The following is a 57,671-nucleotide window of genomic DNA, read 5'->3' as shown; positions in this document are numbered from 1 at the left end:
GCTGGCGCTTCCGCGAACTCGTCGTCCACCATGCGGTCGACGTGCTGCAGCCGAACGTCCTTTACAATGGCGGCTACACGGAAGCCCTCAAGGCGGCGCATCTCGCCCAGGCCTTCAACCTGCCGTTGGCAAATGGCGGCGGCTGGCCGATCTTCAACATGCATATCCTGGCGGGCGTGATGAATGGCGGCCCGGTCGAATTCCACTACGGCATGTGGATGACCGGCAAGCATTTCTTCCACGGCACCCCCGACCCGGTGAACGGCAAGATGACGATCCCCGACGCGCCGGGCCTCGGCTTCACGCCTAACTACGAGGCGCTGAAGGACGGTCGGGTCATGGATCCCAAGGGCAGCCAGTTCACCGGCCGTGACGCGCACGGCTACCTGTTGCGCGAAACCATTGAGAACAAGCGCGCCTGACGAACGCGGCGCGGGACCGCCGGACGGCCGGCGGTCCCGGCGCGATCCAATTTAAACTGGGAGGAAACGAACCATGACCTACGGACTCTGCAATCTTATCGGCCGCGGCCGTGTCGCCGGCCTAGGCCTGCTCGCGGCCGCGGCCCTTGCCGTCACCCCTGGGGCGGCTGCCGACTACCCGGAGAGGGACATCACCATGATCATCCCGTTCGGCGCCGGCGGTGGCAGCGACACGCTGGCCCGCACCATCGCCGGCGTGATCGAGGAGATGAAGCTGATCCCGGTGAAGATCCTGCCCGAGAACCGCACCGGCGGCTCCGGTGCGATCGGCTACAGCGCCGTCGCGAAGGAGAAAGGCAATCCCCATTATCTGGCAACCGTCAGCGTCAGCTTCTTCACGACGCCGCTGCTTGGCGGCTCGCCGGTAAGCTACAAGGACTTCACGCCCCTCGCTGCGATCGCCCAGTCGCCGTACATCATGGTCGTCCCGTCTTCCAGCGAGTACCAGAAGCTCGACGACCTGAAGAAGACGCCACGCTTCACCACCGGCACCACGGGCGTCGTCTCCGACGCGGCACTGCTGGCCAAGATGACATCCAACGCGCTCGGCATCCAGATCGACTCGGTGCCGTTCGACGGGGAGGGCGAGGTGATGGCGGCGCTGCTCGGCGGCCATGTCAATGTCGGCTTTCTCAACCCGTCCGAGGCGATGACGCAGATGACGGCCGGCAAGCTGCGGCCGCTGGCGATCACCTCGGCCGAGCGCTCGCCGGCCTTCCCCGACATTCCGACCTTCAAGGAACTGGGCTACGGCGACATTGTCCATACCCAGTTGCGGGGGCTGGTCATGCCTGCCGACGTGCCGCAGGAGGTCGTGACCTACTGGGAGGGCGTGCTGGAGAAAGTCGCGACCAGCGAGCAGTGGAAAAAGCAGTATATCGATCGCTTCTACGACGTCCCTGACTACGTCGACGCGGAGGGCTTCAAGGACGTGCTCGAGCGCACCAACGCGCGCTACGAGACGATGATGAAGGATCTCGGCCTCATCCAATAATGACTTGCGCGGGAGCCGCCCGACGCGGCGGCTCCCCATCCATAGGGAGGAGGAAAGCGATGAGCATTCAACGGCTCGACCAGCTGGTCGCCGCGCTGCTGGTGATTTTCGGTCTTTGGCTGGTCTACACGGGCATCGGCTATGGCGCGATGCAGGGCACCACGCCTGGCGCGGGGCTCCTTCCGATCATCGTCGGTTCGGCGATCGCGCTGCTCAGCGCGGTCAATCTCTACCGCGCGCTGGGCGGGCTCGAGAAGCTTGGCGCCGGCATGTCGGGCCGCGAGGCGGCGAAGGCCGCGGCCGTGATCGTGGCGCTGCTCGTCGCCGTCTGGGCGATTCCGTATCTCGGCATGACCATCGCCACCATGCTGGCGATGGCGGGGATCGGTCTGGTCCTGCGGACCGAATCCGGTCCGCGTTTCTTCGTCAGGCTGGCGGCCGTGTCGGTGCTGACGCCGATCGTTCTTCTGCTGCTGTTCCAGAATCTCCTGGGCGTGCCGATCCCCAAGAGCGTGTTCGGCTTCTAATCGGTCACGCGAGGGAGGAATCGCGATGGAAACGCTTGCCCTGCTGTGGGATGGAATTCTCGCTGCTACCGATCCGGGAATCTTTGCCTGCACCATACTTGGCGCGGTCGTCGGCTTGCTGATCGGCGCGCTTCCTGGCCTTGGTCCGACGGCCGGCGTGGCTATCATGCTGCCGGTGGCGGCAGGCTTCGGCGGCGTCGCGGCGATCGCCTGCCTGGGTGGCGTCTATTACGGCTCGATGTTCGGCGGCGCCATCACGTCGATCCTGCTCGGCATTCCAGGCGATGCGCCATCTGTGATGACCGTCCTCGACGGCTATCCGATGGCGCAGAAGGGAGAAGCGGGCCGCGCCCTCGGGACCAGCGTCTTCGCATCCTTCGTCGGCGGTCTTCTCGGCATCGCCGGGCTGGTGGCCCTTTCGGTGCCGGTATCCGGCTACGCGCTCGCCTTCGGCCCGACCGAGATGACGGCGATGATGTGTTTTGCCCTGTCGCTGCTCAGCGTGCTCGGCGGCCGCAACGTCTTCAAGGGTTTCGTGGCGCTGGCGCTGGGCTTCTGGCTGGGGATGGTGGGGCTCGATCCCATTTCCGCCTTGCCGCGCTATACGGCCGGCTCGATGAACCTGTTCGACGGACTCGACTTCTCGATCGTCGCCGTCGGTCTGTTCGGGCTTGCCGCCATCTTCATGTCGCTTGAGGTGAATGTAGACAAGCCGGTGGCCAAATACACCTTCGCCTCGCTGTTGCCGCGCATCTCGGACGCCGTCCGGACACGCTGGCAGCTGCTGCAAGGCTCGGTGCTCGGCTTCTTCGTGGGCGTCCTTCCCGGCGTCGGCGCCTCGGCGGCGACGATGCTGTCCTATGCGCTTGCCAAGCGCATATCGGCGACGCCGGAGAAATATGGCACCGGCATCGTCGAAGGCGTCGCGGCGCCGGAGGCGGCCAATAACTCGGCGTCCTACGGCGCGATGATCCCGCTGTTCACGCTCGGCATTCCGGGCTCGGCGACCACGGCGGTGATGATGGGCGGGTTGATCATGATCGGCCTGCAGCCCGGTCCGATGCTGTTCACCGAGAATCCAGAATTCGTCTGGTCGGTGTTCGGTTCCTTCGCGCTCGGCAACCTGGCGCTGGTGTTCCTGACGCTGCTGCTGACGCCCCTGCTGGCGGCCGCGCTGTTCATTCCGACCGCCTATCTCTATCCGATCGTCATCGCGATCGTCGTCTACGGCGTCTTCGCCATCGACAATTCGGCCTTCAACGTGATGCTGACCATCGTCGCCGGCGGCGCCGGGATCATCCTGGCGAGGCTCGACTATCCGGCGGTACCGCTGATCCTCGGCCTGGTTCTGGGACCGCTGCTCGAGCGCAACATCCGCCGCACGCTGATCCAGTCGCAGGGCGACCTGCTCGTCTTCATCGAGCGACCCATCGCGCTGGGGCTTTTCATCGCCACCTTGCTCGTGCTGTTGATCCCGCTGTTCCTCAAATTGATGGGGCGCAAGATGATCGCGGCGGACGAAGCCGAAGTCTGACGGGACCTGCAGCACATGTCGTTTCAATATTGCGTCGTCGGTGGCGGCATCGTCGGGCTCGCCACCGCCTCCGAAATTCTCGCCCGCGATCCGGCCGCCCGCGTCCTGGTCATCGAAAAGGAGGCGGGCTTCGGCGAGCACCAGACCGGCCACAACAGCGGCGTCATCCATGCCGGCATCTACTACGCTCCCGGCTCGCTAAAGGCGAAGCTCTGCCGCGAGGGGGCCGAGGCCACGAAGGCTTTCGCGCGCGCCAACAACATTCCGTTCGAGGTGTGCGGCAAGCTGCTTGTCGCCACCAGCCCGCTCGAGATGGAGCGCATGGAGGCGCTGAAGGGCCGCGCCACCGAGAACGGCATCGGCTTCGAGGAGATCGATGCGGCGCGACTGCGCGCCATCGAACCGAACGTCGCCGGCCTGGGCGCTCTGCTCGTGCCCTCGACCGGCATCGTCAACTACAGGCTGATCTGCGACGCCCTGGCCGAGGGTCTCAAGGCGAACGGCGCGAAGCTGATGACCGGCACCCGCGTCACGGGCATCGTGGAGGACGATACCGGCGTGACGGTGACCACCGACCGCGGCGAGGCGGTCCGTGCCGAGCGGCTCGTCGCCTGCGCGGGCCTGCAATCGGACCGCCTGGCAAAGCTGGCTGGGCTTCGCCCCACTCACCAGATCGTGCCGTTTCGTGGTGAGTACTACACCTTGCCGGAGGCGAAATCGAAGATCGTCAGGCACCTGATCTACCCGATCCCCGATCCGGATCTGCCGTTCCTCGGCATTCACCTGACGCGCATGATCGACGGGCGCGTGACGGTCGGGCCCAATGCCGTACTGGGCTTCCATCGCGAGGGTTATCCAAAAGGCAGCATCGACTTCGGCGACGTCGCCCAGATGCTGGCCTTCGGCGGCTTCTGGAAGATGGCCCGCAGGAATCTCAGGTCCGGCATGGACGAGTTCCGCAACTCGATATCCCGCAGCGGCTACCTGGAGCAGTGCCGCAAATACTGTCCCTCGCTCGAGCTTTCGGATCTCGGCCAGCCGGGCGCCGGCATCCGCGCGCAGGCGGTACTCGCCGACGGCACGCTGGTGCACGATTTCCTCTTCCTCGACAGCCCGCGCCAGCTGCATGTCTGCAACGCGCCGTCGCCCGCCGCGACGTCCGCCATGCCGATCGCCAGGATGATCGTCGACCGGATCGAGGGGCAGTCACAATGACCAGGCAGGCTGCAACGCCTTGACGGGCGGTCTTTAGCATGCACCTGCCCACGCTTCTCACGCGGACCGCAGCTGGCGGCAAAAATGCGGATTTCCGGGAATTGTTAAAGCCTTGCGCGCGGGTCCTTGCGAGCCAGCCGCTCCAGCAGGTAGTCGACCTCGGACCGTCCGACCGGCGTCAGCGACGAGCGCGGGCTGCGCTGCACGTCCGAGGCGATGGCGCCGCGCCGCATCAACACGTATTTGCGCACGGCTAGGCCGACCCCCGGTTGCTGCTCGAAACGGATCAGCGGCAGGTGGGCGTCGAAGAGATCGTGCGCCGCGTCGCGCTCGCCCGCGCTGTGCAGCCGGTCGAGTTCGACGAGCATGTCGGGGAAGGCGTAGCCCGTCATCGCGCCGTCCGAGCCGCGTTCCGGCTCGAAGTCGAGGAACAGCCCGCCATTGGCGGTCAGGATCGAGAATTTGCGCAGCTCGCCCGCGGTTTGCAGCCTGCGGAGGGCCGAAATCTTCTCGAGTCCTGGCCAGTCCTCCGCCTTCAGCATGACGCAGGAGGGGTGTTCCTTCATGATGCGCGCGATCATCGGCACCGACAGGATCACCGACAGCGTCAGCGGATAGTCCTGCAATGCCCAGGGCACGTCCGGCCCGATCGCCTCGACGGCGTGCTGGAAATAGGTGGCGATCTGCTCGTCGCTGCGCAGGTGCGAGGCAGGCGCCAGCATTACGCCGGCCGCGCCAGCCTCCATCGCCTCGCACGCCAGCCTGCGCATGGCCGCGAAGCTCGGATTGGATGCGCCGACTACCACAGGGACGCGCGAGCGCGCGATCACCCGCCTGGCGATCGCCAGCGATTCCTCGGGCTCCAGCTTCTGGGCTTCGCCGAGGATGCCGAGGATCGTCATGCCGGTGGCGCCGGCCTCCTGGTAGAATTCCGTCAGCCGGTCGACGGAACCGTAGTCGACGGACATATCCGCATTGAACGGCGTCGCCGCGATCGGGTAGACGCCCTTGGAATCGACCCCGAAACTCATGTCTTCCTTGCGAAGGCGGCGTAACGCGCCTTCGTCTCTTCGTTCATCGGATAGAGGCCGGGCAGCGGCACGCCGCGGTCGACCTCGGTCATGATCCACGCTTCCATGGCCTCCTGCTCCGGCGCTTCGGCCAGCACCTGATCCAGAAATGCCGCGGGAATCAACACCGCGCCGTCATCGTCCACCACGACGATGTCGTTCGGGAAGACCGCCACGCCGCCGCATGCGATCGGCTCCTGCCAGCCGACGAAGGTGAGACCGGCCACCGAAGGCGGCGCGGACACGCCGTCGCACCATACGTTGAGGCCGGTGCCGAGCACGCCCGCGGCGTCGCGCATCACGCCGTCGGTGACCAGTGCGGCGACATTGCGCTTGACCATGCGCGCGCAAAGGATATCGCCGAAGATGCCGGCGTCGAGCACGCCCATGGCGTCGGCCACCGCCACGCAACCTTCGGGCATCGCCTCGATCGCCGCACGGGTGGAGATGGGCGAGGCCCAGCTTGCCGGGGTGGCGAGGTCCTCGCGCGCCGGCACGAAGCGCAGCGTGAAGGCCGGCCCGACCACGCGGGGCTGGCCCGGGCGGATCGGCTTGGTGCCGCGCATCCACACATTGCGCAGGCCCTTCTTCAGAAGGACCGTGGTGAGCGTCGCGGTGGAGACGCCTTGCAGCGTCTTCACGGCGTTCGGGTCGAGGGCCATGGGAATCTCCTTAGATACTGGGGATCAGGCCGCCGTCGACGCGGATGACGGAGCCTGTGATGTAGGAAGCGCGCGGGCTCGCCAGGAAGGTGACCGTGTCGCCATATTCCTGCGGCCGGCCATAGCGCCCGACCGGAATGGAGGCCGTGCTCTGACTGGTGACCTCTTCCACCGGGCGCCCCTCGCGCTTGGCTTTCTGCTCATCGAGGAAGGTGATCCGCCCCGTGGCGATGCGCCCCGGCAGCACGATGTTGGCGGTGATGCCGTCGCGGCCGACTTCGGCGGCAAGCGTCTTCGACCAGCCGACCAGCGCCATCCTGAGCGTGTTCGACATACCGAGATTGGGGATCGGCGCGACCACGCCGGACGACGTCGAGGTGATGATGCGGCCCCATTTGCGTTGACGCATGCCGGGGAGCACCGCGTCGGTAACGGCGATCACCGAACGAACCATGCTGTCGAAGAATTTCGACCAGTTCTCCGAGGACTGGCCGGCCGCCGGCGTCGGCGGCGGGCCGCCCGTGTTGTTCACCAGGATGTCGATTGGGCCGAAGGCCTTCTCGATCGAGGCGAGGCGGGCCTCGATCACCGACAGGTCGCCGATGTCCCAGCCGAACGCCAGCGCCTCGCCGTCCGCGTCCTTGACGGCCGCGGCAGTCGCTGCCGCGGCCGCTTCGTCGATGTCGGCGACGGCCACGCGCACGCCTTCGCCGGCCAGCGAGCGCGCGATCGCCCCGCCCAGTCCGCCACCGGCGCCGAAGACCAGCGCGACCTTGCCCTTCAATTCGAGATCCACGGAAAAATCCTCCAGTTCAGGAACGGATTATCGTCAACGGCGTACAGAAGAAAACATGGCTGGTCGTATAATTTAATGATAGTTTTTCTATCGATGGAATCGCGCTTTCTCGAAACCTTCCTGCTGGTGGCGGAACTCGGCTCGCTCGCCGAGGCGGCCCGCCGCCTGGCGATCACGCCGGCTGCCGTGGCGCAGCGCATGCAGGCCCTGGAGGACGAATTCGGCAAGCCGCTGCTGGTGCGCGCCGGGCGCGTGGTGCAGCCGACCGATGCCGGCCATGCCATCCTGGAACAGAGCCGCAGGATACTCAGGGACATCCGCGACCTGAAGAGCCTCGCGCACACCGACGCGCCGTCCGGCGAGATGAGGCTCGGCGCCGTGTCGACGGCATTGACCGGCATCCTGGCGCCCGCCCTGCGCAACCTCGTCGACACCGTTCCCTCGATCGAGGTCTTCGTTCTTCCGGGCACCTCCACCGATCTCTACCAGGCCCTCGGCGACGGGAGCATCGATGCGGCCATCCTGGTGCGGCCGCCCTTTCCGATCCCCAAGTCGCTGCATTGGAGCGTGCTTCGGACCGAGCCCATGATCCTCTTGGCGCCGAGCGCCCTCGCCGCCGACGATCCGCGGCATCTGCTGACGACGCGGCCCTTCATCCGCTACGACCGCAACAATTGGGGTGGGCGGCTCGCCGACGAGTGGCTGCGCCGGCAGAGACTCCGCCCCCGGGAGTGGCTGGAGCTGGATTCGCTGGAAGCCATATCGGTGATGGTCAGCAACGGCCTCGGCGTCTCCATCCTGCCCGACTGGGCGCCGCCTTGGCCGGAGGGGCTGTCGGTGGCGCGCCTGCCGCTGCCCGGCCCGCCGATGGTGCGCGAGATCGGCATGCTGTGGCCGCGCAGCGCTCCGGCCGGCCGGCTGGTGCGTGTCCTTCTCGACGCCCTGGAGGCGGTCTCGACGGAGCGAGCGCATCGATGACGCCTGATCTGCTTGGCCGCGTTCAAGCCCGTCGCTGCGCTGGTCTGTCCAGGCGGGCCGGATGGCGTCGCCAATGACCGAACCGAAGCCGCCGCCGGACACCAACGCCGCCGCCCTGGCGCGGGTCAATCTCAAGCTGCTGCAGACCTTCATGCTGGTCGCCGAGAACGGCAGCTTCAAGGCCGCCGCCGACAGGGCCCGTCGGTCGCAATCCGCCATCAGCATGCAGATAAAGCAGCTCGAGGACCAGCTCGGCGCCAGGCTGTTCAACCGCACCACGCGCGACGTCAAGCTCACGCCCGAAGGGAGCAAATTGTTCGCCAGCACGCAGCGCGGTCTGCAGGAGGTCGGCATCGGGCTGCGCAACGTTCAGGAGGCGCTGGCCATCCGGCGCGGCCAGGTCGCACTCGCCTGCGCGCCCACCATCGCCTCGACCCACCTGCCGCGCATCCTGGCCGAGTTCGAGCGCGACTATCCGGGGATCAAGATGCTCTTGTCGGAGCTGAAGTCCGCCGACCTCTATCAGGCGATCGGGACCGATGCCGTCGACTTCGGCATAGGCCCGATCTCCGGCAATCCGGATCTCGATTTCGAGCCGCTGCTCGACGATCCGCTGCACGCGCTGATCCCGACGCGGATGTGTCCGCACAACCGCCGCAGCATCACGCTGGCGGACCTGTCGGCCCTGCCGTTGCTGCACTTCCATACCACCACCCTGACGGGCGCGATGCTCGAGAGCGAGGCGGCCGCACGCGGTATCGTGCTGAACGTGCGCTACCGCTGCATCCAGGCGGAGACGCTGGTCGCCATGGCAGAGGCCGGCATCGGCGCGGCGATCCTCACGCAGTCGGTCGTCCGTTTCGCCCAGCCGAACCATTCGCGCGTCTACCGCATCGTCGAGCCCGAGCTCGTCCACCGCTACGGCATCGTGCGCAAGCGCGGCAAGGAGCTCTCGCCGGCCGCCGAACGGCTCGCGCAATTGATCCGGACATCGCTGCGCCAGGTCTGAGCGCCATGCGGCGGAGAGGAGCGACTTCAGATTTTCAGAATAATCGATCGGATTTTTGAATTTTTCCTGACGCTCGGCTCCCACTAGGAATCCTGCCTGGAACGTCGGGAAGGGAGAAGGCCGTGCTGCAGGATGTCTATGTCCAACAGGACAACACCGTCGTGGAGGCCAGGACAAGGATCGCGCGCATCCGGGCGCACAAGCTCGCCAACATCCCGATCACGCCGCCGCCCTACCGGGACAAGCCGAACAAGGAAGGCGCGCTGCTGCTCGAGATCGAGACCAATGACGGCATCGTCGGCTGGGCGACCAGCGGCTACACCCACCACGTCGCCATCGACCTGATCAACAAATACATCGCGCCGAAGATCATCGGGGAGAGCCCGATGCGCACCGAACGCATCCCCCTGCTGTTCGATCGCGCCAGCTTCGAGCGGCCGCTGGGCAGGACGCTGATCTCGGCGCTGGCCATGATCGACATCGCGCTATGGGACATCAAGGGCAAGATGCTCGGCCTGCCCGTGCATCACCTGCTCGGCGGCGCGCGCGACAAGGTGCCGGTCTACGTCACCCACGGCGCGGCCTACGACAACGCTCCTGTCTATTCGCCGGAGGAATTGGCGGCCGAGGCGGCGCACCTCGTCAAGCTCGGCAACAACCATCTGAAGAACACTGTCGGCCGTCAGCCGATCCCCGACCCGAAGGACGACTACATGCGCATGAAGGCGATGCGCGAGGCGGTCGGTCCGGACGTCAAGCTCGCCATGGACGGCAATCTGCGCATGAACCTGGCGCAGGCCGTGGAGCTGTGCAAGCGCTGCGAGGAGCTCGACATCAGCTTCGTCGAGGAGCCGCTCTACTACAACGACCCGAGACTCCTGCGCGAGCTGCGCTCGAAGACGATCATCCCGGTGGCCGCTGCGGAAAACGAGAAGTTCTCCGCGCGCGACCTGATCCTGGCCGACGCGGTCGATTACATACAGCCCAACGTCAACAATGACGGCGGCTACTCGGCGGCCATCCGCACCGCCGCCCTTGCCAAGCTGTTCCACATCCCGCTCTCGCATGGCAACGGCAACGGCCCGCACAACATCGCGCTGCATGCCGGCCTGTCGAACGGCGGATTGGTCGAATATCATTTCCACAAATGGATGGCCTACAACGCGATCTTCAAGAGCGTCCTGCAGCCCGAGAACGGATACCTGACCGTGTCGCAGGAACCGGGGCTGGGGCTCGAGCCGAAGGATGGCCTGATCGAGGAGTTCTCGGTGCAGATATAAGGCGCCGCGGCAGCCCTCCGTGAGTGCGTCGTTCTTGCCGGGCTGGTCATATGGGCTGGCGTAACGGATGCATCTCGCGACGAACGCTTGGCTGCGGTGCGCGAAAGCTATTGCCGGCACGAGCCTGTGAATGCCTTCGCGCGCCGTGTCCTCGGCTAATACAAATCGACCACAATCGTTCGCGCTGAACCGGCGATGAGCAGCTGGTTCGCGTTGCCCGCCGCCTGTTTCGCAGGCCTATCGGCCTGCGCCGGCGGGGCCGACATCGTCGTCCGGCGTGCTGCATGGCCGAGACAAGCGCCCATATGACGAGACAAGCGCCCATATGAATTGAAGCTGCCGGCTGGATCGTCGCCGGCACGACTTCGGCGTTCTGTTCCCACAGACGCGGCACTCCCCAGGCAGAGCTCTGGAAATTTGCGCTTGAAATCGATTTCATTTTGCCCTTACAATCGATTTCATCAATTGAAGCCAGGGAGGGCTCCGTGAAAAATCTGAAATTGCTCGCGCTTGCGGGCGTCGCTGCCATTGCCGTTTCCGTCTCGTCCGCAAATGCGGACGACTTCAAGATCGGTCTTTCCAACGGCTGGGTCGGCTCCGAATGGCGCACCCAGATGATCGAGGAAGCTCAGGCCGCCGCCGCCGCGTGGAAGGAAAAGGGCCACAACGTCGAAGTCGTGGTGCAGAGCGCCAATGTCGACGTGCCCGGCCAGATCGCCCATGTCCGCAACTTCATCAATGAAGGCGTGGACGCCATCATCATCAACCCGAACAGCCCCACGGCGTTCGACCCTGTCTTCGCGCAGGCGAAGGAGGCGGGCATCCTCGTGATCTCCACCGACGCCGAGGTCTCCTCGCCCGACGCGACCTATGTCGGCATCGACCAGACCGCCTGGGGCGCCGCCGGCGCCGAATGGCTGGCCAAGACCCTCGACGGCAAGGGCAACGTCGTCGCCATCAACGGCGTCGCGGGCCACCCGGCCAACGAGATGCGCGTCGCCGGCTACCGCTCGGTGTTCGAGAAGTATCCGGACATCAAGATAGTCAACGAGGTGAACGCCAACTGGGATCAGGCGCAGGGCCAGCAGGCCATGCAGAACATCCTCGCCACCAATCCCGACATCAGCGGCGTGTGGGTGCAGGACGGCATGGCCGCTGGCGCCTGGAAGTCGATCACGGATGCCGGCAAGAAGGATCAGATCGCCGCCACCGGCGAGATTCGCAAGGACTTCATCGACCTGTGGACGGCCGAGAAGCTGAACTCCGGCGCCTCGGTGAACCCGCCCGGCGTCATGGCTTCCGCGCTTAACGTCGCGGTGCTGATGCTCCAGGGCAAGGAGCTGAAGCAGCCAGCGACGGCCGGCCAGTACAAGAACGCCATGTACCTGCCGATCCCGTTCATCGACTCGTCCAACCTGACGGAAGCCGCGGCGCAGCTCGACGGCAAGCCGGGCCACTATTCCTACACCAGCACGCTTTCGATCGAAGACGCCGAGGCGCTCTTCAAATAGGCTGTTCCTCCCCGGACCGGAGGCGGGAACCCGTTCTCGCTTCCGGTCGCCGGCTGGGATGTTTCAGATGTCAAAGCTCAAGATCAGTGGCGCCAGCAAGGCTTACGGCGCGACGATGGCGCTCAGCCGTGGCGACCTCGAACTGGAAGCCGGCGAGGTCCATGTGCTCATCGGCTCGAACGGTTCGGGCAAGAGCACGCTGTGCAAGATAGTTGCCGGCTCGGTGAAGCCCGACAGCGGCGGTGTGGTGCTCGACGGCAAGGCAGTCACGATCGAGGGCCCGCGCGCCGCCAGGGCCCTCGGCATCGGCATCTTCTACCAGGAGCTCAGCCTCGCCGCCCGCCGCACCGTCGAGGAAAACATCTGCCTGCCCGACCTGCCGATGAACGGGCCGTTCGTGGATCGCAAGGCGCTATCTGATCGGGCCGGACGCTACATCGCCCTGTTCGAGGGCGTGACCGGCGAGGGTTTTGCCCCTGATGCGAGAGTGGACGCGCTGCGCGCCGACCAGCGCCAGCTCGTCGAGATCATGAAGGCGCTGGCCACGGAAGCTCCGATCCTCATCTTCGACGAGCCCACTTCCGCGCTCGACCGCGCCCAGGTCGACCGCTTCTTCGAGATATTGCGCCGACTCAAGACCGAGGGCCGGGCTATGGTCTTCATCTCCCACCGCATGGACGAGATCTTCGCCATCGGCGACCGCGTGACCGTGCTGCGTGATGGTCGCACGGTCGGCACCTCACGTATCGCCGACACCGACCCGCGGGAAGTCGTGCGCATGATGGTCGGCGAGGAGCCGTCCCTTGCCGCCGCGGCGCCGCATGCGTCGGTGGCGGAGGCGACGCGCCCGCTCGCGCTTTCCGTTTCGGCGCTGGCGGGCCCGGGCTTCACCGATGTCGCCTTCGAGGTGCGCCAGGGCGAGATCCTGGGGCTGGGCGGCCTGCATGGCCAGGGCCAGTCGGCGGTGCTGCGCGCCCTGTTCGGCGCGGCACCGGTGACGGCCGGGAGCGTCACGCTCGACGGCGCGGCGTATCGGCCTGCCGGTCCGCGCGCCGCCATCCGGGCCGGCCTCGCCTATGTCTCGGGCGACCGCGGCCGCGACGGCGTCATCCATGGCCGGACGATCCTCGAGAACCTGACGCCGATCCATTTCCTGCGCAACGGCCTCAAGCTCGCCAGTCCTTCCGCGCTGCGGGCGAAGGCCACCCCTGCGGTGGATGCGCTGAAGACTAAGTTCGCGGGTTTTTCCCACCCGATCGGTTCGCTCTCGGGCGGCAACCAGCAGAAGATCGTGATCGCCCGCTGGCTGATCGACCGGCCGGGCGTGCTGTTGCTCGACGATCCGACCAAGGGCATCGATCTCTCGGCCAAGGCCGACCTCTTCGCGCTCGTGCGCAAGCTCGCGGCCGAAGGCATGGCGATCGTGCTCTATTCCTCGGAGGATGCGGAGCTGCTCGCCAATTCCGATCGCATCCTCGTCTTCAATGGCGGGCGCATCAGGCGCTCGCTGCAGGGCGCCGAACGGACCCGGTTCAACCTCTACGAAGCCGCCTACGAGGCCGCCTGATGGGAATGGCCTGATGGTAGACGCAGTCGCAAAGCCGCCGCGCGAGCCAGGTTCGGTCAAGCGCTTCATCGAGCGCTATCCGTTCCTGCCGGCGCTCGCCATCATGCTGCTGCTGCTGGCGCTCAACGGCATATGGCAGCCGCGCAGCGTCAGCCTGGTCGGCATCACCGGGCTGGTGAAGACGTACATGGCGCTGATGCTGCTTGCCGTGGCGCAGACCTATGTCGTCTGTGCCGGCGACATCGACCTGTCGGCCGGCGCCATCGTCTCGCTGGTGAACGTGGTGATCGTGGCCGCGATGGCGGCGATGGGCGACAGCGGGTTTTCCGTCGTCGCGGCGATGGCGATCGGACTGGGCGTCGGCCTCGCCTGCGGCCTCGTCAACGGCATCATGGTCGCCACGTTCCGATTGCAGGCGATCGTCGCGACCTTCGCCACCTCCATCTTCTTCACCGGACTGGCGCTCTGGATCATGCCGGTTGCAGGCACGCCCGCTCCCGCCACCTTCTGGCGCACCTATGGCGGGCGTATCCTGGAGATCCCGTTCGTCTTCTGGGCTGCCGTCATTCTCGCACTGATCCTCTATCTGCTCGCCCGCACGCGGCTCGCTCTCCAGCTGCTCGCGGTCGGCGACGACGCGCAAGGCGCTTACCAGAGCGGCCTGCCGGTCACGGCGATCCGCATGCGCGGCTACGCGCTTTGCGGCCTGTTCGCCGCGCTCGCCGCATTCTGCGTGACCGGCGACACGGCAAGCGGCGATCCGCTGGTCGGCGGCAAGATGACCCTGTTCTCGGTGGCGGCCGTCGTGCTCGGCGGCTCGGCGCTCGCCGGCGGCTACGGCACCGTCGTCGGCTCGGTATTCGGTGCGCTGATCATCGGCCTCATCAACTCGCTGGTCTATTTCGTCGGCACCCCCTCCGAGTGGCAGAACCTTGTCCAGGGCCTCGCCATCCTCGTTGCGTTGATGGCCGGCATACTGGTCGGGCGGAGGGCGCGCTCATGAGCCGGCTTCTCGACCTCGCCAGGCAACCGCTGCTGGTCGCGCTGGCGCTGATCGTCGTTCTCCTGATCGTCGGCGAATTGCTGTCTCCCGGCTTTGCCTCGCCGACGCAGATCATGCGCCTGCTGATCGTGGCCGCCCTTCTGGGCATCGTCGCCGCCGGCCAGAATCTCGTCATCCTCGGCGGCCGCGAGGGCATCGACCTCTCGGTCGGCGGCGTCGTGTCGTTGTCGGCCATCATCGCCGGCAATCTGATGAACGGGCAGGATGCCGGCATTCCGCTCGCCATCCTCGGCTGCATCGCCACCGGGGCGCTGTTCGGCCTCGCCAACGGCCTCGGCGTGACGCTGCTGCGCATACCGCCGCTGGTGATGACGCTCGGCATGCTCGGCGTGCTCCAGGGCCTGCTCGTCGTCATCCGCCAGGGCATCCCCTCCGGCCGCGCCGCGCCCGGCCTGTCGCAGTTCGTCACTCAGCCGTTCCTGTTCGGCCTGCCGGGGATCATCTGGCTGTGGGTGGCGATCGGCCTGCTGCTCGCTTTCCTGCTGTCGCGCACCGTCTATGGCTACCGCGTCTACGCGATCGGCTCCAACGAGCAGGCCGCCCGCATGGCCGGCGTGCCGGTGGCCGCGATGCGCGTATCGCTCTTCGTTCTCTCGGGCGTCTTCGCGGCAATCGCCGGCATCTGCCTGCTCGGCTATTCCGGCTCGTCCTTCGCCAATGTCGGCGAGCAGTACATGCTGCCGTCAATCATCGCCGTGGTGTTCGGCGGCACCTCGCTTGCCGGCGGCAAGGGCGGCTACACCGGCACCATGGCCGGAGCGATGATGCTGACCGTGCTGCAGGGCATCCTGACCACCGTCAACATCGACGAATCCGGCCGTCAGATGATCTTCGGGGCGACCCTGCTGCTGCTGATGCTGTTCTATGGCCGCGGCCGGGCGATGCGGGCATGAACGAGCGCCCAAGAATCAAGGATATCGCCCAGCGGCTCGGCGTCTCGCCGGCGACCGTGTCGCGCGCGCTCACCGGCACCGGGCTGGTCGCCGAGCCGACTCTGTCGCGCATCCGCGAGGCGGCGCGCGCCATGAACTACCGGCCCAATGTCAGCGCGCGCAATCTGCGCACGCGCCGCTCGATGTCCGTGCTGATGGTGGTGCGCGACATCGGCAACCCGTTCTATCTGGAGGTGATGAAGGGGGTGGAGCAGGCGGCGCGCGAGGCCGGCTATTCGGTGCTGATGGGCAATACGGAGAGCAATCCCGAGCGCGAGACCGAATATTTCGACATGCTGCGCGACGGTCACGCCGACGGCATGATCCTGATGACCGGCAAGCTGCCGGCGGGACTGGAAGCCGCGGGCATCGCGATCGCGGATCTGCCGCTGGTGGTGGCGCTGGAGACCATCGAGGGATCGGGCCTGCCGCATGTCCGCATCGACAATCTCGCCGCTGCGCGCGAGGCGGTGCGGCATCTGGTCGGGCTCGGGCACCGGCGCATCGCCCACGTCACCGGCCCTCTGCCGGAAATCATGTCCCGGCTGCGCCGGGACGGCTGGCGCGCGGCGATGGACGATGCCGGCCTGGCCGTGCCGGAAGGTTACGAGCAGCGCGGCGACTATCTCCTGCGCAGCGGCCAGGCGCTTTGCGCGACCCTGTGCGACCTGCCCGAGCCGCCCACCGCGATTTTCTGCGCCAACGACGAAATGGCGTTCGGCGCCATCCACGAACTGCGCCGGCGCGGGCTGGACGTACCCGGCGACGTGTCGGTGGTCGGCTTCGACGACATCTACCTGAGCGCAGCGATTTTCCCGCCCTTGACCACGGTCAGCCAGCCGCGCGCCGAGATCGGCCGCGAAGCGATGTCGCTGCTGCTGCAGGTGATCGCCGGGGACGAGGTGGCGGACGGGCCGATCGTGCTGCCGACCACGCTCAAGATTCGCGGGACCACCGGTCCCGTCGGCAAGTCAGGATAAGGAGAGTTCCATGGTCGAGACGAGGGAGCGCTTGCGCGTCGGCTTCGTGGGGTCTGGCTTCATCGCGCATTTCCACTTGAAGTCGATGGTGGGCGTGCGCAATGTCGACGTGACCGGCGTCTACAGCCGCAGCGCCGAGAAGCGGCAGCGCTTCGCCGATGCGGTGACGGAACTCGGCCTCGGCCATTGCCGCACGCATGCGACGCTGGAGGCGCTGCTCGAGGCCGACGACGTCGACGCCATCTGGATCCTCTCGCCCAACGACACCCGGCTCGACGTGATGAAGGCGCTGCACGCGGCGAAGAAGGCCGGCAGGAGCAGGATCTTCGCCGTCGCCTGCGAGAAGCCGCTGGCACGCACGGTTGCCGAGGCGCGCGAGATGGTTCGCCTGGTCGAGGACGCCGGGCTCAACCACGGCTACCTGGAGAACCAGGTATTCTCGACGCCCGTGCTGCGCGGCAAGGAGATCGTCTGGCGGCGCGCCGCCTCCACCACCGGGCGTCCGTATCTCGCCCGCGCCGCGGAAGAGCATTCCGGCCCGCACGAACCGTGGTTCTGGCAGGGCGACAGGCAGGGCGGCGGCGTGCTCTCCGACATGATGTGCCATTCGGTCGAGGTGGCGCGTCACCTGCTGACCGCGCCGGGCGCCAAGCGCGGCTCGCTCAGGGTCAAGGCGGTCAACGGCACGGTGGCGAACCTGAAGTGGACGCGGCCGCATTACGCCGATCAGCTCAAGGCCCGCTTCGGTGCCGAGGTCGACTACCGCAATCGCCCCTCGGAGGATTTCGCCCGCGCCACGGTGGAGCTGGAGGACGAGGACGGCAATGACCTGATGATCGAGGCGACGACGTCCTGGGCCTATGTCGGCGCCGGCCTGCGCATCCAGCTCGAGTTGCTCGGGCCTGAATATGCCATGGAGTTCAATTCGCTCTCGACCGGCCTCAAGGTGTTCATGTCGCGCGCCGTCACCGGTTCGGAAGGCGAGGACCTGGTCGAGAAGCAGAACGCCGAGCAGGGCCTGATGCCGGTGCTTGAGGACGAGACCGGCGTCTACGGCTACACCGACGAGAACCGCCACATGGTCGAATGCTTCCGCAAGGGCGAGACACCGCTGGAAACGTTCCACGACGGGCTGGCGGTCGTCGAGATCCTGATGGGCCTCTACATGTCTTCGGAGCTGCAGCGCACCGTGCGGTTCCCCGAGCCCGGGCTGGAGACCTATGTCCCCGTCGTCGCCCGCCCGCGCTGAGGCGGCCGCGGTCCCGCCGATCCTTGTCCTTGGCAACGTCAATGTCGACCTCGTCCTGGGGCCTCTGGACGGCTGGCCGGCGATCGGCACCGAGATCGAGGTCGAGCGCGCGGAGATGCGGGCGGGCGGTTCGGCCGGCAACACGGCGCTGGCGCTGACCGGCCTGGGCGAGCCGCACCGGCTGGTCGCCTCGACAGGCGACGACCCGAACGGCGTCTGGCTGCGCGGCCGATTCGATGCCGCCAGCTGCGACTGGAGCGACGATCCGGGCATGACCACGACCACCGTGGGAATCGTGCACAAGGGCGGCGACCGCGCCTTCTTCACGACGCCCGGCCATCTGCAGCGCGCCACGCCCGAGGCGCTGCTGGCCCGCGTACCGGCGCCGCCGCGGCCGGGCGCCGTCGCCATCCTCTCCGGCAACCTGCTGATGCCCGCCATCCGCGACGCGACGACGCGGATTCTCGGCGAGTTGCGGGCGCGCGGCTGGGCCACCGCCATCGACCCGGGCTGGCCGACGCAAGGCTGGACGCCGTCTCTTCGGGCAATGTTCGGCGAATGGCTGCCGCTTGCCGATCACGTGCTGCTCAACGAGGATGAAGTGGCGGCCCTCGGCGAAGGCATGGGGTCCGGGGCGGTGGCGGCCCAGCTGCGCCCGGGCGGCATCCTGGTCGTCAAGCGCGGCGCGGCGGGCGCAAGCTGCGTGGTTGACGGCGCGGAGAGCATTGTAAGCGCGCCCGTGGTCGATGTCGTCGATACCGTGGGGGCCGGCGACAGCTTCAATGCGGCCTATCTGGCGGCGATCGTCGCCGGGGCAACGCCCGATTCGGCCATCGCCCGCGGGGTGGAAGTGGCGTCGCACGCGATCTCGACGTTTCCCCGGAGCTACGGCAAGGCCGGCCGCTTCGTCGCGCAACAATAGGGTACTATCCACACCCTTCGAAGACCGGCCGGCCTGGATGGGTCAGCCGACTGCGAGAACACGCTGCTGCGTTGCGAAGCTATCGATCAGACGCTCGGCCGCGTCGACGAACCGTGTGCTCGCGCCGCCCTCTCCCGCACTGCGCCAGTTGACGCGCGCGCCCTCGATCAGAAGCGTCAGCGCGTCGACCAGCAGCTCCGCCTCGGCGATCCCTGCGTCCCGGCAAAGCTGGGTAAGCCTGCGCAGCTGCCCCCTCCTCACCTGTTCGATCACGCGGCGTGCCGGATGATCGCTCTCCACCAGCTGGGCGGCGGCATCGATCAGTTCGCAATTGCAGTGATCGACCGTGACGAAGTCGCCCGCCCGCTTCACCCAGTCCCTGAGCTGGGCCTTGGCGTCACCGGGATGGGCTTCTTCCAGCGCCACCCAGAAGGCCTCGGCTTCGGACGCCGCCTTCTCGATGCAGGTGATGAGCAGGTCGTCCTTCGAGCCGAAATGGCGATAGAGCGTCATCTTGTTGCTGTCGGCGGCTTCCGCGATCGCGTCCACCCCGATCCCGCGAACGCCGTGCTTGCGGAACAGATCGCGCGCGGCGTCGATGATCCGCTCCCTCGGCGGGAGCGCCGGCCTGTCAGGAATCGTCATTATCGTTTCCTCCCTTCCAGTCTTCTCGCCGGAAGGCCCTTGACAATGTTACCAGCCGGTCACATCTGACGTTACCAGATAGTAACATACCCTGCCGCAAGTCAACATCCGGGAAAGCGGACCGCGCATCACAGCTTCGGGAGAGCCCGTTCAGGATGCGCACGTGCCCTCCCGACCTTTGACCGGCTTTCGGCAGGTTGTGGGTATTTCGCCAACGGGAGCGGCAGGATGCTGCGGCGGAAGCGCACGCGAGGGGAACAGTGTCGCCGGCCCTGTGGTCGCGCGGCCGAGGGGAACGTTGACCAATGGTAGGGTTCTTCATCCAGCGTCCGGTGTTCGCCTCGGCGATCGCCATCATCATGATGCTGGCGGGCGGTATCTGCTATTTCCTGCTGCCGGTCTCGCAATTCCCCGACATCACGCCGCCGCAGATCGTCGTTGCCGCCAACTATCCGGGCGCCAGCGCCCAGGTCGTCGCCGACACCGTGACGACGCCGCTCGAGCAGCAGCTCAATGGCGTGCCCGGCATGCTCTACATGTCGTCGACGAGCTCCAATGACGGCTCGTCGCGCATCACCATCTCCTTCGAGGTCGGCTACGACATCGACGTCGCCGCGATGGACGTGCAGAACCGCGTCTCGCAGGCCGCCCCCTCGCTGCCGGCGCTGGTCAACCAGACCGGCGTCACGGTCACCAAGCAGAACCCGAACTTCACCGTGCTGGTGGCCATCGGCTCGCCCGGCAATGCGGTCGACTTCACCACGCTCAGCAACTACGCCTATCTGCAGGTACTGGATCCCATCAAGCGTCTGCCCGGGGTCGGCGAGGTGCTGTTCTTCGGCGAACGGCGCTACTCCATGCGGGTCTGGCTCGATCCGGACAAGATGACGAGCCTCGGCATTACCGCCGTCGACGTGCAGAACGTCGTTGCCGAGCAGAACATCCAGGTCGCGGCCGGCAAGATCGGACAGGCGCCGGCGCCCGCCGGAACGGCCTTCGAGATGCAGGTCAACGCCGTCGGCCGGCTGTCCGATCCCGAGCAGTTCGGCGAGATCGTGCTGCGCGTCGACCCAGCCACGGGCGCGGCCGTCAGGCTGCGCGACGTTGCCAAGATCGAGCTGGGCGCACTCCTCTATTCGTCTTCGGTCAACCTCAACAACCGGGAAACCGAGCAGCAGGTCGTCGTCCTGGCCGTCCTGCAGGCGCCGGGCTCCAACGCGCTCGACCTGCAGAGCCGGGTCAAGGCCAAGATGGACGACCTGTCGACGCGGTTCCCGGCCGGCGTCAGCTACAACATGTTCTACGACACGACGCGCTTCGTGTCGGCGGCGATGACCGACGTGATCGTGACGCTGGTGGAAGCGCTGCTGCTGGTCATCTTCGTCGTCTTCATCTTCCTGCAGAGCTGGCGCACCACGATCATCCCGCTGATCGCCATCCCTGTGTCGCTGATCGCGACGCTGGTCTTCATGTATCTGCTCGGCTTCTCCCTCAACATGCTGTCCCTCCTCGGCATGGTGCTCGCCATCGGCCTTGTCGTCGACGACGCCATCGTCGTGGTCGAGAACGTCGAGCGTCAGCTCGAGGCCGGGCTGGCGCCGCTCGCCGCCGCGCGCAAGGCCATGCAGGAGGTGACCGGCCCGATCATCGCGACCACGGCGGTGCTGATGGCGGTGTTCATTCCGGTCGCCTTCATTCCCGGCGTGGCCGGCCGCCTCTACAACCAGTTCGCGCTGACCGTCGCCATCTCTTTCGGCATCTCCGCCTTCAACTCGCTGACGCTGAGCCCGGCGCTCGCCGCCGCCTTCCTGCGCTACCGCGGCGAGCCGCAATTCTTCGTGTTCCGCTGGTTCAACAACGGCTTCCACTGGCTTGCGGACGCATATGCCGGCAGCATCAGGGGGCTGATACGCCTGCGCTGGGCCTTGCTCGTCGTCTTCGTCGCGGCGCTCGCCGGCACCTGGATGCTGTTCCAGCGCATCCCCTCGACCTTCCTGCCGGTCGAGGACCAGGGCTATTTCTTCGTCGTCCTGCAGCTTCCCGACGGCGCGTCGCTGGAGCGCACCGAAGCGGTGGCCAGGAAGTCGGAGGAGATGCTGCGCAGCCTGCCGGGCGTCACCACCGTCGGCTCGGTCGTCGGCTTCAGCTTCCTGTCCTTCGCCAACCAGTCGAACGCCGGCGTGCAGTTCGTGATCCTCGACCCGTGGGACGAGCGCGGCCCCGATGAGGGCGCCGTCGCGTTGCGCGAAAGGGCGCAGCAGATGCTGTTCCAGATTCCCGACGCCATGGTGCTCGCCTTCGATCCGCCGTCCATCCAGGGCCTCGGCGCGACGGGCGGCTTCGAGTTCCAGGTCGAGGACCTGACCGGCCAGGGCGCCGTCGCGCTGGACCAGGCTACACAGGCGCTGATCGCGGAGGCGCGCAAGCAGCCGGAGATCAATCCGTACGCGCTCTTCACCACCTTCTCGACTTCGACGCCGCAGCTCCAGTACGATCTCGATCGCAACAAGGCGAAGCTGCTCGGCCTCAACCTGCCGGACATCTTCAACACGCTGCAGATCTATCTCGGCTCGCTCTACGTCAACGACTTCAACCTGTTCGGCCGCACCTTCCGCGTCACGCTGCAGGCGGACCCCAAGGCCCGTGCCTCGACCGCCGACATCTCGCGCCTCTACGTGCGCAACACTGCCGGCGAGATGGTGCCGCTCTCCACGCTGGGCTCGCTGCGGCCCATCGCCGGCCCGGAGACCGTCACCCACTACAACAACTACCCCTCGGCCCTGGTCAACGGCGCCGCCGCGCCGGGCTACAGTTCGAGCCAGGCGATCGCGGCAATGGAGCGTGCCGCCGCGACGGCGCTGCCGCGCGACTTCAGCTTCGAATGGACCGGCATCACCTACCAGGAGATCAGGGCCGGCTCGATCGCGCTGCTCGTCTTCGGGCTCGCCATCGTCTTCTGCTTCCTGATCCTGGCCGCCCAGTACGAGAGCTGGTCGATGCCGTTCATGGTGCTGCTGGCGGTGCCGCTCGCCTTGCTCGGCGCGCTCGTCGGCCTGTGGTTCCGCGGCATGCAGATCGACGTCTATTCGCAGATCGGCTTCGTCATGCTGATCGGCCTCGCCGCGAAAAACGCGATCCTCATCGTCGAGTTCGCCAAGCGGCGGCGCGAAGAAGGCCTGGAGATCGTCGAGGCGGCGGCCGAGGCCGCCAAGCTGCGCCTGCGGCCGATCCTGATGACCGCCTTCGCCTTCATCCTCGGCGTCGTGCCTTTGATGAAGGCGACCGGAGCGGGCGCGGCAAGCCGGCAGTCGCTCGGCACGACGGTGTTCGGCGGCATGCTCGCGGCGACCGTGCTGACGCTGATCTTCGTGCCGGTCTTCTATGCGGTTCTCGAGCAATGGCGCGAACGTTTTTCGCCGGCCGCCGCCCACCCGTCGATGCCTGCGCATGGCCCCGAGAGGGCCGAGCCCGCGGAATAGGAATGGAGCTGGAAATGCGTGTGTTGAAATATGGTGCCAATGGCGCCCTTGTGGTCACGGCGCTCGTCGCCGCCTATTTCCTGGCCCGTGGCATGCCCGAGCTTGCCGGAACTCCGGCGGGCGCGGCGCCGGCCGCCGCGGCCCCGCAGGCCATGCCCGTTCCGGTGGTCGGCATCGTCAGGAAGACGATCCCGATCTACCTCGAATATTCGGCGCGCACCGAGGCGATCCGCGACGTCACGCTGCAGGCCAAGGTCTCGGGTTACCTTCAGCAGCAGGTGGTCCCCGACGGCACCGACGTGATGGCGGGCGATCTCCTCTACCGGATCGACCCGAGCGACTATCAGGCCGCGCTCGAGCTGGCGCAGGCGCAGGCCAAGCGCGACGAGGCCTCGCTCGAATACGCCCGCACCAGCCTTGATCGCGGCAACGATCTCGCCACCAGCGGCTATCTGGCCAAGGACAGCTTCGACCAGCGGACCAGTGCCGTCCGGCAGGGTGAGGCAACCGTGGGGATGTCGAAGGCGACGGTACGCATCGCCGAGCTCAATCTCCAGAACACGGAAATTCGCGCCCCCTTCCCCGGCCGTCTCGGACGCAACAGGGCACCCGAGGGCACGATGGTCAGCAACGCCGCCGGCACGCCGCTCAACAACCTGGTGCAGCTTTCGCCGATCTACGTCACCTTCAATCCGAACGAGAACGAGCTGGCCGGCATCCAGAAGGTGCTGCTCGCCAAGGGCAAGGTGACCGCCGAGGTGTTCCTGCCCGGCGAGGACGAGCCGCGGCACAGCGGCGCGCTGACCTTCATCGACAATTCCGTCGAACGCTCGACCGGCACGATCCTGGCGCGCGCGACGATCGAAAATGCCGATCGGACGCTGCTGCCCGGCCAGTATGTCCGCGTGCGCCTGCATGTCGGCGAGCATCCGGATGCGCTGATGGTGCCGCAGACGGCACTCGGGTCGAGCCAGTTCGGCAAATATGTCTATGTCGTCGGCAAGGACAACCTTGTCGAGCAGCGCCTGGTCTCGCTAGGCCCCGTCGACGGCGGCCTCGTCGTGCTGTCTTCAGGCGTTTCGGAAGGCGACCAGGTGATCGCCGGCAATCTTCAGAAGATATTCCCGGGCGCGCCGGTGCAGCCGATGCCGGAGGAAAAGCCGCAGCTCTAGGCCTGCGAGGTTCAGCCCGTTGTCTCCGATAGCGATTTCAATCTTCCTGTAGAGCGCCAAGCACGCAAGGGGAGGGTAGGGAGCAGCATTCTCAATTCCGGCCGCCCGCCGGTAAGGCAAGAGCCCTGGGCAGCCATGCCGTCTTTGGAAGGGCGATGGGGCGGTTCTGCATCCCCTTGCTCCTCGCCATGGTGATGGCAGGAGCACTGCCAGGTGGCGGCAAGTTTTTCCGGCAGCCTCTCCATGGATGAGCTTATGCCGTCTTCGAAGGATCTCGCTTGCGAGGCCTTGCGGCTGCCGCTGGCGCCTGATCTCGAGTGCACTGCTTGCGAAAGCGATGGGCGCTACTTCTGACGGAGTGTTACATCTCGACATCAGACGTTATCGTTCGCCTCGGAATCGCCCGAAACCCGCCCCATTCGCCACCCCATTTGCTTGAATGACAATGCTCCGTCACGTCGCACGGAGCACTCTTCACAGATGAAATTCAGATACGGCAAAGCCGCGGCAATACTGTTTGCCGCGGGCGCAACCCTTGTGTCCTTCAACGCCACCGCGTCGGCCCAGTGCGGCCGCGCCTCCTGGTACGCACTGACCTCCAGGACGGCTTCCGGGGAACGGATGAACCCGTCGGCCATGACCGCCGCCCACCGCAGCCTGCCCTTCGGCACGAAAATCCGCGTCACCAACAAGCGCAACGGCAAGAGCGTCGTCGTGCGCATCAACGATCGCGGTCCCTTCATCCGCGGCCGTGTGCTCGACGTGTCTAAGGCCGCGGCGCGCCAGCTCGGCTTCATCGGCGCGGGCCACACCGCGGTCTGCATGGCGCGCACCTAGTTCTTCCGCTTTCCCGGGGGATGTCGGAGGAAAATCCTCCTAGCTCCGCTGATTTCGGGTGAAAAGCTTAGGGTTCTTTGCGGCTTTCGGCGAAAAATTACGCCGTCCCTCGAGCAGTCGTACGGAAACGGTGGCCGCCAGCACGACCAGGTCGGCGGCGGCCACGGTCTATCTTCCGGCTTTACGCGCATGTTCGGTCGGGGGCACGAGCGGCAGGTGGCCGGTTTCCTTGGGCGAGGAAAGCGCGATCAGCGTCTCCGTCCTCAGCACGCCCGGCACGGCCTTGACGATGCCGCCGAGGAAGGCCTCCAGGTCGCGCGTCGTGTGCGTTCTCACCTTCAGCAGATAGTTCCACGTCCCGGTGACGTGGTGGCACTCCAGGATCGCCGGTTCGCTGGCGACGCGGGCCAGGAACTGTTCCTCCGTCGCGGGGTCGTTCCAGCCGACGAACACGAAGGCGAGCAGGTCGAGGCGCAGCGCCGAAGCCGAAACCGCGGCATGCACCCCTTCGATGACGCCGCGCTCGTTGAGCTTCTTCACCCTTTCGTTGACCGAGGAGACCGCCAGTCCCACCGCCTTGCCGAGTTCGGCATAGGGCGTGCGGCCGTTCTCCTGGAGAAGGGCGAGGATCGTCCTGTCGATGTCGTCGATGTCGCTCATCATTCTTCCCTGCGATGAAAGCGGCGGGGCGTCAATCGACCCGGCCGCGGTCGGCGTCTGCGCGACCGATCATTCGCACGGCAGCATGCGTATATTTTACGATACTTTTGTATCTTAACCGAAAATTTAGCGACACAAGGCCGATACACTCGCAAATTATACGAGCCGCCAAGGGGTCGAGCAGGGCTCTACCCGGCATCAGCAAAGCGGAGGGCTTTCCATGGCAATCATCACCTATAACCACGAACAGATTCTCGAACCGGTCGCGCTCAGCGACATCTTCAAGACGGACAATCAAGGTTCGCCGTCGATCACCGTGCTGAAGGATGGTACGCTGGTCACCACCTTCGACCATTTCGGCACGACGCAGATCGTCGCGACCGCTTACAAGGCGGGCACCGATCCGACCAACTCGGCGCCGGTCTTCGAGATCGGCCCGGTCAACTCGACGAGCGCCGGCGACCAGCATGGCAGCGAGACCGTGGCTCTCGAGGGAGGCGGGCTCGTCACGCTGTTCAACGATATGAGCTCCGGCGCGAACCAGCTCCGCTACCGGGTCTTCGACAGCGAAGGTGTCGCGCTCGGACCCGATGCGCTCGTGTTCGAAAGCTTCCCAACGACCGGGATGGGTGGGGTCACGGCGCTCAAGGATGGCGGCTTCGTGGTCACCTTCGAGCCCAATACCGCCGCCGGAGACAATGGCGACGTCGATTTCGCGCGGTTCGACGCCAAGGGCGTGCTGACGGGAGCCTGGGCGGTCGACGACCTGCCGCAGAACGACACGACCGTGCCCTCCATTTCCGCCCTGGCCAATGGCGGCTACGTGATCGTCTGGTCCGAGTTCGTTCTCGGCCAGGGCTGGAGCACCCATGTCCGCAAGTATGGCGACGACAACGCGGCGGTCACCGACGACATCCTGGTGGACGACACCGGTGGCGGCGAGGGCCACAATCCCCAGGTGATCGGACTGAAGGATGGCGGCTTCGCCGTCGCCTACCTCAACCACGACGGGGTCTCGAGCATCTTCGACCTGAACATGCGCATCTACAACGAAGACGGCACGGCGCGCACTGCCGCCTTCAAGATAAACCAGGTGACCGCCGGCGCACAGACGAACCCGTCGCTGGCGCTGCTGGACAACGGCTTCATCGCGGTCACATGGGAGACCAGCGTGCCGGGCAGCGCGAACAAGGACGTTGCCGCGAGGATATACAGCCCGAGCGGCGTGGCGATCACCGGTGAGTTCGTCGTCGCCGACAGCTCCAACCCCGACAAGGCTCCGGATATCGTAGGCACGCCCGGCGGTGTGCTCACCACCGTCTATGCGACGTCGGACCCCGAGGTCGACGGCCCGGGCAGCGATATCGCGTTCACGCAGACGCAGATCATCCGCACGACGGTCGGCGACGACACGAGCGAGACGCTGAAGGGCGACGAGCTGGCCGACGTCATGTTCGGCGGCGGCGGCACCGACAAGATTTCCGGCGGCGTCGGCAACGACGTCATCGAGGGAGGCGCAGGCGCCGACACGCTCGACGGTGGCGCCGGTCGCAACACGCTGAGCTACAAGACCTCGACGCTGGGCGTCCTGGTCGACCTCGCGGCCAGCAGCGCGAAGTTCGGCGACGCGGTGGGCGACACGATCAAGGCCGGCACCTTCTCGTCCGCCATCGGCTCGGCCACCGGCAACGATGCGCTCTACGGCACCGCCGGCGTCAATGTGCTCCACGGCGGCGGCGGCGCCGACACGCTTGCCGGCAAGGGCGGCAAGGACGCGCTCTACGGCGAGGACGGCGACGACACGCTGGTCGCCAGCCTGGCCAGCGGCAGCCGCTACGACGGCGGCGACGGCATGGACACGATCAGCTACGAAGGCGTGGCGAGCGGCATCACGCTCTACCTCAGCGGCGGCCCGAATGCCGGCGGAGCAAGCAACGACATCATCGTCGTGGGCACGATCGAGAACGCCCGCGGTTCGCAGCACAACGATGTCATCTTCGGAACGAGCATCGACAACCAGCTTTTCGGCCTGGGCGACAACGACACGCTTTACGGCCAGGACGGTGACGACAAGCTGTACGGCGCGGAGGGCGAGGACCAGCTTTCCGGCGGTTCCGGAGAGGACTGGCTCGACGGCGGAACGGGAGCGGATACGCTTGCCGGCCATGCCGATGATGACACCTATGTGGTCGACGCGCAGGACGATGTCGTCGTCGAGGTCGCCGGCGACGGGACTGCCGATCACGTCGCGGCACGCGTCAGCTATGCGCTCGCGGCGGATGACGACATCGAAAAGCTGACAACCACGGCTTCGGCCGGTACCTCCGCCATCGACCTGACCGGCAACGCGCTCGCCCAGGAGATCACCGGCAATGCCGGGGAGAACATCCTGCACGATGGCGGCAAGGGCGCGGCCGACGTGATGAAGGGTCTTGGGGGCAACGACACCTACCGTGTGTTCAATTCCGGCGATGCCATCGCCGAGGCCGCCTCGCAAGGCAGCCTCGACAAGGTGAATGCCGCCGTCGACTACGTGCTCGGCGCCGGCGTGCATGTCGAGATCCTGCAGACCAACGGCTCGGCCGGTACGTCCGCCATCGACCTGACCGGCAACGCTCTTGCCCAGGAGATCATCGGCAATGCCGGAGAGAACATCCTGCATGACGGCGGCAAGGGGGCGGCCGACGTGATGAAGGGGCTCGGCGGCAGCGACACCTACCGCGTCTTCAATTCCGGCGACGTCATCGTCGAGGGCATGTCGCAGGGCGCGGCCGACAAGGTGGTGGCGGCGGTGGATTATGCGCTCGGCGCCGGTGTGCATGTCGAAATCCTGCAGACCAACGGCTCGGCCGGCACGTCCGACATCGATCTCACCGGGAACGGGATCGGCCAGGAGATCGCCGGCAATGCCGGCGACAATCGCATCGACGGCAAGGGCGGCAACGATGTGTTGAAGGGTTCCGGCGGTGCGGACGTCTTTGCCTTCTCGACCGCCTTGGGCGCGGACAATATCGATGTCATCGCCGACTTCAGCGTGGCGGCTGATACGATCGAGCTGGACGACGCGATCTTCGCGGCACTGACGACCGGCACGCTCGCAGCCGCGGCCTTCTGGTCGAACACCACCGGGCTGGCGCATGATACTAGCGACCGCATCATCCACGACACGGCCACCGGAAAGCTGTTCTATGATGCGGACGGGACCGGCGCCGGCGCCGGCGTGCACTTCGCCACACTGACTGTCGGCTTGGCGCTGACCAATGCCGATTTCGAGGTGATCTGATCGACGGGTCGCCGCGACCGGCCGCGGTGACCCTGGAGCACGGCCAGGCAGGTTGGCCAGGCTCTGGACAACAGACCCGCAAGGGCCGACAGCATGCATCGCCGCCCCGCCGCGGAAATCCCCTGGCCGGTCGGTCCTTCGCTGTCATGTCCGCCAGGTGTGGCGCCGTCACGACGTGTCGGGCGGCTCCAGCGCCCACTGGGCAAGCCCGTGCACGACGTCCAGGACCTCGTGCACCTCGTGAACGGGCTTTTTTCGCCGCCAGCCCGGCGGCCGGCCGGGTTTCAGCGGCGAGAAGCGGCCGAACCGGCGCAGACCGCCGGATTCCCGCTCGCGCGCGAGGGCGGCGTCGCGGCGTGCCCGCCAGCGGGCGAAGCGCCTTGCCTGGCCGGGCAGGTCGTCGAGCGCGGCGACCAATGCCCGCAGCCGCGCGTCCAGCCGTGACGCGTCGATGGGATCGTTGGGCGACCAGACGGGGATGCGGAACGGCTCGCTGTAGCCGGGACAGGAGATGCGCGGCACGCCCCTGGGCGCCCGCCGCGGGCGGCGGTTCCAGGGTTTTAGCGGATCGAGCAGCGGCAGGGAGGTGCTGCGGGCGCGGGCTTTCGGCCGCGCCGGCATGCGGACGGGGCCGGCTCCGGGGCGGAATTTTGGCTGCGGTTTCTGCCGGGGCGGCGGCAGGGTCACGACGAGGCCACGCGCGGCCACGACGATGAGGCGCCGCACCGCCGCTTCGGCCGGACGCAGCAGCCGGAGTATGGCGCGGTGGAGGCGGCGGGGAAGGGTGAGTTCCGGGTCAAGTGCCGGGGACAGTTTACTTTTTTCGGCCCGCGCGAGGCCTGAACCGCCGCCGCCTTTCTGCCGAAAGAAAGTAAACTGTCCCCTGAGTTCCCCGAGATCCAGCCCGGCCATGGCGACGAGCATGGCGAGGATGCGCTTCAGCGCCTCGCGATTCTTCTCGATTGCCGCATCCCAGTCCACCGCCGCCTCCTTTCCTGCACAGGCGGCGCAATTATCGCTCGGGTTGGGAAGGAGAGGGATAAATTTGAGGAAAACAATCCTGACAGATGCTGACCTCGCGAGCGGGCGCGGCGAGCGGAGCGTGTCGGGAAACCAGGTTCGGAGATGGCGTACCCTGAGCCGGCGCGCCGCCCCTCACCTGCCTGCCGGCATCCTCTCTCCGTGCAAAACGGCTATCAGATCACACATCTCCCATCGTTGGCGCATCATGTTGATATGCCGCTGCTTTTACGAGTGCCTTCTTGCTTACTTCATTCTGCTCCGCGGGCGTGTCGCTGCCGTTCCGGCATGGATCCTATGGTCTGCGCGACGGCCTTCGGCCTGCTCCGCCATAGGATGACGAAAGGCCGGATGGTTCGGCTACTCGCCAGCGGCCCGTGAGCCTTTGACAGCGGCGATTAGCCTGCAATATCAAAGGCTTCGTCATCCTAGGGCGGAGCCGGAGCGCAGCGGAGGCGCAGACCCTAGGATCCATGCCCTACCGGTTGTGAAGTGCTCCGGCGCGCCGACGGCATCCTACCAGATGGGCGGCGCCGACGGTCAAAGCACGCAGCCGTTGATGTTATGCGCCGGCCAGGATCGGTTCTGGATACCATCGATCGGGAAGGCATCGAGGTATCAGGCAGCGGTGAGAAGCCGCCGCGCCGCTGTCTCGGCCATCGCGTCGGGCAGGGCGAGGCCCCACTGCGCCCGGCAGTAGGCGCGGAAATCGAAGCAGGGCAGGCCGGGACAGACTTCGAATTCGAGGAGATGGACCGTGCCGTCCTCTTCGACGCGGAAATCCATGGAAAACACGTCCCGGACGCCGAGAGCCGCCATCAGCCTCCCGGCAATGGAGCGGATGCGGCGGTCGGCCCGCGGCTGGATGGCGGCGACCGGCACGAGTTCCGGCTCGCGATAGGTTTCCGCGGCTCTGGCCTTCGCGCCGGTGTCGCCATAAAGCGCCATGGAATCGGCCATGGTCTGGAAATCGCCACCGGCATCGACGAAGAACACGCCGAGCGCCTCGACCTTCGTAGCGGGATCGACGGCGAGGAAGCTGGCGCGGACGTTGCGGCCGGAAACATAGGGCTGCACCACCACGTCATCGCGATAGGCTTCGAAGATGCGGCGGCTGAGCGCCAGCGCCGCCCCGGCATCCAGGCAGCGCGAGTCCGGCCAGATGCCGATCTTGGCGCCGAGCCGGTTGGGCTTGACGAAATAGCCGCCGGCAGAGGCTGGCGGCGGCACCAGCCACTCGCCGTCGCGCGCCAGTCCGGCCGGCGGCACCGGCAGGCCAAGCGCGCCGAGAACCGCGCCGGATCGGAACTTGTCCTGGCAGAGCGCGAACAGCGAGTCGTCGGAGCCTATGGTGGCGAGGCCGGCAAGCCGGGCCAGCGCCGGCGCCGCGCCGCCGCGGAAATAGGCGATCCCGTCGGTAAGGGTCCACACCAGCGTTGTCGCCGGATCGGCGCTGGCTAGCGTGCCGGCGGCTTCGTCGAGTGGCACGGGCACGAAGCGCAGGCCGCGCCGCGCGCAGGCCTCCTCGATCCCGGCGAACTCCAACGTAAGGTCGGTGCTCTGCGCCAGGTAGGAGGAGATCTCCAGCGCGCGTTCCGCGGCAAAACCTTGGCTCGTCAGCCTTGTCCGGCAGGCGTCTTCCGGTTCATGCACCAGGACGAGTTGCGGCTTCGACATGTCTTCCCCCAGGGCCGATCCCTGCGCGGCGGGCGTCAGGCTGCCTTGAACACCGCGTCCCAGGCCTGCGCCGCCGCCTGCGCCCGCTGCCCCACTTCGGCCGCGCTCATGCCCGGCTTGAACAGGCTGGAGCCGAGGCCGAAGGTGCGCACGCCGACCTTGGCATAGGCCGCGAAATCGGCTTCCGAGACGCCGCCGACCACCCCGACGGTCGTATCGGACGGCAGCACGGCGCGGATCGCGGCGATGCCGCCGGGGCCGAGCACGCTCGCCGGGAAGAATTTCAGCGCCGACGCGCCGAGCTGCAAGGCGGCGAAGGCTTCCGTCGGCGTGAACACGCCGGGCATGGTGACCATGCCGTGCTTTCCCGCCTGCCGCATCACCGCGGCGTCGATGTTGGGGCTGACCAGCAGCCGCCCGCCGGCATCGTGCAGCCGGTCGACTTCGTCCGCCGAAAGTACCGTACCGGCGCCGATCAGCGCCTTGGCGGGCAGGGCCCTGGCCAGCGCCTCGATGGAGCGGAACGGGTCGGGCGAGTTGAGCGGCACCTCGATCGCCTCTATGCCGGCCTCGAACACCGCCGTGCCCACCGCGACCGCTTCCTCCGGCCGCAGGCCGCGCAGGATGGCGACGAGATTGCGCCGCAGCGCCGGGAAAGCCACCTTCATGCCGCGTCTCCCGTCATGCCCATGTGCCGGGCGGCCTCGGCAAGCCCGCCGCGCACCGCCTCGTCGGCCTCGACGATCGCGGCTGTAAAGCCGGCGAGCCGGAGCGCCTCGGCGTAGAGGTCGCGCATGGCGCCGGAGGCGATCAGCACGACCGGCCCGCCCGAGACCGCGAAGCGCGCCCTGGCGGCGACGATCTCGGCGCCGATCAAAAGGCCGGACAGCGCGGCCGCCGCGTCGGCGCCTTCCAACCCCTGCAGCAGGGTTGCGGCGCGGATGCGGAAAAGACTGGTCTCCAGCGGCGCGGGCGACGCGACGGCATTTTCGCACCACCGCGCGAAGAGCGGACTGGCTGCGTCCACCTTCGCCTCCGCGCCGACCGAATGGCGCAGGATCGACTGGGCCGACAGCACCGAGAAGAGCTCGCCGGTCATGAAGGTCTGGAAGCCGGCGACGGTTCCGTCGGCGAGCTCGACCCATTTCGAATGGGTTCCGGGCATGCAGGCAAGATGCCGTCCGGCGCCGAGCCGCGCCAGCGCGCCGGCAAGCTGCGTCTCCTCGCCGCGCATGACGTCCGGACGGTCCGCGTCGCGCTGCGCCAGGCCGGGCACGATGCGGATGTCGCGAGCGGTCGCGGGCACGCGCGCGGCCGCGCCGAAAATCTCGCCGAGCGAGGCGGGCACGGTGATGTAGGGTGCCTCGACCCAGCCCTGGCGCGATCCGGCCATGCCGCAGATGACCACCGGCAGGGACGCCGGCGCTCCCATTTCGGCCAGCTGCCGCTCGAGGATGGCCTCGAACCGGTCGGGCTGCGCTGCCAGCAGGCCCTCGTCGCTGCGCCGTTCGGCGATGACGCCGCCGGCCGCGTCGAGCAGCCAGACCCGCAGCCGGGTGGTCCCCCAGTCGGCGGCCGCGACCGCCGCCCGTTTGGCGTCCGTCACAGAAAGCCTCCGTCGACGATCATCGTCTGCGCCGTCAGCATGCGCGAGGCGCCGGAAGCGAGGAACAGGCAGGGGCCGACCATGTCCTCGGCCTTCATCACCTCGCGGATGCACTGGCGCGCCACATGCACGGCAAGGGCGTCGTCGCTCACCCAGAGCTCGCGCTGCCGCTCGGTGATGACCCAGCCCGGCGCCACCGCGTTGACGCGGATGCCCCACGGGCCGAGCTTGCCGGCAAGGCCCTTGGTCAGGCCGACGATGCCGGCCTTGGCGGCGGTGTAGGCCGGCATGTCCGGATGGTTGATCATGAAGGAGGTCGAGGTGAAGTTGATGATCGAGCCGCCGCCGGCCGCGCGCATGCCGGGCGCCACCGCCTGCGCGGTGAAGAAATGCGGGCGCAGGTTGATCGAGAGATTGTTCTCCCAATAGTCGACGGTGACGTCGGCCACCTCGTGCCGGTCGTCGAGCGCGGCATTGTTGATCAGCACCGTCGCCGCGCCATGCGCCGCCTCGGCTTGGCCGATCGCGGCGCGCAGCGCCTCGACGTCGCGCAGGTCGCAGCGGATGTAGAGCGGGGCGGAGCCGTGGGCCTTGCCCAGGCGGTCGCGCAGCGCCTCGCTCGGTCCCGCCGCTATGTCGAGGAAGGCGACCTTCGCGCCCTGCTCGACGAAACCTTCGGTGAGGGCCGCGCCAATGCCGGAGCCGCCGCCGGTGATCAGCACCGCCGCTCCGTCGAGGTCGCTGTATCGGGCCGGATGCGCCATGGCAAAAGTCTCTTCTCGTCAGGGATTTGGCGGGCCATCCTTTAGCCCGTCGGGGCGTCCGGCGCGACAGGAATCTTGCGCGGGTCCATGGCATTTCGCGGGGCTGCGGACAGCGCGCGCCGTCGCCGTTTCCGACGGGATGAGCTCAGACGGCGACCAGCGCCGGCCTGCCCCGGATCGTGTCACGCAGCAGCCCGAGCGTCGTCTCCGCGTCGGCTGGCCGGCCGAACAGATAACCCTGTCCGCCCTGGCAGCCGAACTCGCTGAGGCGGGCCGCCTGGCCCTCCTTCTCGATGCCCTCAGCGACGGCCTCCATGCCCAGCCCCTCGCACATGGCCAGGATGGCGCGGATGATGTGCTCCGACGGCCTGTCGTCGAGGATGGACGACACGAAGCTGCGGTCGATCTTGAGCTTGTCGAAATGGAACTCGCGCAGCCGGCCCAGCGACGACAGGCCGGTGCCGAAATCGTCGAGCGACACGCGGATGCCGCAGCGGCGCAGGTCCTCGACGATCTTGCCGGCCGATACCGGGTCGTTCATCAGGCCGGTCTCGGTGATCTCGATCTCCAGACGGCGCGGATCGAAGCCGGTGCGGTCGAGGATAGTGAGGATGTGCAGCCCGGTGTTCTGGTCGACCAGTTGCGACGGCGACAGGTTGAAGGACAGGAACAGGTCGCGCGGCCAGTTGCGCGCGGCTTCCGTCGCCTTGCGCAGCACCAGCTGCGACAGCGGCCCGATGATGCCGCGCTCCTCGGCTATGGGGATGAAGATCGCCGGCGACACCGGCCCGAGATCCCGGTCGGTCCAGCGCGCCAGCGTCTCGAAGCCGCGCACCCGCCGCGTCTCCAGGTCGATGATGGGCTGGAAATGCGGCTCGACCTCGCCCGCCGCCACGGCGCGGCGCAGCGCCTGCTCGATGCGGGTCACCCGCTTGGCCGCCTCCTCCATCTCGCGCGTATAGACCACCACCTTGCCGCGGCCGGAGCGCTTGGCGTGGTAGAGCGCGGTCTCGGCCTTGTCGACCAGCACCTCCGTCGTCTCGTCGCCGGAATAGAACAGCGAGCAGCCGACCGAGGCGGACAGCCGCGCCATGCGGTCGCCGACGTCGTAGGGGGCCGAGATGATCTCGATCAGCATCTTGGCGCGCTCCGAGGCGGCCTCCTCGGAAAACACCATCGGAAAGAGGAAGGCGAACTCGTCGGAGCCGACGCGCGCCACGGTCGAGCCGGCGTCCATCGCCGCGCGCAGCCGCATGGCCACCTGCACGAGGATGTCGTCGCCGGCCCTTCGCCCGAACAGGTCGTTGATCGGCTTGAAGCCGTCGAGATCGAGGATACCCACGGTGAACGGCGCCGGATCGTCGGCGCGGTCGCTGATCAGCCGGTCGATCTTGTCGGAGAAACGCCGATGGTTGCCCAGCCCGGTCAAGGGATCCGTGAAAGCGAGGTCGGCGCTTTCGCTGCGGTCCGGGCCGGGGGCGAAGGACGGCTGCATCAAACTTCCTGTATTCCATGCGACGCGCCGGCGGATAATGGCGGCAAAGTATTGAGGAAACGTATCGGCGGCGCGCTGTTGGCCGGTGGGATTGGCAGCGCGGCGCCAAGCCTATACATCGGCATCGGTTGCGCCCGGAGTTTTGCGACATGCCCCTGAACATCGCCATCCAGATGGATCATGTGTCGACGGTCAACATCGCCGGCGACACCACCTTCGCCCTTTCGCTGGAGGCCGAGCGGCGCGGCCATGCGCTCTACCACTATACGCCCGACCGGCTGACGCTGGACGGCGGAAAAGTGTTCGCCCGGGTTGAGGAAATGTCTGTGCGCGACGAGAAGGGCAGCCATTTTACGCTCGGCGAACCGGTCCGCACCGACCTGTCGGAGATGGACGTGGTGCTCTTGCGCCAGGATCCGCCCTTCGACATGAACTACATCACCACCACCCATATGCTCGAGCGCATCCACCCGGGGACGCTGGTGGTGAACGACCCTGCATGGGTGAGAAACAGCCCGGAAAAGATCTTCGTCACTGAGTTTCCCGACCTGATGCCGGAGACGCTGATCACCAGGGACCCGCAGGAGGTCGCCGCCTTCCGCAAGGAGCATGGCGACATCATCGTCAAGCCGCTCTACGGCAATGGCGGCGCCGGCATCTTCCACCTCGCCGAGGCCGACCGCAATCTCGCCTCGCTGCTGGAGATGTTCTCGCAGATGTTCCGCGAGCCCTTCATCGTGCAGCGCTATCTCAAGGACGTGCGCAAGGGCGACAAGCGTATCATCCTGATCGACGGCGAGGCGGTGGGCGCCATCAACCGCGTGCCGGCCGAGCACGACAGCCGCTCCAACATGCATGTCGGCGGCCGCGCCGAGAAGACCGAGCTGACGGCGCGCGAGCGCGAGATCTGCGCGCGCATCGGCCCGTCGCTCAGGCAGCGCGGCTTCATCCTGGTCGGCATCGACGTCATCGGCGACTACATGACCGAGATCAACGTCACCTCGCCGACCGGCGTGCGCGAGGTGAAGCGTTTTGGCGGCGCCGACATCGCCGCGCTGTTCTGGGACGCGGTGGAGGCGAAGCGGGGGTGAGGGGCTGCCGTGGAGCGCCGTCCAGCACGTCTTCACCGTTGCTACCCGGACATCGAGCCATCATTTTGTTCTCTTAATGTTCTTGCGGAGTGCGGCGTTCTGTGCTTCACTCCAGGCTGCGCGGGGAAGGGGAAAACCCCGCTGCTGGAGAGGGCGGGCATGGTTTCGCGCGTGCGTACCGTGGCATTCCAGGGCGTCGAGGCGGTTCCCGTCGACGTGCAGGTGATGGTCGCGCCGGGCAAGGCCGGCATGCACATCGTCGGCCTGCCCGACAAGGCGGTGGCGGAAAGCCGCGAGCGGGTGCAGGCGGCGCTGCACGCGTCCGGCCTGTCGATGCCGGCCAGGAAAGTGACCGTCAACCTGGCACCGGCCGACCTTCCGAAGGAAGGCAGCCACTACGACCTGCCGATCGCGCTCGGGCTGATGGCGGCGCTCGGCGCCGTTCCGGGCGATGCGCTCGCGGGTTATGTGGTGCTCGGCGAGCTGTCGCTCGACGGCACCATCGCGCCGGTCGCCGGCGCGCTGCCGGCGGCGATCGGCGCCAATGCCGAGGGCAAGGGTCTGATCTGCCCCTCCGCCTGCGGCCCGGAGGCGGCGTGGGCGGGTGCCGACATGGACATCCTGGCGCCGCGCAGCCTGGTCGCCATCGCCAACCATTTCCGCGGCACCCAGGTGCTGACCCGGCCCGAGGCCAAGGTGCATGTGCCGGCCGACAATCTTCCCGACCTCGCCGACATCAAGGGACAGGAGACGGCGCGCCGGGCGCTCGAAGTGGCGGCGGCCGGCGGCCACAATCTTCTGATGGTCGGCCCCCCGGGCTCCGGGAAATCGATGCTGGCGCAGCGCCTGCCTTCGATCCTGCCGCCATTGTCGCCGAAGGAACTGCTCGAAGTGTCGATGGTCGCCTCCATCGCCGGCGAACTCGCCGGCGGAAAGCTGACCGGCCGGCGGCCGTTCCGGGCGCCGCATCACTCGGCGTCGATGGCGGCGATGGTCGGCGGCGGCCTGCGCGTGCGGCCGGGCGAGGTGTCGCTCGCCCATCACGGCGTGCTCTTCCTCGACGAGCTGCCGGAATTCTCGCCGGTGGCGCTGGATTCGCTGCGCCAGCCGATCGAGACCGGCGAATGCGTGATCGCCCGCGCCAACACTCGCGTCACCTACCCGGCGCGGCTGCAGCTCGTCGCGGCGATGAACCCGTGCCGCTGCGGCATGGCGGGCGAGCCGGGCTATCGCTGCGCGCGCGGCGAGCGCTGCCGCAGCGAATACCAGGGCCGGATATCCGGACCGCTGATGGACCGCATCGATCTGCGGGTCGAGGTGCCGGCCGTCAGCGCCGCCGACCTGATCCGCCCGGCGAAGTCCGAGCCCAGCGCCGCGGTTGCGCAGCGCGTCGCGGCGGCGCGGGCGATCCAGCGGCGGCGCTTCGAGGAGATCGGCGCCGCGGTCGCCACCAATGCCCACTGCCCGACGGCGCTGGTCGAGGAGATCGCCAGGCTGGACGCCGCCGGCGAGGCGCTGCTGCGCGACGCCAGCGAAAAGCTCGGCTTTTCGGCGCGCGCCTATCATCGCGTGCTCAAGGTGGCGCGCACGCTTGCCGATCTCGACCAGAGCGAGGACGTCCGCCGCATTCACCTTGCCGAGGCGATCTCCTACCGCATTGTCGGGGAAAGGCTGGCGCAGGCGGCATAGACGTGGGGCGAGGAGAAAGGTGGGCGGATCGACCGGCCGCCGGGTGGTTGCGGCGGCTGACGGGTGGAGCCGGACCGGTCGGGCGCCGGGATGTGGCGGCGCTGCCGCCGGTCCGACTGTTGGTCGTGCGACCCGGTCAGTGCGGCCACAGCAGATAGGCGGCGGCACCGAGCATGGCGAGCTGGGTGCCGACGCCGCCGGCGATCCGCAGCGGCGAGGTGACGCGTTTGGCGTCGAGGCCGACGAGGTGCAGGGCGCGCGATGCGATGAGCACGATGCCGATGGCGTGCAGCCAGATCGGGCCGAGGCCGCGTGCTTCGCAGAACGCCATCAGCAGAAGGGCGAGCGGAGCGTTCTCGACGAGATTGCCGTGGCGGCGCATCCACAGCGCCAGGTCGGCATCGCCGCCGTCGAGGATCGAGATGCCGGAACGCCCTCGCTTGGCGCTGACGACATTGGCGAGAACGATCACCATGACGGTGAGGATGGAGGCATAGAGGGCGGTTATCTGAAAGGACATCTGGAAGTCTCCGTATCGCGGATGGGGTTGCGATCCGTTGACGAACGGCGTGTTGCGGAATCGACAAGGTTTCCGTCTGGAAGTTGGAGGTTTTGAAAAAAGATCAGATTCTCCCGGACGATCCGGATTCCGGCGACAGGATCGGACGAGCCGGCCGGCTGTGTTTTGGCTGGTCCTGGCGGGCAATGGTCGAGGGGCCGGCTGCACGGCAGATCGTGTGGGTGCGTCGGAGGCGGCGCCGGGCAGTTCAGCCTCGCGTTCGGCGGGACGGCCATGGTGCGGCAGGGGCGGCGGGCCGAGACTCGTCGCAGCCGTGCCTGGCGCATCTGCGCCGGTAGTCCGTTGGTTTCCTCAGCCCATCCGTGGTCGGACAGGCCCGTTGACGGAGACTGGAGCGCGTGCCGAGGGAAGCAGGGAGGAGTGAGCCGGGCACCGCGCGACTGCCCGCCCGGCGCCGGCGGAGAACGCCGGGGAGGCCGGGATGAAGCGGTTCTTCACGGCGGCCGCCTGGGATGATTGCCAGCGAGGTGGAATGGCCGCCTGGGGAGGGAGGATGCGGCTGCCGCCACGGACGGGGCAAAAATTCTCCTGTCGCATGTCGATTCCGTCGGGTGCCGTTCGTTTTCGGTTGCACGCCTTGCTTTCCAAGGCATCATCGCCCGGAACGGGCCGCAGAAGGGAGCTTCACCGTGAAATACATCGCGCTCATCTATTCCGCCGAGGCGTCCGAGCCTCCCTATGGGACACCGGAGTTCGGCACTTATCTCGCCGAATATCAGGCGGCCAACGAGACCTATGCCCGCGACGGCGTCCTGGTTGTCGGCGAGGCGCTGAACGGCGTCTCCACGGCGACGACGATCCGGGTGCGCGACGGCAAGGTCGAGACCATGGACGGGCCCTTCGCCGAGACCAAGGAACAGCTCGGCGGCTTCTACCTGCTCGACTGCGACAATCTCGACGAGGCCATCCGCTATGCGGCGATGATCCCGACGGCGCGGCATGGCGCCATCGAGATCCGGCCGGTCATGAGCTTCGGCTGAACTGATGACGAATGCCGCCGCCCCGCAGCCCGTGCGCGCCGCGATCGAGCAGATCGTGCGCGACGACTGGGGGCGGCTGCTGTCGTCGCTGATCCGCAACCTGCGCGATTTCCAGCTCGCCGAGGATTGCCTGCAGGATGCGCTGGAATCGGCGCTCGTCCATTGGCAGCGCAACGGCCCGCCCGCCTCGCCCGGCGGCTGGCTGATCCAGACGGCGCGGCGAAAGGCGATCGACCGCATCCGCCGCGACGTGAACTTCAGGGCCAAGCAGGAGCAATATGCCGTGCTGCTGGCGCTCGACGCCGACAGCGTCGAGGCCGCCGAGCCCGAGGCGATTCCGGACGAGCGGCTGCGGCTGATCTTCACCTGCTGCCATCCGGCGCTCGACCGCAAGAGCCGGCTGGCGCTGACCTTGCGTACGCTGGGCGGCCTGACCACCGCCGAGATCGCCCGCTGCTTCCTCGACGGCAAGGAGGCGATGGCGCAGCGCCTGGTGCGTGCGCAGGACAAGATCAGGCGCGCCGGCATCCCCTACGAGGTACCGGGCGACGACGCCTGGCCGGCGAGGCTGCAGTCGGTGCTGGGCGTGCTCTATCTCATCTTCAACGAGGGTTATGCGGCCAGCGCCGGCGAGCGCCGCATCCGCGTGGACCTGTGCGAGGAGGCGATCCGGCTGGCGCGGGTGATGCTGGCGCTGCGACCGGAGGAGCCGGAGATCGAAGGACTGCTGGCGCTGATGCTGCTCAATCATGCCCGCCGCGCCGCGCGCCACGCCGGCGGGCTGGTGCCGCTCGAGCGGCAGGACAGGGCGCTGTGGGACGGCAACGCCATCCGCGAGGGGCTTGCCCTGGTGGAGGCGGCGCTGAAACGCGGCCGGCCCGGCCCCTACCAGCTGCAGGCGGCGATCAGCGCCATCCACGCCGAGGCACCCGACCACGCGCGCACCGGCTGGCCGGAGATCGTGCTGATCTATGACGAGCTCTACCGCCTGGCGCCGAACCCCGTGGTGCGGCTGAACCAGTCGGTGGCGCTCTCCTATGCCGAGGGGCCGCAGGCGGCGCTGGCCATGCTCGAGCCGCTGCGGCCGGCGCTGTCCGGCTATCAGCCTTTCCACGCCGCCCGCGCCGATTTCCTCCGCCGGCTGCAATGCACCGAGGCGGCCGAAGCCTATGAGGAGGCGATCCGCCTGTCGCAGCACGCCTGCGAGCGACAGTTCCTGGAAATGCGCATGCGCGAGTTGCGGTAGTCGGAACCCGGAGTGCGGTCGACGGATCGCGTACTGGGCTGCGAGTTTTGACCGACGAAGCGTCCCTCACCGGCTCGCTACGCCACTTGAGAGGAACGCTGTGATACCGACCGTTCCCAGCCCAGGTTCCTCGCCCTCATGAGCCGCTATCGGATTCACACATCTGGAAACTGGCTTTGCCGGCATCGTTGAAGATTTTCTTCATCTCGGAGTTGGGAACGGCGCGGCCAAGTGCGAGATGTGTGAATGCGATAGCTCATGAACCGGGAGGGTGGCCGGACTGGTGGGATTGATTGGCAATGCCCGAAATCCGGGTTCACGACCGGTGCCTACCCCGCGTGGCGCAGGCTGACGCCGGTGGCGCGGTCGAACAGCGCGACCTTTTCCGGGTTCCAGTCGAAGCGCACGGTCTGCTCCATGGCGAGATCGACGCGGGCCGGCGCGGTCGCGTGCAGCATCCAGTCGCCGACCCGCAGCGTCACGATCTTCTCCACGCCATGGTTCTCGACGTCGTGCACGATCGCCTCCACCGGCGCGCCGGCTTCGATCACCACGTCCTCCGGCCTGATGCCGAAGACGAGAGGCCGCCCGTCCGCTCCCCGGGCAGGCGCGGCGCTCCCGCAGGGCAACTCGAAGCTCTTCGGTGCGATCACCGCCCGGCCGGAGGCCAGCGTGCCGTCCAGCAGGTTCATCGGCGGCGAGCCGACGGCGCGCGCCACGAAGGTGTTGAGCGGGTTGGAGTAGATTTCCTTCGGCGTTCCGGTCTGCACCAGCCGGCCCTTGTCGAGCACGCCGATCTTGTCGCCCATCGACATCGCCTCGATCTGGTCGTGGGTGACGAACAGGAAGGTGGCGCCGAGATGCATCTGCAGGTTCTTGAGCTCGGTGCGCAGTGCCTCGCGCAGCTTGGCGTCGAGCGCCGACAGCGGCTCGTCCATCAGGAAGACGCGCGGCTTCCTGACGATCGCCCGGCCGATCGAGACGCGCTGCATCTCGCCGCCTGAGAGCCGGTCGGTCTTGCGGTCGAGCAGGTGCTCGATGCGGAGCGTCTTGGCGACCCGCGTGACTCGTTCCGCGATCTCGGCCGGCTCGACGCGGCGGATTTTCGACTTCAGCGGGAATTCGAGATTTTCGCGCACCGTGTAGCGCGGGTAGAGCGAATACTGCTGCAGCACCAGGGCGACGTCGCGTTCGGCCGCGCCCCAGTCGCCGACGTCAGTGCCGTCGATGAAGATCTTGCCCTCGGTCGGCTTCTCCAGCCCGGCGATGAGGCGCAGCGTCGTCGTCTTGCCGGCGCCGGTCTCGCCGAGCAGGACGAAGAACTCGCCGTCCTGGATTTCGAGGTCGAGCCCCTTCAGCGCGGTGTGGCCGCCGAACTTCTTGGTGATGGTCTTGAGCTGGATATGGGCCATGGGTTAGCCGGCCTTTGCAAAGGAAAGTCTGGACGGGAAAGGCGTTCTTTCGCACTCCCCTCTGTCCTGTCGGACATCTCCCCCGCAAGGGGGGAGATTGGCCGGCCGCTTTTGTTTCGCCAATCTCCGACGTTGGAGGAAGAGTACCTTCAGCGAAGCTGCCGATCTCCCCCCTTGCGGGGGAGATGTCCGGCAGGACAGAGGGGGGTGCGACGAGGCACTGAACATCGTGATCAAGCCACCCATCACAACCGCACCCCCAGGCTCTGCCCGCTCGCGTCGAAGAAATGCGCGTGGCTGGGGTCGAGGCGGGCGAACACCCGGTCGCCGGCCTTGTCGACATAGCCGGCCTTAGTGCGGGCGCGCAGCATCTCGCCGCCGATCCTGAGGTCGACGATGTCGTGCGAGCCGAGCGGCTCGATGATATGCGCCTCGACCGGCAGGAAGCCGTCCGCCGCCTCGTGCCGCACCAGCACGCCTTCCGGCCGGATGCCGAGCTTGAGATCGCCAACCGCCGCCTTGCCGTTGAGCTTTCCGAGCAGCTCGCGCGGGAAGGCAAAACCCTCGGGGGCTCCGTCGACCGTCACGCGGGCCTCGCCGCCGGCCTCCGAGACCGAAGCCTTGGCGACATTCATCACCGGACTGCCGACGAACTGCGCGACGAACAGGTTGGAGGGGTATTTGTAGACATCCTCGGGGCTGCCGACCTGCTGCAGCACGCCCTCATGCATGATGACGATGCGGTCGGCCAGGCTCATCGCCTCGATCTGGTCGTGGGTGACGTAGATGGTGGTCGAGCCCTGCTTGACGTGCAGCCGCTTGATCTCGCCGCGCATGTCCTCGCGCAGCTTGGCGTCGAGCGCGCCGATCGGCTCGTCCATCAGCATGGCCTTGGGCCGGCGCACCAGCGCCCGGCCGATCGCCACGCGCTGCATGTCGCCGCCCGACAGCGCCGACGGCTTCCTGCCGAGCAGGTCGGTGATGCGCAGCACCTGCGCGATCTCGCGCACCGCCTTGTCGACCTCCGTGCGGCTCATGCGGGTGGCGCGCAGCGGGAAGGCGATGTTCTCGTAGACCGTCATGTGCGGGTAGAGCGAGAAGGACTGGAACACCATGGCGATGTCGCGGTCCGAGCATTTGAGATGCTGCACCGGCTGGCCGTCGATGAGGATGTCGCCCTCGTCGATCGTCTCCAGCCCGGCGATGCCGCGCAGCGTCGTGGTCTTGCCGCAGCCGGACTGGCCGAGCAGCACGATGAACTCGTTGTCCTCGATCTTCAGGTTGAGGTCCTTGATGACCTGTACCGTGCCGAAGAACTTCTGCACGCCGCGGAGTTCGATCTGGGTCATGGATGTCCCTCCCCCTTCGGCGCGTCCTCGTCCTCGCTGACCACCTTCGCCCCGAACCAGTTGGTGAACAGGAAGGTGACTAGCCCGACCAGGATGATGGTGAGCCCGTAGCGGTGCAGGAACAGGTTCCAGGGCTGGCACAGCGCCACGATGCCGAGCACCATGACGATCTCGGCGATACGCTGCAGTCTGTCGGAGCGTATCATTTGCGGATCGCCCCGAACGACATGCCGCGCAGCAGATGGTTGCGGAGCAGGAAGGTGAAGATGGCGACGGGCAGCAGGAACAGCACCGTGCCAGCGGCGATCACCGTCCAGTCGGGCAGGCCGGAACCGACCTGGCTGGGGATGAAGGGCGGCGCCGTCTGGGCGCGGCGGTTGGTCATGATCAGCGCGAAGGCGTACTCGTTCCACGCGGTGATGAAGCAGAACACGGCCGTCGCGGCGATGCCGGTGGCGGCCTCCGGCAGCACCACCTTGAAGAAGGCCTGCATGCGCGTGTAGCCGTCGACGAGGGCCGCCTCCTCGTATTCCTTCGGGATCTCGTCGATGAAGCCTTTCATCAGCCACACCGAGAAGGACAGGTTGAAGGCGGTGTAGAGGATGATCAGGCCCCAATGCGTGTCGTTGAGGCCGACCATCCGGTACATCAGGAACATCGGGATCGCCACCACCACGGGCGGCAGCATGCGCGTCGACAGGATGAAGAACAGAAGGTCCGCCTCGCCCTTCATCTTGAAGCGGGAGAAGCCGTAGGCGGTGAAGGTGCCCATGCCGACGGCAAGCACGGTGGATGTGATCGCCACGATCAGCGAGTTCATGAAGCGGTCGGGATAGGCCGACCATTGCACGTTGCCCCTGCCGTCGCGCACCACCTTCTCGCCGCCGTCGAAGACGATGCGCTCCCACCATGGCGCCGCCTCGTATTCCTCCGGCGTCGGCTGCGTCCTGAGCTGCGAGCGCTTGGTGAACAGTTTCACCCAGGGCGACACCTCCGGCTGGAACAGGACGGTCGGCGGGATGGTGGTGGCGAGATTGCGCGGCTTGAAGGCGGTCGAGGCGATCCAGTAGATCGGCGCCAGGAAGACCAGCGTGATCACGATGACGGCGGCGATGGCGACGCGGTTGAGCGCGACTTCGCCGGATGTGCGGACGGCGGCCATCTCAGCGCTCCTTCACCTTGTTCAGGTATTTCACATAGATGTTGGTGATCGCCAGGATCATGATCAGCACGATGTAGGCGAGCGCGCAGGAGCGGCCGGTCTGCCATTCCTGGAAGGCCATCTTGTAGAGCCGGATCGAGATCAGCTCGGTGGTCGGCTGGCTGGTCAGGATGTAGGCGAGGTCGAAGGTCTTGAACGCCTCCATGGTGCGGAAGATGATGGCGATCATCAGGATCGGCGCCACCAGCGGCAGGGTGATGCGGAAGAAGGTGTAGAGCGGCCCGGCCCGGTCGATCGCCGCCGCCTCGTAGAGATGCTTCGGCACGGCCGACAGGCCGGCGAGCGACAGCAGCATGACGAAGGGCGACCACATCCAGATGTCGGTCAGCGCCACGGCGTAGAGCGCCATGTTGGGGTTGGACAGCCACTCGAAGGTGCCTAAGCCCAGCGCGTAGTTGATGATGCCGAAGGACGGATCGTAGAGCAGCTTCCAGAACAGGCCGACCACCGCCATGGACAGCATCATCGGCAGCAGCAGCAGCGTGGTCAGCAGCCCCTTCAGCGGGATGTCGCGATTGAGCAGCATCGCCATGCCGAAGCCGACGATCACCTGCCCCACCACCGAGACGATCACGTATTTCGCGGTGATGGCGAAGTTCGACCAGATGAAGGGGTCGTTGAGCAGCTCGCGATAGTTCTGCAGCCCGACGAAGTTGGCCGGCGCGTTAGTCGAGGCGCGGAAGTCGGTGAAGGAATAGCCGAGCGAGTAGATCAGCGGGAAGATGTTGAAGACGATCAGGAACAGGATCGTCGGGATGACGAACAGGTTGCGGATGGTGAGATCGCTCCAGCCGCGGGCGGCGGCGCGCGATTGCGGATCGAGCCGGGTCATGACGGCGGTAGCCAAATCCGGATTCCTTCCATGGAAACCCTGAAAAGAAAAGGAGGGGACGGGGACCGTCCCCTCCAGATGTGCCCCAGTGCCGGGCTTACTGTACCCGGTTGTACTTCTTGAACGTCGCGTTCCAGTCGCCGGCCAGCGAGTCGAGCACTTCCTTGGCCGTGCCCTGGTCGCCGGTGATGTAGGGATAGACGCGCTGGTTCATCTGGATCAGCAGCTCGGCATATTCCGGCGTCGCCCAGAAGTCCTTCACCTTGAACATGGTCTCGTAGAAGGCCTTGTTGTAGGGCGTGGCGTTCTGGAACTCGGCGCTCTCCAGCACCGCCTTGTTGCAGGTATAGCCGCCAAGCTCGGCCCACTTCTTCTGCGTGTCGTCCTTGATGAACCATTCCAGGAACTTCATCGCCTCTTCCTGGTTCTCCGAATAGGAGACCACCGAGATGCCCTGACCGCCGAGCGCGGCGAACTGCTCGCCGCCGGGGCCGGCCGGATTGGCGAAGAAGCCGGTGCCCTTGGCGTTGGGATTGGACGACTCGTTGACCAGCGCCGGGAAGAAGGCGAAGTAGTTCATGCTCATCGCTGCCAGGTTCTCGGTGATCGCCTGGTTGTCTTCGATGAAGAAGCTCTTGGCCCAGCCGGGCGGCGTGAACTTGTAGAGCTCCTTGTAGGCCTCGAGCGCCGCGACGTTCTTGTCCGAGTTGATGATGCCGTCCACCTTGTAGGTGGCGTAGTCGCCGAGTTCGCCGCCGAAGGAGAAGATGGCGTTCTCGACGCCCATCACCAGCGCATCGTAGGAATTGTCGGTGTAGATGGCGACGCCGTAGCGCTTCTCGTCGGGGCGGTGGAAAAACTCGGCGATATCGCGCAGCTGCTTCCAGTCCTTCGGCGGTGCGAGGTCGTAGCCGTATTTGGCCTTGAACGCCTCCATCTCCTTGGGATCCTCGAACCAGTCCTTGCGGTAGGACCAGCCGACCGCGTCGCCCTCCGCCGGGATCGACCAGTATTTCCCGGAACTGGCCGGGTATTCGGCGTAATACTTGACCGTGGCCGGCGCCATGGTCTCGGCGAGCTTGTGCTTGTTGAAGAACTCGGTCAGGTCGACATAGTGGCCGGCCTCCGAAGCTGCTCCGATCCATTGCGAGTCGCCGACCACCATGTCGTAGGCGCTGCCCTTGGCGTTGAATTCGGTGAAGGCCTTGGTCTGGAAGTCGGACCACGGCGTGGTCTCGACGGTCACCTTCACGCCGGTCTCGGCCTCATAGAGGTTGGCGAGCTCCTGCAGGTAGTTCGCCGGATCCCACTCCGCCCAGAAGATGGTGAGTTCCTGCGCGAACGCCGAGGTTCCGCAGGCAAGCGAGAATCCGATGCCGGCCAGCAGACCGGTCAGTGTCTTGCGCATTCCAAATTCCTCCCTTGTGCAACTGCATTCTCGAGTTGTCCGAGCGCGATGCCCGGCCCCGTCTGCCTTCGCTGCCGCATCGCCGCCCGACCCTCCCCGGCCGGTTCTAGACGTGCCTCGGCCTCCCCAGCCGATTGTTCCTCCCTTTACAATCTGGTATTACCAATATGCGTTCGTCGTCAAGGGCTTTGTTGCCGGCCAGTTCCCGCCCGCAAAAGCGGCTCCGCTCACATAACGCGCGATTTTTAACCGATTTTCTTTCTCTGCCGGCGGGTGTGGATCAGCGGGTCGAGCACTCCCTTGAAAAGTCACGTTCACTTTACCCATTATCTGGTCCAACCAGATTGGCGAGAAGTTTCACGCTTCGGCCGCGGCGGATGCCTGTACCAAGGTCGCCGCCGCCCATCTTGCCACGGCCAAGGTCTCTTCGCCATCGAGACCCCAGATGTCCTTCAGCACGATCAGCACCTCCACGCCGAACACTAGCGACAACGCCTGCGCGAGCCGGTCGAACTGCGCGGCGGGCAGCCGGTCCCGGAGCGGTGCGATCGCCTCCTTCAGCAAGTCCACCCGATGGCCCCGGGTGAGGCGCGGCTCTTCTCCCAGCGTGCCCGCCTGCCGGCGCGCCCACTGGTCGAGCGACAGCTTCAGTGCGGCCTTGAAGGTCGCCTCGTAGGCCTCGATGCGCGGCAGCGACGTCGCGATCAACTGGTCGACGCGCTCGCCGGTGTCCTTTGCCGCCGATTTCCAGGTCAGGATCGGCCCCAGCCCTTCATGCACCACCGCCTGCACCAGGGCTGCCTGGCTGGGGAAGTAGCGATAGGCGGTGGCCCGCGAAACGCCGGCCGCTTCCGCCGCCTCGGTCACCGACGGCGTCACGCCCGATTGCATCAGCCGGCTCGCCGTGTCCAGCAGCAGGCGGCGGGTGCGGGCGCGGGGGCCACGCTCCGCCGTCGCCATCGATTGACGTGAGACATCCATATCAATACGATACGCCCGTCTCAAAAAATTGCAACGGCCAGGCGAGGGCAGGATGCCGCTGATTCCGCGAAAGAAGATCGTCGACAAATTCAGGAAGATGATCGCCGGCGGCGTGCCGATCGTCGGCGGCGGCGCCGGTACGGGCCTGTCGGCGAAATCCGAGGAGGCCGGCGGCATCGACCTGATCATCATCTACAATTCCGGCCGCTATCGCATGGCCGGGCGCGGCTCGGCAGCCGGCCTGCTCGCCTACGGCAACGCCAACGAGATCGTGAAGGAGATGGCGGTCGAGGTGCTGCCGGTGGTGAAGCACACGCCGGTGCTGGCCGGCGTCAACGGCACCGATCCTTTCGTCATCATGCCGCGCTTCCTCGCCGAGCTGAAGGACATGGGTTTCTCCGGCGTGCAGAATTTTCCGACCATCGGCCTGTTCGACGGCACCATGCGCCAGAGCTTCGAGGAAACCGGCATGGGTTTCGGCCTGGAGGTCGACATGATCGCGGAGGCTCACAAGCTCGATCTGCTGACCACGCCCTACGTCTTCAACACCGACGAGGCCAAGGCCATGACCAGGGCCGGCGCCGACATCGTCGTCGCCCATATGGGCGTCACCACCGGCGGCACGATCGGCGCCACGTCAGCGAAATCATTGGACGACTGCGTGGCAGAAATCGACGCCATCGCGGAAGCGGCGCGCTCGGTGCGCAAGGACGTGATCCTGCTCTGCCACGGGGGCCCGATCTCCATGCCGGAGGACGCCCGCTACGTGCTCGAGCGGGTCGACGGGCTGCACGGCTTCTACGGCGCCTCGTCGATGGAACGGCTGCCGGCGGAGGCGGCGATCGCGAAGCAGACGGCGGACTTCAAGGCGCTCCCGGTTCGCGGCAAAGCGGCGAAGCCGGCGAAGAAAAAGAAGGGATGAGGCCATGACCGACACATCGAAAGTCTTCGTTTATCCGCAGGACGTAAGTGCGTTCGGCTTCGACTGGGGCAGGCTGGCGCTGACGGTGGCGCCGGAGGTCAACGGCGCCAAGCGGTTTTCCGGCGGGGTGGTCGACCTGCCGTCCGGCCAGGGCCATGCCCGCCACAACCATCCGGGCGCCGAGGAGATCATCTTCGTCATCTCCGGCAATGGCGAGCAGATGGTCGAGGACGAGGCCGGCAAGCCGGTGGTCGCGAAGGTGGGACCGGGCTGCACCGTCTTCGTTCCCGAAAGCCGCTACCACTCGACGCTCAATACGGGCGACGGACCGATGCAGCTCTTCGTCGTCTATTCGCCGGCCGGACCGGAGCTGGCGCTGCGCGACCTGCCGGATTTCCGCCTGCTCCCACCGGGAACCTAACAGTCGGGGGCGTCACTCGTCCTTGAGGAAGGTCGACCAGTCGATCTTCAGGTTGCCGTCGTCTTCGGGAATGAAGCTGTTGGCGGGGATCGCCATGCGCTGCCGCTTGGCGCGGTCCTGCGCGCCGGCCAGACTTCCCAGCACCGAGATGTTGCCCATCGAAAACAGCTGGCAATAGGCGGTGGCGAGCGCGCCGCAATCGCGCAGCGCCACGAGATCATCGGCTCCGGCCGCGTTGAGGGCCGCCTCGTTGATCCGCTTGAGGCCGCCGATCCGCCGGTCGCCCGTCTCCTCCTTGGCGACCACCGGCCATGGCTCCAGCAGGCCGCGCGTCGCGAGGGCGGCAACGGCGTTGCGCACGACGTCGAGGCTCCGGCGTGCCCGGGTCAGCGAATCGGCGATGGCCTGGGTCTCGCGCGTCGGCGTGCCGTCGGAGGCGAAGAACGGAAAGCCGTGCTCGCCGACCGCGGTGTCGCGGATCAGCCCGCTCGCCTCGTTGACGCAGAGCGCGAACTTGCCGTCGGCCTGGCGGCCGAGGCTGAAGGGAAAATTCTGCAGCGCGGCCGGAACATGCGAGGCGAGCCAGCGTCCGTCCGGCGCGACGAAGAGGTTGCGGTCGCGATGCAGACTGAACAGGGCGACCAGCGTCGCGCCGTCTTCCATGTCGACGAAGGCCAGGGGAAAGGCGCGGCCGGCATGCGCGATCTCCGGCGCACCCACCGGCGCAAGATTGATCGACGCGGCGAAGCCGTAGCCGGTCGGACGCTGCCATTTCTTGTGGAGGTGGCGCTCCCGGGTGATGACGTGCAGCGTCTCTGGCATGTCCGCTCCGCTTTCTTTGTGCCGTCCATGATGCCGATCCCGCGGACCCGGCGCAACCGGCTTGCCTTGGGACGAAGAGACGTGGCGGTTCGAGCAAAACGACATCGGTAACTTGCCCCGCGGCGCGGTCGCCTGCGGTGAATATTTGGTCGTCATAGTGGTTCCCAAGCTTGACTTCGGTGTTCCTCTCTTTTCATAAGGCAGGAGAGGCGGGAACAATATCGGGCGGCATGCGAATACTTGCGGGGGCAGTTGCGGCGGGTCTGATGCTCGGATGCGCCGCCGTGGCGCATGCGGAGCCGGTGGCCCGCGACGCTCCGGCCGCCGGCTCGGTGATCGCCCGCAAGACCGGCGAGGAGGTGCGCTTCATCGACGTCAGCACCTGGCGCGGCGTCGACATCCACCAGGATCTGCTGGCCGGCGACGTGCTGAGGACGAACGCCCAGGGCAATCTCGCCGTCCTGTTCGCCGACAAGACGCAGGTCCGGCTCGGCCGCAACACCACCATGCTGGTGAAGGAGGTCAATCCCGGCGCCGATTCGCTGTTCGGCCTAGAGAGCGGCAGCATCTGGGCGCGCGCCGAGCGCGGCGGCGAGGGCATCGTCGTGGAGACGCCGGCCGCGGCCGCCGCGATCCGCGGCACAGACTGGACGATGATGGTCGACGCTTCCGGCCGGACCTCGCTGACCGTGCTGGAAGGGCAGGTCGAGCTTTCCAACGCATTCGGCTCGGTCTCGGTGCGGCGTGGCGAGGCGGCCTCCGCAAGAATCGGGCAGGCGCCGACCAAGATCGTGATCGTCGACCCGGACGACCGCGAGCAGATGCTGTTCTACCTGTCGCTGCGCAACGGTTTTGCCGCCATGCCGGCCTCGCCGCTCTCCAGCGCCGGGATGCGCGGCGAACGGGCGCGGATCGCGGCGGTGCCGGAGGCGCAGCGCACCGCCGAGCAATGGCTGACGCTAGCGGAGGTCGGGCTCTCCTATGACGGGCGCAGCGCCGGCAGGCGCGCCGCCGACCGGGCGCGCAGCCTGCCGCTCGATGCGTCGCAGCGCGCCCGCCTCGATCTCGTCGACGGCATGATCGCGGCGTCCGAAAAGCGCTACGACGCGGCGATCCCGCTGCTTTCCCGCGCCGCGCCGCTTCTGTCGGGAAGCCGGCGGCAGATCGCCCTCTACGCCGCCTATTTCGCCCGCACGCTGGCCAACCCCGACCATGTCGAGCAGCCGCCTTCGGGTGCCGCCGTCAGCCCCTATGGCGCGCTGGCAGAGGCCTGGACGGCAGGCTTCCTCAAGGATATCCCGGCGGCGGTCGAGGTCATCCGCCGCGCCGAGTTGCGCTTTCCCGACGACCCGACGCTGCCGGCGGCGCGCGCCCAGATGGCGCTGCTGCTCGACGACCGGGCGCAGGTGAAGGAGGCGGTCGACCGGGCGCTGGCGCTCGATCCCGACGACCCGACGGCGCTGGAGGCGCGCGGCAACTACCGCGCCGACATCGACAGCGACCTCGACGGCGCGCTCGCCGACCTGAAGCGGGCGACCGAGCTGGCGCCGGGCTCATCCTCGGCATGGAACGCGCTGGGCCTTGTGCTCGACGAGCGCGGGGCGACGCGCGAGGCGGAGGCGGCGCTGCAGACGGCGGTCGCGCTCGACCCGCAGGACCCGGTGTCGCGCGCCAACCTGGCGCTGATCTATCTCGGCCAGGACCGGCTAGCCAAGGCCAAGGCCGAGATCGACAGGGCGATGGCCGAGGATCCCGGCTTCGACATCGGCCTGGTGGCCCGCGGCCTCTACCACCTGAAGACCGGCGAGATGGACAAGGCGATGCAGGACCTGCTCGCCGGCTCCACCGCCAACCCCGCCTTCGCGCAGGCGCTGCTGCTGCTCGCCGCCGGCTATTACGAGACCGGCCAGCGCGCGCCGGCCGAGCAGGCGCTGGAGAATGCCGACCGCCTCGACCCCAATGATCCGGCGACGGCCAATGTCGCGACGGCGATCGCGGCGGACGACTACGATTCCGACCGCGCCATCCGCTCGGCGCAGGAGGCGATGAAGCGCACGCGGGCCCGCGGCGGCGACTATGCCGCGCTCGGCGCCAGCCGCGACCAGGGCTCGACCCTGAACCACGCCTACCGCCTGCAGGGGCTCGATGCCTGGGGCCGTTATTATGGCGACGTGGTCTTCGACCCCTTCTCCGCCAGCGCGCTCGCCGACCAGGCGATCGCCGGCAGCCCGAACCCCTTCACCACCAGCGGCGACTATGACGGGCAGACGGTCGGCGAGCCGATCGCCGGCGATTCGGCGCTGTCGTCCCTCATCCAGGGTCTGCTGCTCGAACCGCAGATGCTTGCCGGCCGCTCCCGCGGCGCCAATCTGATCAACCGGCCCTTCATCGAAGGCGCGATCCAGGGCGGTGCGCTCAGCGGCGACGCCAGCGGCTGGACCGGCGAAGCCGAGGTGAAGGGCTATCTCGCCTACCCGTTCCCGATCAGCTTCTATGGCGAATTCACCAAACGCGATACCGAGGAGTCGCGCGGCGAGATACAGCCCGATGCGAGCCGGACTTCCACAGAGTACGATCTGTTCGACAAGACGGTAGGAGGCTTCGGATATCTGACGCTCAGCCCGACTCCGAACGACAACATCGTGCTGTTTGCCGCGGTCCAGGATACCGAGGATGATCTTCGCAATGGTCTCACGGTTTATGTTCCGCCGCTTGGGATTCCAGTCCCGCCCAACACATCCGGCGTGAATTCTCTCGACTTGCTCGGTTCCACAAACGATCGCACCGTTGACGACCGCACTGGCGGTTATGGTGCTGCCTGGAGCCATACTTTTGGGTATCGGAACGTGGTGAGCGCGGGTGTGTTCGCGTCCGGCTTCAAACGTCACAGCCTTGAGGCTACCAACTTCCTTATCCTGCTCAACGACCAGTATCTGGTATCTGGTCTCGGTGCGCAGGAGGTTAAAGCCGACAGTGATTCAGTACTCGGCAGCGTGAACCACACGCTGGGAGTTGATGATCTGACTTTGCGCTATGGCGCGGAGGGCGGAATGCTCAATCAGAACCGCACCGCATCGAACCTGACATATATTCCGGGCGTGTCGCGGGATCTCACGACCACCGAGAGCAACTTCGACCTAACCACCGGCCGCATCTACGCAGACGTCCTCTACGACATCACGCCCAGCCTCAAGGCGGAAGCGGGCCTGTTCGGCACCATGTTCGAGGGCGAGGCGCTCGACGAATTCCGGGCGGAGCCGCGCGTCGGTGCCGCCTGGGCGCCGTTCGAGGGCCACTGGCTGCGGGTCGGCTATATCGAGGAGAGCAGCGCGCTCAACGCCTTCACCCTGGCGCCGGTCGGCGTGATCGGCATGCAGGCGAACCAGGCGCCGCTCGACATCGGCGGCAAGAGCAGCAGCTTCGCGGCCCGCTGGGAGGCCCAGTGGTCGGATCATCTGTTCACCGCGGTCGACTACCAGCACCAGGAACTCGACGATCTCGCCATTCCCGTCCCGCTCAGCCTCGACCAGATTTCGCTCACCGAAGGCCGGATCGACCGCATCGGCGCCACCGCCAACCTCTGGCTGACGCACGGGTTCGGCGCCTTCGCCACTTTCGCCTACGCGAACTCGGAGAACCGCGATCCGTCGAGCCTGAGCTATGGCGGCCTGATCCCGTACGTGCCGGAACAGACGGCCAGGCTGGGCCTGACCTGGGTCAGCACGGCCGACGTCAAGGTCACCGTCGCCGCGAGTTATGTCGGCGAGCGCTCCGGCGGCGATTCCGGCATCATGCTCGACCCCTACTGGACGGCCGACGCCTTCCTCACCTGGGAGCCGCTGGACAAGCGCTTCGAGCTCGAGCTCGCCGCCTACAACCTCTTCGACGAGGAGTTCGAGGTGGCGCCCAACGTGCCGGGCTGGGGGCGCGTCTTCACCGGCTCGCTGAAGGTCCGGTTCTGAGGTGGCCGACGGCGCGACCATCCACGCGCGCCGGGCCTGGCAGCTTGCCGCCATCGCCGCGGCGGTGGCGGCCCTCGTCTTCGCCGCCTCGCTCACCTCGGCCTGGCGGCTGGTCGAGCTGAAGATATTCGACCATTTCTCGACGCTTGCGCCGCCGCCGCTCTCGCAGGATGCGCCGATCGTCGTAGCGATCGACGAGCCCTCCATGGCGGAGATCGGCCAGCGCTGGCCGTGGCCGCGCGACCTGCATGCCCGCCTGGTGACGGCACTGCGCGCCGCCGGCGCCGAGGCGATCGGCCTCGACATCATCTTTTCCGAGCCGTCGACGGCCGCGAGCGACCAGGCGCTGGCCATCGCCCTCGGCCCGGACGTGGTGCTTGCCGCCGACGAGACGGTGATCCGCACGCCGCAGGCCGACCAGCTGATCCGGGTCGAGCCGCTGCCGGCCTTCACGGCGTCCGGCGCGCGCTCCGGCATCGTCTCGATCAGCCTCGACGGCGACGGGGTCGTGCGCCGCGTTCCGGCCTACGCCGACGGTTTTGCCGCGCGGCTGCTCGAGACCGCCGGCGGCGTGGCGCCCGCAGTGCCGGCAGGCGCGCTGATCCAGGGTTTTGGTCCGCCGCGCAGCTTTCAGACGGTGTCTTATTACCAGGCGCTCGATCCCGGTGCCTTCCTGCCGCCCGATGCGTTCCGCGGCCGCACTGTGATCGTCGGCCTGTCGATGCAGTCGGCGCCCAGCGTCGAAACCGGCGGACCCGACGTCTACGCCACCTCCGACACGGTGCGCAGCCGCCGTCTGCTTGCCGGCGCCGAGCTGCAGGCGACGATCTTCGATAATCTCGGCGGCCGCCATTTCGTGATGCCGGCGCCGCTGCCCGCGGTCGCGCTCGCAATTTTGGCCGCTGCGGCGCTGGCGGCTCTTTCCGTTTGGAGCGGCACGGGACGGATCACGGCGGCGGTCTCCATCGCCGCCGTGCTCGGCATCTTCGCCGCCAGCCTGCTGCTTCTGCAATACGGCCGCGTCTTCCTGGCGCCGGTGGCGCCGTCGCTCGCCTTCGCCGGCGTCGCTGCTATCCAGAGCGCGCGCGACTACGCCGCCGAGCGCCAACGCCGCATGAGGATCACCCGCGCCTTCTCGCAATATCTGTCGCCGGTGCTGGTCGAGCGGCTCGCCGACGACGTTTCCCAGCTCAAGCTCGGCGGCGAGCGGCGCGTGCTCACCGTGCTGTTCTGCGACGTGCGCGGCTTCACCACCATCTCGGAGGAGATGAAGGACGACCCGGAAGGGCTCACCCGGCTGATGAACCGGCTGCTCAACCCGCTTTCCGACGTCATCCTCAAGGCCGGCGGCACGATCGACAAATATATCGGCGACGCGATCATGGCGTTCTGGAACGCGCCGTTGGAGGATCCGGACCATGCGGTCCACGCGATCGAGGCCGCGCTTGCCATGCTGGATGCGGTCGACGCACTGAACGCCGAGCGCGAGCGGGAGGCAGCCGGCTCGGGGCGGGCGCCCACACCGCTGCGCATCGGCGTCGGCATCAACAGCGGCGACTGCGTGGTCGGCAACATGGGCTCCGACTTCCGCTTCAACTATTCCGCGCTCGGCGATCCGGTGAACCTCGCCTCGCGGCTGGAAGGCGAGACGAAGAATTTCGGCGTCTCGATCCTGGTCGGGGAGGCGGCGGCGCGGCTTGTCGGTGGGCGGATCGCGCTGGCCGAACTCGACCAGGTCAAGGTGAAGGGCAAGTCGCAGGCGGTCATGGTGTCGACGCCCGTGCCCCGCGCCACCGCGGACGCACTCGCCTGGCATGCGGCGCTGATCGCCGACATGCATGCCGGGATGCTCAGGGCCGACGGTCCCCGCTTCGAGGTTCTGGGGAAAGAACTGCCGGAGGTGGCGGGTTTCTACCGGATTTTGCGCGATCGTCTGGCGGCAGGGCGGTAAGCGCCGGCTTCACGGCCGGTTTGGCCGGCCACAAGGGCGGGGCAATCACAAACCCGCCGTTGCAGGCCAGGGCCATGCACGCTACCGTCGCGGCAGGGAGAGAGATCATGAACATCAAAACCGAGACGCCGGTCGTCGTTCCGTTCGACCATGAAAAGCTCGACCGGCTGATGGACAAGGCCGGCATCGACATCCTCGTCGCCACCTCCAAGCACAACGTCCAGTACCTGCTGGGCGGCTACAAATTCATCTTCTTCGCTGCCATGGACGCGATCGGCCACAGCCGCTACCTGCCGGTGGTTGTCTACGAGAAGGGGCGGCCGGACCACGCCGCCTATGTGGCCAACCGGATGGAGGGCGGCGAGCACGCCAACCGGCCGTTCTGGACGCCGACGCTGCATGCCGCCGCCTGGGGTACGCTGGACGCCGCCCAGCTCGCCGCCGACCATATCCGCAAGATCGCGGCGCCCGGCGCGCGCATCGGCATCGAGCCCCCCTTCCTGCCGTCCGACGCGCATGCGGTGCTCGGACAGCTCGGCAACCGCGCCGAGCTGGTGGATGCCACAAGCGTGTTCGAGCGGCTCCGCGCGGTCAAGACGCCGGAGGAGCTGGACAAGCTGCGCACCGCTTCCGAACTCATCACCGACTCCATGCTCGCCACCATCGAATGGGCAGGCGAGGGCACGACCAAGGCCGAGATCATCGAGCGGCTGCGCAAGGAGGAGACGGATCGCGGGCTGCATTTCGAATACTGCCTGCTGACGCTGGGCTCCAGCCACAACCGCGCCGCCTCGCCGCAGGCGTGGAAGAAGGGCGAGGTGCTGTCGATCGATTCGGGCGGCAACTATCACGGCTATATCGGTGACCTCTGCCGCATGGGCGTGCTGGGCGAGCCGGATGCCGAACTGGAGGATCTGCTGTCGGAGGTCGATGCCGTCCAGCAGGCGGCCTTCGGGAAAATCCGCGCCGGAGCGCTGGGCGGCGACCTGATCGCGGCCGGCGAGGCGCGGCTGAAGGTTTCGCCAGTCGCGCCCTACACCGACTTCTTCGCCCACGGCATGGGCGTCATCACCCATGAGGCGCCGTTCCTGATGACCAACCACCCGGTCACCTATGAAGGCGTCGACGCCGCCCACCCGCTGGAGTCCGGCATGGTGCTTTCGGTGGAGACGACCATGCTGCATCCCTCCCGCGGCTTCATCAAGCTGGAGGACACGGTGGCGGTCACCGACACCGGCTACGAGATGTTCGGCGAGCGCGGCCGCGGCTGGAACCGGGGCGGGTGAGGCCTATGTTTTCTTCCCCCCATGGACGGCAGGGCAATCGCATATGCCGATGTTGACCGTCATTCCGGGGCCGCGCAGCGGAACCCGGAATCCAGAGCGTTGGTGTCG

49 protein-coding genes (1 of these 49 running past the window's edge) are annotated in these 57,671 nt (G+C 67.1%); 28 read left to right on the top strand and 21 right to left on the bottom strand.

The features are described 5' to 3' along the window. From AC5JDC_RS09940 to lhgO, 5 genes are all read left to right on the top strand, one after another. Positions 1-422: the final stretch of a mandelate racemase/muconate lactonizing enzyme family protein gene (locus AC5JDC_RS09940; RefSeq protein WP_495841222.1), read on the top strand. 751 nt of this gene lie to the left of the window's left edge; only the last 422 of its 1,173 coding nucleotides appear in the window; the start codon falls outside the window, past its left edge; the stop codon is at positions 420-422. Positions 423-495: 73 nt separating this feature from the next. Beyond that, complete coding sequence (locus AC5JDC_RS09935) at positions 496-1,476, top strand: tripartite tricarboxylate transporter substrate binding protein (RefSeq protein WP_495841221.1); 981 nt, start codon at positions 496-498, stop codon at positions 1,474-1,476. 59 nt (positions 1,477-1,535) lie between these two features. After that, entirely contained in the window at positions 1,536-2,003 is a 468-nt protein-coding gene (locus AC5JDC_RS09930) for a tripartite tricarboxylate transporter TctB family protein (protein ID WP_495841220.1), read from the top strand. A 25-nt stretch (positions 2,004-2,028) separates the two neighbouring features. Continuing rightward, on the top strand, positions 2,029-3,537 hold the full coding sequence (locus AC5JDC_RS09925) for a tripartite tricarboxylate transporter permease (RefSeq protein WP_106773257.1): 1,509 nt from the start codon (positions 2,029-2,031) through the stop codon (positions 3,535-3,537). Between the two features lie 15 nt (positions 3,538-3,552). Then, positions 3,553-4,752 (top strand): L-2-hydroxyglutarate oxidase, encoded by a 1,200-nt coding sequence (gene lhgO, locus AC5JDC_RS09920; protein ID WP_495841219.1) that lies wholly within the window; start codon positions 3,553-3,555, stop codon positions 4,750-4,752. A gap of 104 nt (positions 4,753-4,856) precedes the next feature. Here the strand turns inward: lhgO and AC5JDC_RS09915 are convergent, their stop codons facing one another. From AC5JDC_RS09915 to AC5JDC_RS09905, 3 genes are read right to left on the bottom strand one after another with little or no spacing between them, the layout of a single operon-like run. Continuing rightward, positions 4,857-5,783 carry a dihydrodipicolinate synthase family protein gene (locus tag AC5JDC_RS09915; RefSeq protein WP_495841218.1) on the bottom strand — a complete coding sequence of 309 codons (927 nt, stop codon included), beginning with the start codon at positions 5,781-5,783 and terminating at the stop codon, positions 4,857-4,859. Beyond that, a complete protein-coding gene (locus AC5JDC_RS09910; RefSeq protein ID WP_495841217.1) occupies positions 5,780-6,484 on the bottom strand; it encodes a ribonuclease activity regulator RraA in 705 nt (234 codons plus the stop codon). Before AC5JDC_RS09910 ends, AC5JDC_RS09915 begins: the two co-directional genes overlap by 4 nt. Before the next feature lie 10 nt (positions 6,485-6,494). Further along, the gene (locus AC5JDC_RS09905) at positions 6,495-7,280 is read right to left on the bottom strand and encodes an SDR family oxidoreductase (RefSeq protein ID WP_495841216.1); all 786 of its coding nucleotides are present in this window, start codon (positions 7,278-7,280) and stop codon (positions 6,495-6,497) included. Between the two features lie 93 nt (positions 7,281-7,373). Here AC5JDC_RS09905 and AC5JDC_RS09900 point away from each other — a divergent pair, with 93 nt between their 5' ends. From AC5JDC_RS09900 to AC5JDC_RS09855, 10 genes are all read left to right on the top strand, one after another. Next, complete coding sequence (locus AC5JDC_RS09900; RefSeq protein WP_495841215.1) at positions 7,374-8,258, top strand: LysR family transcriptional regulator; 885 nt, start codon at positions 7,374-7,376, stop codon at positions 8,256-8,258. Between the two features lie 73 nt (positions 8,259-8,331). Next, complete coding sequence (locus tag AC5JDC_RS09895) at positions 8,332-9,267, top strand: LysR family transcriptional regulator (RefSeq protein ID WP_495841214.1); 936 nt, start codon at positions 8,332-8,334, stop codon at positions 9,265-9,267. Between the two features lie 122 nt (positions 9,268-9,389). Continuing rightward, positions 9,390-10,547, top strand: a complete 1,158-nt coding sequence (locus AC5JDC_RS09890) for a mandelate racemase/muconate lactonizing enzyme family protein (RefSeq protein WP_495841213.1) — start codon at positions 9,390-9,392, stop codon at positions 10,545-10,547. Between the two features lie 485 nt (positions 10,548-11,032). Further along, entirely contained in the window at positions 11,033-12,058 is a 1,026-nt protein-coding gene (locus tag AC5JDC_RS09885) for an ABC transporter substrate-binding protein (protein WP_495841212.1), read from the top strand. Positions 12,059-12,125: 67 nt separating this feature from the next. Beyond that, positions 12,126-13,625 carry a sugar ABC transporter ATP-binding protein gene (locus AC5JDC_RS09880; protein ID WP_495841211.1) on the top strand — a complete coding sequence of 500 codons (1,500 nt, stop codon included), beginning with the start codon at positions 12,126-12,128 and terminating at the stop codon, positions 13,623-13,625. A gap of 13 nt (positions 13,626-13,638) precedes the next feature. Continuing rightward, positions 13,639-14,628, top strand: a complete 990-nt coding sequence (locus AC5JDC_RS09875; RefSeq protein ID WP_495841210.1) for an ABC transporter permease — start codon at positions 13,639-13,641, stop codon at positions 14,626-14,628. Then, positions 14,625-15,581, top strand: a complete 957-nt coding sequence (locus tag AC5JDC_RS09870) for an ABC transporter permease (RefSeq protein WP_106773246.1) — start codon at positions 14,625-14,627, stop codon at positions 15,579-15,581. Before AC5JDC_RS09875 ends, AC5JDC_RS09870 begins: the two co-directional genes overlap by 4 nt. After that, entirely contained in the window at positions 15,578-16,600 is a 1,023-nt protein-coding gene (locus tag AC5JDC_RS09865) for a LacI family DNA-binding transcriptional regulator (RefSeq protein ID WP_495841209.1), read from the top strand. Before AC5JDC_RS09870 ends, AC5JDC_RS09865 begins: the two co-directional genes overlap by 4 nt. Before the next feature lie 10 nt (positions 16,601-16,610). Beyond that, positions 16,611-17,849: a Gfo/Idh/MocA family protein gene (locus tag AC5JDC_RS09860; protein ID WP_495841208.1), complete on the top strand. Its 1,239-nt coding sequence runs from the start codon at positions 16,611-16,613 to the stop codon at positions 17,847-17,849. Then, complete coding sequence (locus tag AC5JDC_RS09855; RefSeq protein ID WP_495841207.1) at positions 17,821-18,771, top strand: carbohydrate kinase family protein; 951 nt, start codon at positions 17,821-17,823, stop codon at positions 18,769-18,771. Before AC5JDC_RS09860 ends, AC5JDC_RS09855 begins: the two co-directional genes overlap by 29 nt. 42 nt (positions 18,772-18,813) lie before the next feature. On the opposite strand, the gene AC5JDC_RS09850 is transcribed toward AC5JDC_RS09855, so the two are convergent. Then, positions 18,814-19,416, bottom strand: a complete 603-nt coding sequence (locus tag AC5JDC_RS09850; RefSeq protein WP_495841206.1) for a TetR/AcrR family transcriptional regulator — start codon at positions 19,414-19,416, stop codon at positions 18,814-18,816. 305 nt (positions 19,417-19,721) lie between these two features. On the opposite strand from AC5JDC_RS09850, the gene AC5JDC_RS09845 reads away from it, so the two are divergent. Next, a complete protein-coding gene (locus tag AC5JDC_RS09845; protein WP_495841205.1) occupies positions 19,722-22,895 on the top strand; it encodes an efflux RND transporter permease subunit in 3,174 nt (1,057 codons plus the stop codon). 14 nt (positions 22,896-22,909) lie between these two features. Beyond that, on the top strand, positions 22,910-24,067 hold the full coding sequence (locus AC5JDC_RS09840) for an efflux RND transporter periplasmic adaptor subunit (protein ID WP_495841204.1): 1,158 nt from the start codon (positions 22,910-22,912) through the stop codon (positions 24,065-24,067). A gap of 374 nt (positions 24,068-24,441) precedes the next feature. Here the strand turns inward: AC5JDC_RS09840 and AC5JDC_RS09835 are convergent, their stop codons facing one another. Beyond that, positions 24,442-24,705, bottom strand: a complete 264-nt coding sequence (locus AC5JDC_RS09835) for a hypothetical protein (RefSeq protein WP_495841251.1) — start codon at positions 24,703-24,705, stop codon at positions 24,442-24,444. On the opposite strand from AC5JDC_RS09835, the gene AC5JDC_RS09830 reads away from it, so the two are divergent. Beyond that, entirely contained in the window at positions 24,605-24,904 is a 300-nt protein-coding gene (locus AC5JDC_RS09830) for a septal ring lytic transglycosylase RlpA family protein (RefSeq protein ID WP_495841247.1), read from the top strand. The genes AC5JDC_RS09835 and AC5JDC_RS09830 overlap by 101 nt on opposite strands. Before the next feature lie 168 nt (positions 24,905-25,072). Here the strand turns inward: AC5JDC_RS09830 and AC5JDC_RS09825 are convergent, their stop codons facing one another. Further along, a complete protein-coding gene (locus AC5JDC_RS09825) occupies positions 25,073-25,564 on the bottom strand; it encodes an Lrp/AsnC family transcriptional regulator (protein ID WP_245428462.1) in 492 nt (163 codons plus the stop codon). A 220-nt stretch (positions 25,565-25,784) separates the two neighbouring features. Here AC5JDC_RS09825 and AC5JDC_RS09820 point away from each other — a divergent pair, with 220 nt between their 5' ends. Further along, positions 25,785-28,847 (top strand): calcium-binding protein, encoded by a 3,063-nt coding sequence (locus tag AC5JDC_RS09820; protein ID WP_495841203.1) that lies wholly within the window; start codon positions 25,785-25,787, stop codon positions 28,845-28,847. A 168-nt stretch (positions 28,848-29,015) separates the two neighbouring features. Here the strand turns inward: AC5JDC_RS09820 and AC5JDC_RS09815 are convergent, their stop codons facing one another. The 6 genes from AC5JDC_RS09815 to AC5JDC_RS09790 form a co-directional block, all read right to left on the bottom strand. Next, positions 29,016-29,828: a hypothetical protein gene (locus AC5JDC_RS09815; protein WP_495841202.1), complete on the bottom strand. Its 813-nt coding sequence runs from the start codon at positions 29,826-29,828 to the stop codon at positions 29,016-29,018. 657 nt (positions 29,829-30,485) lie between these two features. Then, positions 30,486-31,544 (bottom strand): D-alanine--D-alanine ligase family protein, encoded by a 1,059-nt coding sequence (locus AC5JDC_RS09810; RefSeq protein WP_495841201.1) that lies wholly within the window; start codon positions 31,542-31,544, stop codon positions 30,486-30,488. Between the two features lie 35 nt (positions 31,545-31,579). Further along, a complete protein-coding gene (locus AC5JDC_RS09805) occupies positions 31,580-32,212 on the bottom strand; it encodes a 2-dehydro-3-deoxy-6-phosphogalactonate aldolase (RefSeq protein ID WP_495841200.1) in 633 nt (210 codons plus the stop codon). After that, positions 32,209-33,150, bottom strand: coding sequence for a 2-dehydro-3-deoxygalactonokinase (locus tag AC5JDC_RS09800; protein WP_495841199.1), 942 nt, complete (start codon positions 33,148-33,150; stop codon positions 32,209-32,211). The genes AC5JDC_RS09805 and AC5JDC_RS09800 overlap by 4 nt, the downstream gene beginning before the upstream one ends. Then, on the bottom strand, positions 33,147-33,914 hold the full coding sequence (locus AC5JDC_RS09795) for an SDR family NAD(P)-dependent oxidoreductase (protein WP_106773233.1): 768 nt from the start codon (positions 33,912-33,914) through the stop codon (positions 33,147-33,149). Before AC5JDC_RS09795 ends, AC5JDC_RS09800 begins: the two co-directional genes overlap by 4 nt. Positions 33,915-34,059: 145 nt before the next feature. After that, positions 34,060-35,409, bottom strand: coding sequence for a putative bifunctional diguanylate cyclase/phosphodiesterase (locus AC5JDC_RS09790; protein WP_106773232.1), 1,350 nt, complete (start codon positions 35,407-35,409; stop codon positions 34,060-34,062). Between the two features lie 149 nt (positions 35,410-35,558). On the opposite strand from AC5JDC_RS09790, the gene gshB reads away from it, so the two are divergent. Then, positions 35,559-36,500, top strand: coding sequence for a glutathione synthase (gene gshB / locus AC5JDC_RS09785; protein ID WP_495841198.1), 942 nt, complete (start codon positions 35,559-35,561; stop codon positions 36,498-36,500). Positions 36,501-36,659: 159 nt separating this feature from the next. Beyond that, complete coding sequence (locus AC5JDC_RS09780; protein WP_495841197.1) at positions 36,660-38,189, top strand: YifB family Mg chelatase-like AAA ATPase; 1,530 nt, start codon at positions 36,660-36,662, stop codon at positions 38,187-38,189. Between the two features lie 136 nt (positions 38,190-38,325). Here the strand turns inward: AC5JDC_RS09780 and AC5JDC_RS09775 are convergent, their stop codons facing one another. After that, positions 38,326-38,709, bottom strand: coding sequence for an MAPEG family protein (locus AC5JDC_RS09775; protein WP_495841196.1), 384 nt, complete (start codon positions 38,707-38,709; stop codon positions 38,326-38,328). A 689-nt stretch (positions 38,710-39,398) separates the two neighbouring features. Between AC5JDC_RS09775 and AC5JDC_RS09770 the strand changes: the two genes are divergently transcribed. Both AC5JDC_RS09770 and AC5JDC_RS09765 read left to right on the top strand, forming a co-directional pair. Further along, complete coding sequence (locus tag AC5JDC_RS09770; protein ID WP_495841195.1) at positions 39,399-39,749, top strand: YciI family protein; 351 nt, start codon at positions 39,399-39,401, stop codon at positions 39,747-39,749. A gap of 4 nt (positions 39,750-39,753) precedes the next feature. Continuing rightward, positions 39,754-40,995, top strand: a complete 1,242-nt coding sequence (locus tag AC5JDC_RS09765; RefSeq protein WP_495841194.1) for an RNA polymerase sigma factor — start codon at positions 39,754-39,756, stop codon at positions 40,993-40,995. A gap of 329 nt (positions 40,996-41,324) precedes the next feature. Here AC5JDC_RS09765 and AC5JDC_RS09760 read toward each other — a convergent pair whose 3' ends face one another. The 7 genes from AC5JDC_RS09760 to AC5JDC_RS09730 form a co-directional block, all read right to left on the bottom strand. Then, positions 41,325-42,407 (bottom strand): ABC transporter ATP-binding protein, encoded by a 1,083-nt coding sequence (locus AC5JDC_RS09760; RefSeq protein ID WP_106773226.1) that lies wholly within the window; start codon positions 42,405-42,407, stop codon positions 41,325-41,327. 245 nt (positions 42,408-42,652) lie between these two features. Beyond that, entirely contained in the window at positions 42,653-43,756 is a 1,104-nt protein-coding gene (locus tag AC5JDC_RS09755) for an ABC transporter ATP-binding protein (RefSeq protein WP_495841193.1), read from the bottom strand. Then, entirely contained in the window at positions 43,753-43,962 is a 210-nt protein-coding gene (locus tag AC5JDC_RS09750) for a hypothetical protein (protein ID WP_495841192.1), read from the bottom strand. Before AC5JDC_RS09750 ends, AC5JDC_RS09755 begins: the two co-directional genes overlap by 4 nt. Further along, entirely contained in the window at positions 43,959-44,918 is a 960-nt protein-coding gene (locus tag AC5JDC_RS09745; protein WP_106773223.1) for a carbohydrate ABC transporter permease, read from the bottom strand. Before AC5JDC_RS09745 ends, AC5JDC_RS09750 begins: the two co-directional genes overlap by 4 nt. Before the next feature lies 1 nt (position 44,919). Continuing rightward, the gene (locus AC5JDC_RS09740) at positions 44,920-45,825 is read right to left on the bottom strand and encodes a carbohydrate ABC transporter permease (protein ID WP_106773222.1); all 906 of its coding nucleotides are present in this window, start codon (positions 45,823-45,825) and stop codon (positions 44,920-44,922) included. Between the two features lie 82 nt (positions 45,826-45,907). Next, positions 45,908-47,218 (bottom strand): ABC transporter substrate-binding protein, encoded by a 1,311-nt coding sequence (locus AC5JDC_RS09735; protein ID WP_106773221.1) that lies wholly within the window; start codon positions 47,216-47,218, stop codon positions 45,908-45,910. 357 nt (positions 47,219-47,575) lie between these two features. Further along, positions 47,576-48,199 carry a TetR/AcrR family transcriptional regulator gene (locus tag AC5JDC_RS09730; protein ID WP_106773220.1) on the bottom strand — a complete coding sequence of 208 codons (624 nt, stop codon included), beginning with the start codon at positions 48,197-48,199 and terminating at the stop codon, positions 47,576-47,578. A gap of 52 nt (positions 48,200-48,251) precedes the next feature. Between AC5JDC_RS09730 and AC5JDC_RS09725 the strand changes: the two genes are divergently transcribed. After that, positions 48,252-49,121 carry a phosphoenolpyruvate hydrolase family protein gene (locus AC5JDC_RS09725; RefSeq protein ID WP_495841191.1) on the top strand — a complete coding sequence of 290 codons (870 nt, stop codon included), beginning with the start codon at positions 48,252-48,254 and terminating at the stop codon, positions 49,119-49,121. A gap of 4 nt (positions 49,122-49,125) precedes the next feature. Beyond that, on the top strand, positions 49,126-49,542 hold the full coding sequence (locus tag AC5JDC_RS09720) for a cupin domain-containing protein (protein WP_495841190.1): 417 nt from the start codon (positions 49,126-49,128) through the stop codon (positions 49,540-49,542). 12 nt (positions 49,543-49,554) lie between these two features. On the opposite strand, the gene AC5JDC_RS09715 is transcribed toward AC5JDC_RS09720, so the two are convergent. Next, positions 49,555-50,364 carry a SapC family protein gene (locus AC5JDC_RS09715; protein ID WP_495841189.1) on the bottom strand — a complete coding sequence of 270 codons (810 nt, stop codon included), beginning with the start codon at positions 50,362-50,364 and terminating at the stop codon, positions 49,555-49,557. A 266-nt stretch (positions 50,365-50,630) separates the two neighbouring features. On the opposite strand from AC5JDC_RS09715, the gene AC5JDC_RS09710 reads away from it, so the two are divergent. The 3 genes from AC5JDC_RS09710 (at position 50,631) to AC5JDC_RS09700 (ending at position 57,563) form a co-directional block, all read left to right on the top strand. Next, on the top strand, positions 50,631-54,326 hold the full coding sequence (locus tag AC5JDC_RS09710; RefSeq protein WP_495841188.1) for a FecR domain-containing protein: 3,696 nt from the start codon (positions 50,631-50,633) through the stop codon (positions 54,324-54,326). A gap of 1 nt (position 54,327) precedes the next feature. Then, positions 54,328-56,277, top strand: a complete 1,950-nt coding sequence (locus AC5JDC_RS09705; protein WP_495841187.1) for a CHASE2 domain-containing protein — start codon at positions 54,328-54,330, stop codon at positions 56,275-56,277. Between the two features lie 107 nt (positions 56,278-56,384). Next, complete coding sequence (locus AC5JDC_RS09700; RefSeq protein WP_495841186.1) at positions 56,385-57,563, top strand: M24 family metallopeptidase; 1,179 nt, start codon at positions 56,385-56,387, stop codon at positions 57,561-57,563. Positions 57,564-57,671 lie beyond the last annotated feature (108 nt).

This window comes from Kumtagia sp., assembly GCF_059502445.1.
This window is presented reverse-complemented; position numbering and strand designations above follow the sequence as displayed.

What these genes read in the sequence shown, in the direction of transcription:
- AC5JDC_RS09880 (WP_495841211.1), top strand. Translation starts at nt 12,126, where the DNA reads ATGTCAAAGCTCAAGATCAGTGGCGCCAGCAAGGCTTACGGCGCGACG.
- AC5JDC_RS09760 (WP_106773226.1), bottom strand. Translation starts at nt 42,407, where the DNA reads ATGGCCCATATCCAGCTCAAGACCATCACCAAGAAGTTCGGCGGCCAC.
- AC5JDC_RS09805 (WP_495841200.1), bottom strand. Translation starts at nt 32,212, where the DNA reads ATGAAGGTGGCTTTCCCGGCGCTGCGGCGCAATCTCGTCGCCATCCTG.
- AC5JDC_RS09745 (WP_106773223.1), bottom strand. Translation starts at nt 44,918, where the DNA reads ATGGCCGCCGTCCGCACATCCGGCGAAGTCGCGCTCAACCGCGTCGCC.
- AC5JDC_RS09875 (WP_495841210.1), top strand. Translation starts at nt 13,639, where the DNA reads ATGGTAGACGCAGTCGCAAAGCCGCCGCGCGAGCCAGGTTCGGTCAAG.
- AC5JDC_RS09795 (WP_106773233.1), bottom strand. Translation starts at nt 33,914, where the DNA reads ATGGCGCATCCGGCCCGATACAGCGACCTCGACGGAGCGGCGGTGCTG.
- AC5JDC_RS09730 (WP_106773220.1), bottom strand. Translation starts at nt 48,199, where the DNA reads ATGGATGTCTCACGTCAATCGATGGCGACGGCGGAGCGTGGCCCCCGC.
- AC5JDC_RS09895 (WP_495841214.1), top strand. Translation starts at nt 8,332, where the DNA reads ATGACCGAACCGAAGCCGCCGCCGGACACCAACGCCGCCGCCCTGGCG.
- AC5JDC_RS09765 (WP_495841194.1), top strand. Translation starts at nt 39,754, where the DNA reads ATGACGAATGCCGCCGCCCCGCAGCCCGTGCGCGCCGCGATCGAGCAG.
- AC5JDC_RS09820 (WP_495841203.1), top strand. Translation starts at nt 25,785, where the DNA reads ATGGCAATCATCACCTATAACCACGAACAGATTCTCGAACCGGTCGCG.
- AC5JDC_RS09720 (WP_495841190.1), top strand. Translation starts at nt 49,126, where the DNA reads ATGACCGACACATCGAAAGTCTTCGTTTATCCGCAGGACGTAAGTGCG.
- AC5JDC_RS09710 (WP_495841188.1), top strand. Translation starts at nt 50,631, where the DNA reads ATGCTCGGATGCGCCGCCGTGGCGCATGCGGAGCCGGTGGCCCGCGAC.
- AC5JDC_RS09930 (WP_495841220.1), top strand. Translation starts at nt 1,536, where the DNA reads ATGAGCATTCAACGGCTCGACCAGCTGGTCGCCGCGCTGCTGGTGATT.
- AC5JDC_RS09700 (WP_495841186.1), top strand. Translation starts at nt 56,385, where the DNA reads ATGAACATCAAAACCGAGACGCCGGTCGTCGTTCCGTTCGACCATGAA.
- AC5JDC_RS09855 (WP_495841207.1), top strand. Translation starts at nt 17,821, where the DNA reads ATGTCCCCGTCGTCGCCCGCCCGCGCTGAGGCGGCCGCGGTCCCGCCG.
- AC5JDC_RS09850 (WP_495841206.1), bottom strand. Translation starts at nt 19,416, where the DNA reads ATGACGATTCCTGACAGGCCGGCGCTCCCGCCGAGGGAGCGGATCATC.
- AC5JDC_RS09715 (WP_495841189.1), bottom strand. Translation starts at nt 50,364, where the DNA reads ATGCCAGAGACGCTGCACGTCATCACCCGGGAGCGCCACCTCCACAAG.
- AC5JDC_RS09735 (WP_106773221.1), bottom strand. Translation starts at nt 47,218, where the DNA reads ATGCGCAAGACACTGACCGGTCTGCTGGCCGGCATCGGATTCTCGCTT.
- AC5JDC_RS09840 (WP_495841204.1), top strand. Translation starts at nt 22,910, where the DNA reads ATGCGTGTGTTGAAATATGGTGCCAATGGCGCCCTTGTGGTCACGGCG.
- AC5JDC_RS09750 (WP_495841192.1), bottom strand. Translation starts at nt 43,962, where the DNA reads ATGATACGCTCCGACAGACTGCAGCGTATCGCCGAGATCGTCATGGTG.
- AC5JDC_RS09755 (WP_495841193.1), bottom strand. Translation starts at nt 43,756, where the DNA reads ATGACCCAGATCGAACTCCGCGGCGTGCAGAAGTTCTTCGGCACGGTA.
- AC5JDC_RS09935 (WP_495841221.1), top strand. Translation starts at nt 496, where the DNA reads ATGACCTACGGACTCTGCAATCTTATCGGCCGCGGCCGTGTCGCCGGC.
- AC5JDC_RS09925 (WP_106773257.1), top strand. Translation starts at nt 2,029, where the DNA reads ATGGAAACGCTTGCCCTGCTGTGGGATGGAATTCTCGCTGCTACCGAT.
- AC5JDC_RS09835 (WP_495841251.1), bottom strand. Translation starts at nt 24,705, where the DNA reads ATGGCCGACGGGTTCATCCGTTCCCCGGAAGCCGTCCTGGAGGTCAGT.
- AC5JDC_RS09915 (WP_495841218.1), bottom strand. Translation starts at nt 5,783, where the DNA reads ATGAGTTTCGGGGTCGATTCCAAGGGCGTCTACCCGATCGCGGCGACG.
- AC5JDC_RS09860 (WP_495841208.1), top strand. Translation starts at nt 16,611, where the DNA reads ATGGTCGAGACGAGGGAGCGCTTGCGCGTCGGCTTCGTGGGGTCTGGC.
- AC5JDC_RS09725 (WP_495841191.1), top strand. Translation starts at nt 48,252, where the DNA reads ATGCCGCTGATTCCGCGAAAGAAGATCGTCGACAAATTCAGGAAGATG.
- lhgO (WP_495841219.1), top strand. Translation starts at nt 3,553, where the DNA reads ATGTCGTTTCAATATTGCGTCGTCGGTGGCGGCATCGTCGGGCTCGCC.
- AC5JDC_RS09775 (WP_495841196.1), bottom strand. Translation starts at nt 38,709, where the DNA reads ATGTCCTTTCAGATAACCGCCCTCTATGCCTCCATCCTCACCGTCATG.
- AC5JDC_RS09790 (WP_106773232.1), bottom strand. Translation starts at nt 35,409, where the DNA reads ATGCAGCCGTCCTTCGCCCCCGGCCCGGACCGCAGCGAAAGCGCCGAC.
- AC5JDC_RS09870 (WP_106773246.1), top strand. Translation starts at nt 14,625, where the DNA reads ATGAGCCGGCTTCTCGACCTCGCCAGGCAACCGCTGCTGGTCGCGCTG.
- AC5JDC_RS09780 (WP_495841197.1), top strand. Translation starts at nt 36,660, where the DNA reads ATGGTTTCGCGCGTGCGTACCGTGGCATTCCAGGGCGTCGAGGCGGTT.
- AC5JDC_RS09865 (WP_495841209.1), top strand. Translation starts at nt 15,578, where the DNA reads ATGAACGAGCGCCCAAGAATCAAGGATATCGCCCAGCGGCTCGGCGTC.
- AC5JDC_RS09900 (WP_495841215.1), top strand. Translation starts at nt 7,374, where the DNA reads ATGGAATCGCGCTTTCTCGAAACCTTCCTGCTGGTGGCGGAACTCGGC.
- AC5JDC_RS09845 (WP_495841205.1), top strand. Translation starts at nt 19,722, where the DNA reads ATGGTAGGGTTCTTCATCCAGCGTCCGGTGTTCGCCTCGGCGATCGCC.
- gshB (WP_495841198.1), top strand. Translation starts at nt 35,559, where the DNA reads ATGCCCCTGAACATCGCCATCCAGATGGATCATGTGTCGACGGTCAAC.
- AC5JDC_RS09810 (WP_495841201.1), bottom strand. Translation starts at nt 31,544, where the DNA reads ATGTCGAAGCCGCAACTCGTCCTGGTGCATGAACCGGAAGACGCCTGC.
- AC5JDC_RS09825 (WP_245428462.1), bottom strand. Translation starts at nt 25,564, where the DNA reads ATGAGCGACATCGACGACATCGACAGGACGATCCTCGCCCTTCTCCAG.
- AC5JDC_RS09910 (WP_495841217.1), bottom strand. Translation starts at nt 6,484, where the DNA reads ATGGCCCTCGACCCGAACGCCGTGAAGACGCTGCAAGGCGTCTCCACC.